This is a genomic window from Mycobacterium cajalii (assembly GCF_045809005.2).
GTDB lineage: Bacteria > Actinomycetota > Actinomycetes > Mycobacteriales > Mycobacteriaceae > Mycobacterium.
In genome coordinates, this window is the sequence record NZ_CM141436.1 from 5,365,465 (window position 1) to 5,422,419 (window position 56,955).

Here is a 56,955-nt window from a genome sequence, read left to right on the forward strand (position 1 = left end):
CTCGGGCGTCAACTCCGTCACCGGCGAGGGTCTCGGCGAAGCGCTCGTCGGCGCGCAGACGGTCGTCGACGTGTCCAACGCCCCGTCCTGGGCCGATGACGACGTGCTGGAGTTTTTCACCACATCCACCCGCAACCTCCTCGAGGCGGAGCGGGCCGCCGGCGCCCGGCACCACGTGGCGTTGTCGATCGTGGGCGCCGACCGGGCCTCCGAAAGCGGCTACATGCGGGCCAAGATCGCGCAGGAGGAGCTGATCGTGGAATCGAGTTTGCCGTATTCGATCGTGCGCGCGACTCAGTTCTTCGAATTCGTCGACGGCATCGCCGATTCGATGACCGAGGGGAACACGGTCCGCGCGCCGCGTGGGGCGTTCCAGCCCATTGCCGCCACGGATGTCGCCACGGCCGTCGCGCGCGCGGCCGCCAACGATCCGCTGAACCGCGTGATCAACGCCGCGGGCCCGGAAAAGCGGGGCATGGACGATTTCATCCGGATCCGGTTCGCCGCCACCGGTGATCGACGACAGGTCGTCAGCGATCCCGATGCCCGCTATTTCGGGGCCTCGCTCGACGACCACACCATCGTTCCCGTGGATGGTGAGGACGTGACCGTCTTCCCCACCCGGTTCGGTGACTGGATGGCCGCGCGCGCGACTTAGCAGGCCACGATCGGGTTCGTCGACCACACAGCGCTGCGGAATCACCGCATAATTCGGCGGCAGCTGCTCGCAGCGATTGCGCCCCGCCCGCCAGCCGAGCACGGTATAAGGCTAGGGGGACCATCCCAGGACATGACCGAGGAGCTTTCATGGCCGTGCTGCCCACCGGCGGAGCCCCCTTCGAAGCCGCGCGGCTGTCCAGGCGCGGGTTCATGGCCGCCGGCATCGCCGGCGGGTTGGCGCTGGCGGCCTGCGGGCATTCCAAACCGCAGGGTCCGGGCAACGCCGCGAAGATGGCCGACGCCATCGCCGTGGCCGAGGCGGCCCGGCCGCACAGCGGCCGCACCGTGACCGCCGCCCTGACTGCCCGGCGGACCGAGGTCGACCTGGGCGGACCCGTGGTGCGCACGCTGGCCTACGGCAACGGCGTTCCGGGACCGCTGATCCGGGCCAAGGTCGGTGACGAGCTCGTCGTCAGTGTGTCCAACCGGCTCGACCGCCCCACGTCGGTGCATTGGCACGGCATCGTGATCCGCAACGACATGGACGGCGCGGCGCCCGCCACGCCGAACATCGACGCCGGCCAGGACTTCACCTACCGCTTCTCCGTTCCCAACCCGGGCACCTATTGGGCCCATCCGCACGTCGGCCTCGAGGAGGACGCGGGCCTTTACCTGCCGCTGATCGTCGACGATCCGGCCGAATCCGGTTACGACTCCGAATGGATTGTCGTCCTGGATGATTGGACCGACGGCGTTGGCAAGAGTCCGCGCTATCTGTTCGACGAGCTGACGTCGGCGAACAAGCCCGGCGCGCAGAGCACGCCCACCATGACGACACCGCCGACGACGACAACCAGTGGGGCGCCGGAGTTGTCGCGCGAGGGCGCGGGAACAAGCAAACTGCTCGACGGCGACGCCGGGGACATCAAGTATCCGTACTACCTGGTGAACGGCCGGATTCCCACGGCACCCACGTCTTTCCACGCGAAGCCGGGTCAGCGAATCAGGATCCGCTTCATCAACGCCGGCTCGGACACGGCGTTTCGCGTTGCCCTGGCGGACCATTCGATGATCGTCACCCACACCGACGGCTACCCGGTGGTGCCCAGGGTGGTCGACGCCCTGCTCATCGGAATGGCCGAACGCTACGACGTGACCGTGACCGCCGCCGAAGGCGTTTTCCCCCTGGTCGCACTCGCCGAAGGAAAGGGCGCCGTGGCGCGGGCGCTGCTGGTCACGGGCACCGGCAGCCCACCAGACCCGGGTTTCCAACCGGCCGAACTCGACAAAAGGGTGGGCACCGCCGAGATGTTCGCCGCCAGCACGCCGGTCAACCTGGGTCGGCCCGAGCCCGGCCTGACCCTGCCCGTCGTGCTGGGCGGCACCATGGCCCGATACAACTGGACGATCAACGGCGAACCCTACGACAAGACCAATCCGCTGCACGTGCGGCAGGGTCAGCGGCCGACCATCGCCTTCGACAACACCACCATGATGTATCACCCGATGCACCTGCACGGCCACACCTTCCAGCTGATCAACTCCGACGGCACGCCCGGCCCGCGCAAGGACACCGTGATCGTGCTGCCGAAGAAGAAGCTCAACGCCGTCCTCGTCGCCGACAACCCGGGCGTGTGGCAGCTGCACTGCCACAACACCTATCACATGGTCGCCGGGATGCAGACCCGCCTGGACTACCTCTTCTGAGGAGTCAGGCCGTTTCGAAGAAGTCCAGCAGCAGGTCGTTGACGGCCGGCGCCTGCTCGATCTGCGGGCAATGCCCGGCCTTGTCGACCACCACCGCGCGGGCGCCGTCGATCTGCTCGGCGATCTGCGCCGCCCATCCGCGCGGCAGCAGCTTGTCCCCCCCGCCCTCGACCATCACGGTCGGCGCACCGATGCGTTCGTACGCCCGGGCGCTCGACGGCGTCCCGGACGACTTGGCGCCCGGCCGACGAAATCGCGCCGCTGCCACGGCCTCCCATGCCCCGGGCGCGGTGCTCGACTCGAAGCGGCGCCGCACGTAGTCGTCGTCGGCCGGGTAGCCGGGGTCGTGGAACAGCGCCTCGACGATGCGCCGCATCGCCGGCAGCGTCGCGTCGTACTGCTGCAGCGCCTCGAAGTGCTCGTTCTGCCGGATCTCCCCGCCCCCGCAGATGATCGCCAGGCTGCGGATCGGCAGCAGCGGTTTCTCCGAGGTGGCGTCGGTGAGCAGGTTGACGGCGCCCATCGAGTTTCCGGCGAAATGTGCGGCGTCCACGCCGAGCAGCTCGCAGAAACGCGCCACGTGCCGGATCCGCATCCCGCGCCCGTTCACGAAGTCGATGACCTTGGCCGACTCACCGAACCCCAGCTGATCCGGCGCCAGCACCCGGTAGTGCGCTGCCAGGGCCGAGATGTTGCGCTCCCAGCCGAGTTCGGCGCCGGCCCCGAACTCGCCGCCGTGCAGCAGCACCACCGGGACGCCGTCGCCGGCCTCCAGATAGCTGGTGGTCAGTCCGTCGACCAGCATGGTCTTGCGCTGAAAGTCCATCGGCGCCACTTCTACTTGATCGCGATCGGGTTCACCGGCGAACCCACCGCACCGACGAATCTCAGCGGCGGCGCGACGAGCTGGAAGTCGTAGACACCGTCCGCGGCACAATCTTCCGCCAGCGCCGTCAGGTCCCAGTACTCACCGAGCATCAAGCCCATGTCGCGCAGGCACAGCAGGTGCATGGGCAGGAACGCGCCCTCGACATCGGGAACGAGGTCCTCGACCTGAAGGTTGTCGGATGCGACGGCCGCGACGTCGTGGTCGTGCAGCCACGACGCACAACGCCAGTGCAGCCCCGAGAACGGCTCCGTCTTGTTGCCCGTCTGCAAAAACCTCGCCCACCAGCCGGTCCGGATCAAGACGATGTCGCCACGCTCGATGGTGACTCCCTGCGCGCGGACGACATCGTCCAATTCCTGTGGAGTGATCGGGTTCCCCTGCTCGAGGAAGACCTCCGCGCCCCGATGCCGCACCAGGTCCAGCAGCACTCCCCGCGAGGTGATGCCCTTGACATCGACCTTGGCGATGCTGCAATGGTAGGCGCCCATACTGGTCACCGAGCCGGCCGCGAAACCGTTGTAGAGCTTGTCCTCGTAGTAGACGTGCGACAGCGCATCCCACTGGGTGGCCGCCTGCAGCGGCATGATGACCATGTCTTCGTTGAAGCGGAACAGGTTGTCGGCGAAGTAGCCGCCCAGCTGCTGGGCGGTCGGGTTCTGCGACCACCCGGGCCCGTACTGCGCCAGTGTGTTCGCGTCTCCGCCGTCGACGGTCATCACGAGGATGGGATTGTGCCGAAAATGGAAGGCCCCCTGCGGCCCCGACGAGCCGAAGTCCACCCCGAGCGGGAACACCTTGCCGTGCCGGACCAGGCTCGCGGCGTGCGCAACCTTGTCCGCCGTGATGAAGTTGAGCGTGCCGAGCTCGTCGTCGGCGCCCCACCGCCCCCAGTTGGAGACGTCGCGGGCGACCCGCCGGAATTCGCTCAACCCGGCCACGGGGCTCCTTCCTCGAGTTCGCGGGCGATCGCCGCTCCGACGTTGCCCCCGTCGACCCACACCACCTGGCCCGAGATGTAGCTTGCCGCAGCGCTGTTCAGGAACAGCAGCGCCGATGCCTGTTCCGCGGCCGTGGAAACCCGTCCCAGCGGCTTGGGGATGTCGTCGAGGAAGCCCTGCCCGTACGCCGTGCGCAGCTGGTCGAGGATCGGCGTCTCGGTGACCCCCGGGCCGGTGCAGTTGATCCGGATACCCCGGGCCCCGAGGGGCGTCGCGCTTTGCATGGTGTACAGGATGACCGCTTCCTTGGCCAACCGGTACCCCCCTCCGGTGAGCTCGTCGGGATGCTCACGGCACCAGTCGATGCCCTCCCGCATCGTCGAGGTGCGCAGCAGTGGTGCGACCGATCGGAGGTGCTCGCGGTACCCGGCGGCCGCCAACGACGACACGCTCACGATGGACGACCCCGGGCCCATCAGCGGGAGCAGCGCCTCGGTGAGATGCCGCGGACCCAGGAAGTTGATGGTGACGACCAGCGGCGGATCGCCGATCCCCGAGGACACCCCGGCCACGTTGAACAGCGCGTCGACCGGCCCGCCGATCGCGGCCACCGCGCGGTCGATCGAGCCCGGGTCGGCGAGGTCCACCTCGTGGAAAGTGTTGAGCTCGAGTGCCGGCCGGCGCTTGTCGAGGCCGACGACCTCGGCGCCGAGTTCGGTGAGCCGGCGCACCACCTGTTCGCCGATGCCCGACGCACAGCCGGTCACGAGCGCCCGGCGGCCGTCGTAGCCCCACAGCCCGTCGATCTCCGCCAACCTCAGCCGGCTTCCGGGATCACTTGCGCTGCTCCTTGGCCCGCTGTGCCGCCTGGACGCGGCCCTCGTTGATCTCGGCCATGGCCTCGGGGATCTCGCTGGCCGTGAACTTGTCGCGGCCGGTGGGCAGACCGCCGAAGGCGTAGGTTTCGTCGAACTGCGGTGCGGCCGGTGCCGCCCGGCGCGCCTCCACCTTCTCGATGACGGGCTCGAGCCGCTTGGCCTTGTCGGCGACCGCCTTCGCGTCGCGCTCGATGAACTCGGGCAGCACCTCGGTACCCATCAGCTCGATCGACTCCATGGTGCCCTCGTGGCTGCGCGGGTTGAGCAGCAGGATGATCTCGTCGACGCCGCTCTCCTCGTAGCCGCGCAGGAATTCCCGCACCATGGCGGGCGTTCCGATCGCGCCGCGTCCGGGCCCGTAGGCCAGTGTCGGGTCCTTCTCGACCTCTTCGAGGTAGCGCTGCCACACCCCGGTCCGCCCTGGGGTGTGCATCCCGGTGAGGTAGTAGTGCATGATCCCGAACGAGAAGAAGCCGCCGCCCTGCCCGAGACGCTGGAGTGCCTGCTCCTCGGTCTTGGCGACCATCATCGACAAGTCCCCGCCGATGGCCAGGATGTTCGGGTTGATCTGCGGCGTGACGGGCACGCCGTTCTCCTCGAACTCCTTGTAGTAGCCGTTTACCCGCTCGGTGAGCGGCCCGGGGCCGGTGTAGGCGAAACTCAGCGCGCCGATGCACTTCTGGGCCGCCATCTGCACGCTGGCCGGCCGCGTGCAGGCCACCCAGACCGGGGGATGCGGCTTCTGCATCGGCTTGGGGATCACGTTGCGGGGCGGCATCTGGATCTGCTCACCCTTGAAACCGGTGAACGGCTCCTCGATCATGCACCGGATGGCCACCTCGAGGGACTCCTCCCACTGGGCGCGCTTGTCGGCCGGGTCGACGTCGAAGCCACCGAGTTCGCCCACCGAGGAGCCTTCCCCGGTGCCGAACTCGACGCGCCCGTTGGAGAGCAGGTCGATGGTCGCGACGCGTTCGGCCACCCGGGCGGGATGGTTGACCGCGGGCAGCAGGTGCATGATGCCGAAGCCCAACCGGATGTTCTTGGTCCGCTGGCTGGCGGCGGCCAGGAAGATCTCCGGCGCCGTGGAATGGCAGTACTCCTCGAGGAAGTGGTGCTCGGTGAGCCAGACGGTGGAAAAGCCCGCCTTGTCCGCGGCCTCGACCTCGTCCAGGCAGTCCTGCAGCATAACCCGTTCGTCGTCGGGCGCCCAGGGCCGCGGCAGGGCGAACTCGTAGAACAGTGAAATTTTCATCCATTACCTCCTATGAGAATTAACGGTTCGCTCGAATCCCTGCGCGGCACAGTGTTTCGCTGCGACGAAGCCGAAGGTCATGGCCGGGCCGATGGTCGCCCCGGCGCCGGCGTAGCTGCGGCCCATGACCGGCGCGGAGGTGTTGCCCACCGCGTACAGCCCCCGCACGACCGTGCCGTCCGGCCGCAGCACCCGGGCGTGTTCGTCGACACTCAGGCCACCCGAAGTGCCGAGGTCGCCGAGCACGATCCGGAACGCGTAGTACGGCGGATCGCCCAGCGGGTACAGGTTGGGGTTGGGCAACGTTGGGTCTCCGTAGTAGTTGTCGTACACGCTGTCGCCGCGGTCGAAGTCGTCGTCGTGTCCGTTGCGCGCGAGTTCGTTGAACCGGCGCGCCGTTTCGGCCAGTTCCGCTGCCGGGACGCCGATCTTGGCCGCCATGTCCGCCCAGCTCGTCGCGGCTTTGACCACACCGGACTCCAGCCAGGCCGCCGGAATCCTGCGCCCGGTGGGCACCGGCGCGCCGGGGACCCTGGGTATCGGCAGGTGACCGCCGATCACATAGCGGTTCCACGACCGGTGGTCGGTTATCAGCCAGCACGGGATGTGGGTGACCCCGGACTTCTGGCCGTCGATCATGGCGTGACCGAAGTCCATGTAGGGCGCCGCCTCGTTGATGAATCGCCGCCCCGCGCCGTTGACGATGAACTGCGCCGGCATCATGCGCTCGTTGAGCATGAACTGCATGCGCCCGTCCGGCCATTGGATCGCCGGGAACCACCAGGCCTCGTCGAGCAACTCCGTTGCCGCGCCGACCTTTTGCCCGGCGCGGATGCCGTCGCCCATGGCGGCGGGGTTGCCGAAGCTCCAATCCTGCTCGATCACCGGGAGTACTTCCTTGCGCCAGGCCAGGTCGTGGTCGAAGCCCCCGGATGCCAGGATCACCCCCCGCCGGGCGCCGATCCGCTGCGTTGTCCCGCCCCGCTCCACCAGCGCGCCGGTCACCGCCCCACCGGCGTCGGTGAGCAACTCGACCATCGGCGAGTCCAGCCACAGCGGTATCCCCGCGTCCCGCATCGCCAGCCGGAGCCGCGCCGCCAGGGACTGGCCGATCGCCGCGATCCGCTCGCCGAAGACCCGCGCGCGGACCATGCGGGCGATCAGCTTGAGCAGCACACCCTTGCCCGCCCAGGATTGCCTGATCCGGTAGAACGAGCGAAGCTCCTTGGGGCCCAGCCAGATTCCCTTGGGGGCGAGCGCCAGCGGCTGCAGCAGCGTCTGTTCGTCGGGTCCCAGCTTTCGCAGGTCGATGGGGGGGACGTTGATGGTGCTGCCGAGTTCGGAGCCGCCGCTCAATTCCGGGTAGTAGTCGGCATAGCCCGGTTTCCACACGAATTCCAGCCATCCGGAGAGCTTTTCGAGGAAGTCCAACATCTGGGGCGCCGCGTCGACGTACTGCCGTATCCGCGCCTCGGTGACGAGGCCGTCGGTGATCTGCCGCAGGTAGTCGACGACACCTTCGGCTGGGGGTGAATAGCCCTCCCTGCGCTGCGCGGGTGCGCCGGGCACCCAGATGCCGCCCCCGGACAAAGCGGTGGAACCACCGAAGTGCGAGGACTTTTCGATCACCAAGGCGTCCAGGCCGGCGGCGTGCGCGGTGAGCGCGGCCGTCATGCCGCCGCCGCCGGACCCGACGACGAGCACGTCGACCACCCGGTCGAAGCCGGTCGCCGGTGCTGACGGGGCGGTCATTGCGGCACCGCCGTCCTGACGGCGAAGCCGGCGATCAGGTCAGGAGCCGGCTTGTAGTAGCGCACGGTGGTCCGGTAGGGGCCCGCGGCCTGCAGGGCCGCGAACGCCGCGACCCACGTCCTGATCTCGTGCGCGGAGCTGCCGCCCTCGTGGGAGACGAACGAGTTCGACCACTGGTCGATGTCGGCGATCCTGCCGGCGTCGACGATTTCGAGGAAACGATGGTCCCACGCCGGGTTGAGCGGTTGCAGGTCACTCGCCCCGCCGACGAAGTCTCTGGCCGCCTCGATCACGGCCGTCTGTCGGGCCTGGCGCTGCTCGGCGGTCATCGGACGGCCGTGCACGATGCGCTCCTGCACCGCCGGGGAGGCGGTCGCCAGCGCGGGCACCGGGGGGCTGTGGGAAAGGCCACCGGACCCCATCACCAGCACCCGCCTGTCCAGGCCGGCCAGATACGTCCCGACCGCCGCCCCCAGCGCCCGGCAACGGTGCAGCGGACCCAGCGGCACGGCGATCCCGTTGACGAAGATCGGTATCACCGGGCGTGCGGTCGCATCCCCGAACAGCTTCTCCAGCGGCTGCACGGTGCCGTGATCGACGTCCATGCTGGCCGACACCGCGACGTCGACGCCCGCCTCGAGCACCGCCGCGGCGCAGTCGGACGCCAGGTTTGCGGGGACGTCGAGGGGGCCGGTGTGGGTGCCGTAGTCACCGACGCCGTTGGCGCTCATGCCGATACAGAACGGCGGCATCACCTTGTAGAAGAAGCCGTTGTAGTGGTCCGGGGAGAAGATCACGACGAGCTCGGGGTCGAACTCGGCGACGAATTGCCGCGCCTGCGCGATGGCGCCGTCGATGTCGTCAAGCAGGGCCCGCGACGGTCCCGGAAGATTCAGCAGCGGGCTGTGCGACATGCAGCACAGAGCCAGTGTCACTTTGGACCTCACCCCCTCTCGGCTCGAGTGTGAGGACGTCGAGCAGCGCGGTGCTCAGTTCGGGTGCCCGCTGGGCGATGCAGGCCGCGGCGATGCACCGATCGGGACGCAGGAACAACACCGATTCCCGGTGCGCGTCGAACCAGGACTTGAGCCCGCCGTTGCGGTCCCCGACGACCACGACATCGGGATCGTCGTGTCCCTCCCAGTGCAGCTGCGTCAGGGGTCGGAGAGCGAAGAAGCGTGCGCCCACTGCCTTCCAGTGCGCGAAGGCCGTTTCGCCGAGAATCTTTCGGGGGTTGTTGTTCCAGCACACCACCGCGAACCAGTCGCCCAGCACGTCGTCCAGCAACACGTCGGCCCCGGTCCGGGTGTCGACCCGGGGCTGGATGAACAGGGTGCCGACCGGTGAGTCGGCGCCGGCGGGTCCGGAGTGCACGACCGCGCCCTGGTCGTAACGCGGCATCGGCTTGAACCGCATCTCCAGCACGTAGCGCTTGAGCGTCGGCACGACCGACGCCGACCGCACCAACAGGTCCCGCACGCCGGCTACCCGGCGGTTGGTCGGGGAGATGGCGCGACCGACCATGGTGGACAGGTCGATCATCGCCCGCGCGTGTTTGCGCCGCTCGATGTCGTAGGTGTCCAGCAGCTTGTCGTCGGCCAGGCCGCCCACCACCGCCGCGAGCTTCCAGCCGAGATTGAACGCGTCGCGGATGCCGCTGTTGTAGCCCTGTCCCTGCCAGACCGGCATCAGGTGAGCCGCGTCCCCCGCCAGCAGCAGCCGGCCGCTGCGGAACGCGCCGGCGATGCGCGAGTGGTGGGTGTACACGCGGCGACGGATCACGTCCACCCGGTCGGGATGGGGCACCATGCGCGCCAGCATCCGCGTCAGGAACGCTGGGTCCTCGGCCTGCTCGTCGGTCTCGTCGGCGTGAATCATGAACTCGAAGCGGCGAATTCCATGCGCGATCGAGATGGAGGCGTACGGACGCTCGGGATCGGCACCGACCTCGCTGTTGGGGTGGCCCAGCGGGTCGTTGGCGATGTCGACGACCAGCCACCGCGTCGACGACGTCGTGCCGTCGAAGGAGACGCCCATCATGCGGCGGGTCGTGCTGCGCCCGCCGTCGCACCCGACGACGTAGCGCGCCCGCACGCTCGACGTGCCGCCGTCGTGGTGGGCAGTCCCGCCCAGCTCGACGGTGACCGCGTCGCCGGTCTGCCGGCACGCCGTCATGGGCCGTTGCCACCGCACGTCGACGTGCGCGAATCTGTCCAGCCCGCAGAGCAATTCGGCGTCGACGAGCGGTTGCACGAACCCGTTGCGCTTCGGCCAGCCGAACCGCGCGTCGGGTGGCGCCATCTCGGCCAGCACCCGGCGCTTGGCGTCGACGAATCGGAGGATCTGATTCGGCACGGTGTGCGGCAGGATGCGGTCGACCAAGCCGAGCGACTGGAAGGTGCGCAACCCCTCGTCGTCCAGCCCGACCCCGCGGGGGTAATCGATGAGGGTGTCCCGCTCGTCGACCACCAACGTGCGGATACCCCGCAGGCCGAGGATGTTGGCCAGCGTCAACCCGACCGGGCCCGCCCCGACGACGACGACGTCGACATCCGCGTCCTGCGCGGTGCCGGCCATCACCGCCCCAGCAGGAAGTCGAGGTGCAGGCGGTTGAAGGCCTTGGGGTCCTCGTACTGCGGCCAGTGACCGCAGCCAGGCATCAGTTCGAAGCGCGCACCCGGGATCATCGACGCGATGCGGCGGCCCTCGGTCACGTCGGCGGTCGGGTCGTCGCTGGTCCACAACACCAGCGTCGGCGCGGTGATCGAACCGTATTCGACCGGGCCGAGGATGTTGCGCGCCCGGATCTCGGGGTCCTGCAGCGCCATGATGTCTCGCATCGCCCCGACGAATCCCGTTTGGCGATATACCCTTTGGCGGCTGGCTACCAGGTCGTCGTAGTCCTTGGACTTGTCGGCCATCAACCATTTGATCCGCGCCTGCACGGTTTCCCAGGACGGATTCTCGGCGGCCGCCATGGACAGCGTGATGATCCGGCGCATCACCTCCGGGTCGGCCTGGGAGCCGCCGGCGGTGTTGAGCACCAGGCGGTCCACGGCGTCGGGATGGTCGACGGCCGCGCGGGCGGCCACCCAGCCGCCGAGCGACTCACCGCTCAGGCTGGCGCGGTCGGCGCCGATGGTGCGCAGCACCGTCATCAGGTGCTCGACGTAGTGGGCCACTTCCAGTGGGTGGCCCGGCTTGTCGGTGTACCCGTGGCCCAGCATGTCGATCGACCAGGTCCAGAAGTGCTCCGCGTGCGCCGCCAGGTTGCGGACGTAGGCCTCGGCGTGGCCACCGGACCCGTGCAGCAGCAGCAGCACCGGCATGCCGGGATCGCCGGCCCGCAGGTAGCGGGTGCGCACTCCCCCCGCGTCGAGGTAACCCTGCTCGAATGGGACGGCCTGGAGGTCGCTCCATATGCTCTCGAACTCCGTCACGGTTCCTCTCCGGCCCCCGGCGGTGGAAAATCTGGTTCTCGTTTGGCTCCCCTGACGCTTCCGTGGGTGGTTTTGTGCGCTGAGTAGGCGCACGTCGTTGTGGCTTAGGGTTTCTGGCTGTCAAAGGTCAGGAACCAAAGGAAGCGGGCAACGACGTGCGCAATGCGAGGTTATGGCGTGCGCTGCTGGGTGTCGATAGGCGCACGGTGGTCGAGGACATCGAATTCTGCGAGGAGGACGAGGGCGCCGAGGTGGTGGTGGCGCGGGTGCGCCCACGCAGCGGTGTTTCACAGCGTTGTGGGCGCTGTGGGAGCAAGGCGCCTTGGTATGACCGCGGGGAGGGTCTCCGCCGGTGGCGGGGCCTGGATTTGGGGACGGTGCAAGTGCTGTTGGAGGCCGAGGCGCCGCGGGTGAACTGCCCCACCCACGGGCCGACCGTGGTTGCGGTGCCGTGGGCGCGTCATCACGCCGGACACACGCTGGCCTTCGATGACACGGTGGCCTGGCTGGCGGTGGCTTGCTCGAAAACGGCGGTCTGCGAGTTGATGCGCATCGCGTGGCGCACCGTCGGGGCGATCGTGGCGCGGGTGTGGGCCGACACCGAAAAGACTGTTGATCGGTTTGCCAACCTACGCCGGATCGGCATCGACGAGATCTCCTACAAACGCCACCACAAGTACTTGACGGTGGTCGTTGACCACGACAGCGGGCATCTGGTCTGGGCCGCGCCGGGACGCGACAAGGCGACCCTGCGACGCTTCTTCGACGCTTTGGGTGCTGAGCGGGCCGCGTTGATCACCCACGTCTCCGCCGATGCCGCGGACTGGATCGCTGCCGTGGTCGCCGAACGCTGCCCGGACGCGATCCTGTGCGCCGATGCGTTTCATGTCGTGTCCTGGGCCACCGAGGCCCTTGATGCCGAGCGGCGCCGGGCCTGGAACGATGCGCGGACGCTGGCCCGTAGCGAGCCCAAACGCCGCCGCGGCCGCCCCGCCAACGACGCCGCACCCAGACCCGGACACGAGCAGGCCCGCCGACTCAAAGCCGCCCGCTACGCGCTGTGGAAAAACCCCGAAGACCTCACCGAACGCCAGAGCGCCAAGTTGGCCTGGATCGCCAAAACCGACACCCGGCTTTACCGCGCCTACCTTTTGAAAGAGGGCCTGCGGCATGTGTTCTCGGTCAAAGGCCAACAAGGCAAAGACGCCCTCGATAAATGGACCTCCTGGGCGCGGCGCTGCCGCATCCCGGTGTTCGTCGAGCTGGCCCGCCGCATCGTGCGCCACCGTCAAGCCATCGACGCTGCCCTCGACCACGGCCTATCCCAAGGACTGATCGAATCCACCAACACCAAGATCCGGGTCCTGACCCGCATCGCATTCGGCTTCCACAACCCCGCCGCACTGATCGCCCTGGCCATGCTCGCCCTCGGCGGGCAGCGACCCGCCCTACCCGGCCGCGGCTGACACCCCCCACCAGGGCACCTCTCGGAGGGTGCCCCCTTCCCCGAGCGTTGCCGATTCTGCGCCACCCGCTCGTCGGCGTCCATGTCGTTCCGCCTCGCTGCGCTCGGGGGCTCCACATGGACCCCTCCCTACGCGAGGCAGCGCCAAAAGCAACTATCGCGGAAAGGACCAGACAAACGTCCAACCATCACCAGATCGGACCCACGGATGCGTCAGGAGAGCCTCTCGTTTTCGGGTTACTTGATGTGCTAATATCGCACACTGATGTGCATTATATATAGAGCTTCGCTCTCGCCCCAGGTCCTGTCAAGGCCGTGACGGGTTCTCAGACGCTGGCCCGGGGCCTGACCGCGCTGCAGACGGTGGCGGACTCCCCGAACGGCCTGACGGCGCAACAGCTCGCCGACCAGATCGGGGTGCACCGCACCATCGCCTACCGGCTGTTGTCGACGCTGGCCCAGTTCCGTTTGGTGACAAAGGGAGAAGACGGGCGGTACCGGCCCGCGGCCGGGCTCGCCGTGCTCGGCGCGTCGTTCGACCGCAACGTGCGCCAGCTCTGTCTGCCGACGCTGCGCGCCCTGGCCGACGAACTCGGTACCACCGTGTCGCTGCTGATCGCCGAGGGCGACCAGCAGGTGGCCGTCGCGGTGATCGTCCCGAGCCACGTCGCCTATCAGCTCTCGTTCCACGAGGGCAGCCGCTATCCGCTGGACCGCGGCGCCGCGGGGATCGCCCTGCTGGCGAGCATGCCTGCACGCCCGGGGGAACGGGACCTGGTCGCGCGCGCCCGGGAACGCGGGTGGGTGACCACCTATGGCGAAATCGAGCCCAACACCTATGGTTTGGCGGTGGCGGTGCGCCGGCGCGCCCCGTCCCCGCCGACCTGCATCAACCTCATCTCCCACCGGGAAGACGTCGTGATGCGCGGAAAGGAAGCGGTCATCACGGCCGCCAAGCAGTTGTCCGAGGTTCTGAGCTGAAGGGATGACCGTCCATGTCCTGGGACCACGAGGTCGACGTTGTCGTGCTCGGCAGCGGCGCCGCCGCGCTCACCGCTGCACTGGCGGCGGCGGTCGCCGGCGCCTCGGTGGAGGTCTTCGAGAAGGCCCCGACCGTCGGCGGAACCACCGCCGTGTCGGGCGGCGTCGCATGGGTCCCCGCCCATAACCGTTGCGCCGAAGGGGAATTGACGCCCACCGACGCGCTGCGCTACCTGCGGGCGCAGGCCCACGGCGTGATGGACGATGCGCTGGTCGAGACCTTCGTGCGCACCGGCCCGGCGATGCTCGACTTCGTCGAGGCACACAGCGACGTGCGTTTCGAGGTCGCGACCGGCTTCCCCGACTACCGGCCGGAGCTACCGGGCGGTCGACCGACCGGTGGCAGGTCGCTGATCCCGACGCCCTACGATCTGGACCGCTTGGGCGAGTGGGGAACCAGGATCACGGCGTTCCCCGACGACTTCTCCAATGTCGGCTTCGACGCCGAGACCCGGGCTCGTCTGCACGCGGCGGCGGACGGTCGACCCGGCAACCTGTGCGTCGCCGGCGCCGCACTCGTGGCGGGTCTTCTCCAGGGTCTGCTCGACGCCGGTGTGGCGGTGCACGCGAATGCGCGGGCGCAAGAGCTCCTCGCCGACGCCGGGGAGATCACCGGAGTCCGGGTCGCCTTGGCGGACCACACGATCAGCGTGCGCGCCCGCCACGGGGTCGTCCTGGGCACCGGCGGCTTCGAATGGGATCCGGCTCTGACACGGGCGTTTCTGCGTGGCCCGATGCACGGGGCGGTCTCGCCGCCGAACAACACCGGCGACGGCTTGCGCATGGCGATGGCGCACGGCGCGGACCTGGCCAACATGGGCGAAGCGTGGTGGGTGCCGATCGTCCGGATTCCCGGCGACACCATCGACGGCAAGCCCCGCAGCCGCAGCGTGCGCCTGGAGCGCACCCGGCCCAGGAGCATCATCGTCAACTCGGCCGGGCGGCGGTTCGTCAACGAGGCCGCCGACTACAACTCGATGGCCGGCGCTTTCCAATACCTGGACCCCCGCGACGGATACGTCAACGATCGCGCGTGGATGGTGTTCGACTCGATCCACTTGCAGCGGTACGGATTCCTGGGCGTCGCCCCCGGCGAACCGGTACCGGACTGGTTCTGCGAATCGGCCGACCTCGCCGAGCTGGCCGCCAAGACCGGCATCGACACCGACGGCCTGACCCGCACCGTCGAGCGATGGAACCGTCACGTCGCCGGCGGCGCCGATCCCGACTTCGGGCGCGGCTCCAGCGCGTACGACGGGTACTGGGGCGACGACAGCGCGACCACACTCGCCGGCAAGACCCTCGGCCCGATCGACACGGCCCCCTTCTACGCGGTGCCGGTGAGCATCGGCGCGATGGGCACCAAGGGCGGCCCCCGCACCGATCACGACGGACGCGTCCTGCACGTCGGCGGGGAACCGATACCGGGGCTGTTCGCCGCGGGCAACGCCATGGCCGGCGCGACCGGGCGGGCCTACGGCGGTGCCGGCGGAACCATCGGCCCGGCAATGGTCTTCGGGTACCGGGCGGGTCACGCCGCCGCGACCGGCAAGTCCGTCGACCTGCAATAGGAGCTGTGCGGCGCCCCGCGCTAACCGCCTTCGGTCAGGCACTCCTGCACCGGCCAGCCGAGCTGCTCCCACATCGACAGCTTGTTCCAGTCCTTGACGAACTCGGCGAGCTTTCCGTCGCGCACCCGGAAAAGCGCGGCCGCCGACCAGCGCGCGGTGCGTCCCGTCGGGGCGATGTCTCCATGCGGCTTGCCGCGGTGGCTGCCTTCGGCCGTGTAGCGCAGGCAGACGCGGTCGCCGTGGGCGAACAGGACGTCGAAACCGACGATGTGCAGGTCGTCGACCTGCTCCATGATCCGGCCGTGATCCTCGGCGTAGTCCTCGAGGGTATGCACCCCCGGGAACGTGGTGGGCGCGACGAAGCGGTTGTCCGGCGCGCACAGGTGGGCCACGGCGTGCGCGCCGGCGCGGCCGGGCGTGTAGGCGATTTCCATGTATTCGCGAACCATGTCGAGGTTGCGCTGCTCGTCGGCTGAGTACCCCTGCGCGTGCTGCATCACAATCGACTACCCGGGGCGCTGCCGGCGAAACCACTTCGTTCGCCCGGCGCCCCCGCTACGTCGCAGCGGGCAGCACGTGGTCGCCCACCTTGTCGGTGGAAAGGCACAGCGAGCAGACGTACGCCTGATGGGTTTGGCAGGCCAGCATGTCCGGGCGTTCGAACTCGTGCTTGCAGACATGGCACCGCAGGTGCTCACCCGACGGGTTGCCGTACTCGTCGTACACGGGCAACGTGATGCCGTCATCGGTGCGCCGGAGGTAGTACCTGCCCTTCGTGGCGACGGCCAGAACCGGCGGCATCACCAACGCGATGACGATGGCCACCAGCGGCGAGTACGGACGCAAACCGGCGCCGAGGCCGCCGAAGAACGCGACGATCGACAGCCCGGCCGCCAACAGCATCGAACCGAAGCCGACCGGGTTGACCGCATACAACATGCCGCGCCGGAACTCGGGCTTCTTCGGCGACAGGCCGAGCAGGTATTTGTTGAAGACGATGTCGGAGGCCACCGCCACCACCCACGCCATACCGCAGTTCGAGTAGAACCCGAGAATGGTGTTGAGGAAGTCGAACATGTTGGCTTCCATCAGGATCAGCGCGATCGTCAGGTTGACGCCGAGGAACACGACCCGGCCCGGGTAGTGCTTGGTGACGCGGGTGAAGGAGTTGGTCCACGCCAGCGACCCCGAGTACGCGTTGGTCACGTTGATCTTGATCTGACTGAGGACGACGAGGACCACGGCCAGGGTCAGCGCCAGCCAGCCCGGCAGGAAATTTTGGTATATCTCGTTGAACTGGTGCACCGGCTGGTTGGCGATCGACGTGGAACCTACGAGGTGAAAGATCAGGTATACGGCCAAGAACAGCCCGACGATCTGCTTGACCGCCCCTAACACCACCCAGCCGGGACCGGCGAGCAACATCCACGTCCACCAACTGCGGGAGTTCGAAGGGGTGCGTGGGGGCATGAACCGCAGGTAGTCGATCTGTTCGGCGATCTGCGCGATCAGCGACAGGCACACACCCGCGGCCAGCAGGGAGGAGCCGAGGTCGAAACCGCTGCGGCCGTACTTGCCGGTGTACCCGAAGAATTCGCCGACCGACTCGGGATGGCTGATCACCAGGTAGACGAACGGGGCGACCATCAGGATCAGCCACAGCGGCGTGGTCCAGAGCTGCAGCTGCGAAAGCACTTTCATGCCGTATATGACCAGCGGGAAGATGATCAGCGTCGAGCAGGCGTAACCCAGCCACAGTGGAATGTGCAGGCCAAGCTTGAGTCCTTGGGCCATGATGGAGCCCTCGAGCGCGAAGAAGATGAAGGTGAACGTCGCGAAGATGACGTTGGTGACCACCGAACCGTAGTAGCCGAAACCACTACCGCGGGTGATCAGGTCGAGGTCGATGTTGTAGCGCGCGGCGTAATAGGCCAGCGGAAACCCGGTCGCGAAGATCACCACCGCGAAGATCCCGATGCCCCACAGCGCGTTGGTGGTGCCGTAGGAGATGCCCACGTTGGCGCCGATCGCGAAATCGGCCAGATAGGCGATGCCGCCCAGAGCCGACACCCCGACCACGGCCGTGGACCATCGCCGGTAACTGCGCGGCGCGAATCGTAGGGTGTAGTCCTCGAGCGTCTCCCTGGTGGCGGTCAGCGTCTCGTGCTCGACGCCGGCGACGGAGGAATCGTCGACGTTCGTCTCGGTGCCCTTTGTCATGTCATGTCCTTTGTCTGTCCGCCCCCCCTTTTTCGCGTTCAGCCCGCCGACGGCGGCTGGGCCATCACCGTCAGGCGGGCGCCGTACCGGGGACCGGCGGCCGCCGAGCCCTTGCCCAGGCCCGCCAACGGCATGCCGCCCACCAGGTTTCCGGCGTGGCCGGCGGTCTCGGGTTCGATCACTTCGCTGACGAATCGCGACGGGACGGCCGGGCTCGCCGTCGGGCTCGAGCCGGCCCATGCGGGAGGTACGGACAGATTACCGACCGAGTTCGCGCCGGCCAGCGTCGCCGACACCCCGGTGCTACCCGCCAGCGCCGGGCCCACCGCGCCCGCCGCCCCCGCGGCCGCCGCGGCCGCGCCCGCCGCTCCTTCGGCCGGGGCCGCGGCGGCGGCGGCGGCGCCCGGGCCTACCAGCCCAAGGCTGGCCGCCGTGCCGGTGAAGAAGGTGGTGACGCCGGCGCCGAAGAACGGCAACCCCGAGGTGTCGTAGAAGAAGTTGCCGAATGGCCCATACCAGTTCAAAAACTGCTGCAAGCTGTTCGCCGGAGACGATGCCGCCGACGTCAGGGGCGACGTCAGGCTCTGCAACGCATTGGGCAGCGCCGACACCAACTGGGACAGCGAGTTTTGCGCCGCGCCGGCCGAAGTGGCGGCGGCTTGGGTCGCCGCAGCGCCCTGCGTGGCCGCGGCCGCCGGGTTGGAAGTTTGCGGCGGTGACACATACTGTTTGACCGCCGCCGCGACCGCGGAGGTACCCGCATACTGATACATGACGGCGGTGTCCTGGGCCCACATCTCGCCGTACTGGGCCTCGTTGGCCGCGATCGCGGATGCGTTCTGCCCGAGTAGGTTGGTGGCCACCAACGCCTCCAGCTGAGCACGGTTCCCCGCGATCTGCGGCGGCGGCACCACCGAGGCGAGCGCCGTTTCGTATGCGCTGGCCGCCAGACGCGCCTTGTCAGCCGACTGTTCGGCCTGCGCGGCGGTGGTACGCAACCATGCAATGTAGGGCGCCGCGGATTCGGCCATAGCCGCCGATGCGGGTCCCGTCCAGCCTTCACTGCTCAGCCGCGTTACCACGGTCTCGTATCCGGTTGCGGTGGAGGTCAATTCGCCGGCCAAACCGCTCCACGCCGATGCTGCGGCAAGCAGCGACGACGATCCGGGCCCAGAATAGATCCTCATCGAGTGAATTTCGGGCGGGAATGAGCCGAAATCCATCATTTCCGGCACCTACCGCAGTGTGGGTGTGTCATGTCCCTTCTCCCTATTGTCGTGGCTCTGTCGTGCCGTGGCTCGAAACGTCTCAACCGCCGTACGGCGGTCGTGTCATGACCGTCAGGCGCAGGCCGTAGCGGCGCCGCCCGAAGTTCAGGCCGCGCCGTTGTCCCCCGGCCCCGGCCGGCAGGAATCCGTTCGTCGCGCCGGCGGGGGTGCCGTGTCCGACCGAGGTCACGATGCCGGACTCGGCGGCAGTCGGCGCAACGGGCGACGTTGCCCAACTCGGCGGAACCGACATCAGCCCGACTCTGCCGGCCCGACCCACATTCGCCGAAACCAATACGCCCCTCCCACCGGAGGGCGCCGCGGTAGAAGACAAGGCCGGTTCGATCGCGGAGACCAGCGGCGCCTTCCCGAAGTTGGGCACGAACTGCTGCCCAAACAGGTAGCCCAACTGAACGACGCCCGAGCCGAAATAGCTCAACCCGTAGGTGTTCACCGTCAGGTTCAAATTCTCGGTCGGAAAGGCGTTCAAGCTTGCCGTCAAACCCGCGAGCTTCGACTCGATACCACTCGTCGCTGCCGATCCGAGGTGCTGCAACGCCAGCAGCAACCCAGAGGAAGGCGTTGCCTGCGTCGCGGGCGACATCGCCGCGTGCTGTGCGGCACCCGCGGCCAACATACCGGCGTTGGTGACCGCTGCCTCCTGGGCGGCCGCCCCGGCGGGGTTGGTGGTGTTCGGCGGCGGGGCGAACGCGGACAACACCGACGCGGCCGACGAGGACGCCGCATAGCTGTACATCGCGGTGGCGTCCTGAGCCCAGAATTCGGCGTATTGAGCCTCGGTCGCGGCGATCGCCGCCGCGTTCTGGCCGAAGAAGTTCGTTGCGACCAGGGTGCCGAGCAGCACCCGGTTGGCGGCGATCGCCGGCGGCGGCACCGTCAACGCGAATGCGGCTTCGTACGCGGCGGCGGCCGCGTTGGCCTGCACGCCGGCCTGTTCGGCCAGCGCCGCAGTGCCGGCCAGCCAGTCCACAAACGGCATGACCGCCGCCAGCATCGACGCCGACGCGGGCCCCGTCCAGCGCAAGCTGATCAGTTCCGCGACCACCGACCGGTAGCCGCTGGCCGCCGCGCCGAGCTCCGCCGCCAGCGAGTCCCACGCCCCCGCGGCCGCCAACAGGGGACCGGATCCGGGCCCGGCGTACATGCGCCCCGAGTTGATCTCCGGGGGTAGCGCGCCGAAGTCGAACGGCAGCCACCCGGGGTACGCCAGCCCTGGAAGCGCCGTCCCGGCGGGAACGGCCCCGGCTACCGCGGTCGTCATCGAGCGCACCACCACGCTGCGGCGGGCGCCGCGGTTTGGCGATGCACGGACCGGTGACCAAAACGTCGCTGTTGTCTACTGAGCGAACATGTTTGGCCACCCGACGAATCCACCCGGGTACCATATAGCCAGCTCTTTAGTTGCACACGGAAACCATTGTGTGAAGATTTTGTTAACTTCCTGTCAATTAGCTGGAAGTTCCGGTTCGGGTCGTGCGGCCGCGTGCTCCGCAGCGGCAGCGCCACGCGGGCGTGGGTGCCCGCGCGGGTGGCGAGGAAGGCGAGCGCCCCGCCGGCGGCCTCCACCCGGGCCCGCTGGGAGGCCAGCCCGATGTGCCCCTCCCCCAGGCGGCGCGCGACCGTCTGGTGGCTGAAGCCCACACCGTCGTCGACCACGTCGAGGATGCCGATCCCATCGGCGACGCCGAGCGAGACGGCAGCAGTGCGGGCCCGCGAATGCCGCGCCACATTCGACAACAGCTCGCGAACCGCCCCGAACATGATGGGGTCGGCCGGGCTGCGGCCCGGGTAACCGATGTCGGCGGAGATCGCGATGCCCGAACGCTGCGCCGTGACGTCGACCAGCTGCTGCACCGCCGCGCCCAGGCCGACCTGTTCGAGGACCGCGGGATGCAACTCGAACGTCGCCTCGCGCAGCCGCTCCGAGGCGGCCTGAAGGCCTGCCAGTGCGCGCGCGACGCGCTCGTCGCCGGGATGTGCCGCGTCCAGTTCGACGAGTTCCTGGCGCACCGCCAGGATGTCCTGCAGCGGCCCGTCGTGAAGAGATTCCGAGATGCGACGCTGCTCGACGTCCGACGCGGTCATCGTCTGGGCGAGCAACTCCTCGCGCAGGGCGCCCAGCCGCGCCACCGACCGCACGTGACGCTCCTCGGTGCGGACGACCACGAACGCGGTGACGCACAAGAACGCGTAGAGCCCCAGATGAAAAGCGGTGTCCGACAACCCGCCCCGGCGCATCAGCACATGGTCGTGCACCCCGGCGACCGCGAATCCGACGAGGGTGCAGGCCAGCACCACAGCCGCGCGGCGAGACGAGACGTCGACCCCGACCAGGACCGGCAGCAGCACCATGATCAACAGGGAATGGATCCCGTAGGCGGACAGCAGCTGAAAGCCCGTCAACGCGACGACGTCGACGGAGGTGAACGCGAACGGCTCCCAGCGGCCGATGTCCGCCGAGCGGCCCAATCCGACCCGCAGACCGGGCGAGGCGAAGGCCAGGACGGCGGCACCCAGCGCGACACAGGCATAGACGACGACCAAAGTGGTCTGCTGCGCCCATTCGGATTTCGGCGTGCCGACGACCATGGCGGCGACCATGAGCCCCACCACACCGATCCGCAGCACCGACGCGATGCGATACGCGCGCAACTGATGGACGCTGCGGACCCGATCGAGTTCAACGTCGCCGGCCACCGTCATCCGGTCACCGTACTCATCGGCGGGCTCGAGGCCGTGTCGAACCACGAAAGAAGGCATCAGGCCGCCGCGAGTCCACAGCGGGAATTCTGTTGCGGCCGGCCGCTACACTCATCGCCATGGTCGGCGCAGCGGCCCCGCACAAGGTGACGGCGGTCGTCGCCGACGATCATCCGCTCTTCCGCGAGGGCGTGGTGCGGGCGCTCGCGTCGAGCGGGTCGGTGGACGTCGTCGGCGAGGCGGACGACGGCACGGCGGCGCTGCAGTTGATCAAGGCTCACCTGCCCGACGTCGCATTGCTCGACTACCGAATGCCCGGCATGGACGGCGCGCAGGTGGCGGCGGCGGTGCGCAGCCTGGAGTTGCCGACCCGCGTGTTGTTGCTCTCCGCGCACGACGAACCGGCGATCGTCTACCAGGCCCTGCAGCAGGGCGCCGCCGGGTTTATGCTGAAAGACTCGACCCGCAGCGAGATCGTCAGCGCCGTGCTGGACTGCGCGTTGGGTCGCGACGTGGTGGCACCCGGGCTCGTCGGGGGCCTTGCCGCCGAGATCCGCCAGCGCGCGGCGCCGGCGGCGCCCGCGCTGAGCGCACGAGAGTGCGAGGTGCTCAACCGAATTGCTCGCGGCCAAAGCATCCCCGCGATAGCGCGGGAACTGTATGTGGCCCCGTCGACCGTCAAAACCCATGTCCAGCGCCTCTACGAGAAGCTCGGCGTCAGCGATCGCGCGGCGGCGGTCGCCGAGGCGATGCGGCAAGGCCTGCTCAGCTGATCGCCGGCCAGCGCTCCGGCTCGCGGACCGGCGCCGCCTCCTCCGCCCGCACCATGGCCGTCGCGAACGACTCGGCTTCGGCCACCAGGTGGCGGGCCCGGCGTTCCACCTCGTACAGGTGGGCGCAGCTGACGCCGGCGTCGATCAACCGTCGCCTGGCGTACACCAGGGGATCCAGCCCGACGGGGTGGTTGCTGCGGTACGTAACCGCGTTCACCAGCACGGGGCCTTCGCCCGCACCCGTCCGCCGCACCGCCTCAGCGACCGAATCGCGAACCGTATCAACATCTTTGCCGTTGGCCAACAGCACCGGCATGCCATGGCGATCGCGCGGGCAGCGATCCGCGCGTGGACCCGGCACAGCGCGGATGTCCTCGACGACGAACACCACCGGGAGCCGCCACGACGAAGCGATGGTCGCGGCCACGGTGAACTCGACGGTGTTCGCGTCGTGATCCGCGACGGCCAGCAGCGTGACCTCGCCCGCGCCGGCCCGCCGCTGCGCGTCGGCGCCACCGAGGGCGGACAGCACCGACCGCGCCAACGGGCTCGATGCGGAGTGCACACCGAGCTTCCAGCCGCCCACGGGGGTGCTTTCCTGCGAATCGAAGAGGGTCGGATCGATCAGCTGGGCGATCGCCGGGCCCAGCGGAAGGGCGAGGCCGGCCCGCAGGGCGTGCCGAAGATGGGGGATGGTGGTGGTCATGATGTCGCCGGGCCGCAGTGCCGCGGTGATGCCGACGGCCACGGCCTCCTGCCCGAATGCGGTTTCTCGGGGACCGTCGAGAAGACCGTCGATCCGCGACTCCTCGAGAGCCATGGCCAGCAGTCGCAACACCCACATCCGCCGGTAGAGCTCCAGCTGGTCATGCACGAGCGCCGGCGTGGGTGCGTGAGTCATGTGCGGGTCTCCTATCGCTGCGTCCGTGTCTTGAACACGAGCTCACGGTAGAAAGTTCGGCCCCGCCCCAACTCCGTCGATCGGCCCGAAAAGGGGATGACTACCGGTGTCCCCCGATCGGGGGACACGGCGCCCTCAGTCGTCGCGTCCAGTGGACGGTGACAGCAGTTTCTCGGCGGCGGTGTAGGGATCGTCGTGCCCGTCGATCACCGACTCCGCCAGCCGCTCGAGTTCCGTCCGGGCCCGCAGCCGCGTCTGCGCCAGCGACAGGATCTGCGCCCTCGCCCGGGCCAGCCGGCGGGCGCGGTTGTCGCTGCGGCGATGGTCGTCGACGGCGGCCAGCAGATCCGCGATCCCCTCGCCGCGGGCGGCGACCAGGCTCACGATCGGTGCGTCGGTCTCGGCGCGCAGGTCCCGCACCGTCTGTTCGGCACCCTCGCGGTCGGCCTTGTTGACCACCACGATGTCGGCGACTTCCAGCACGCCCGCCTTGGCGGCCTGCACGGCGTCGCCCGCACCGGGATTGAGGATGACGACGGCCGGGTCGGCGACGGCGGCGATCTCGATCTCGGACTGCCCCACCCCGACGGTCTCCAGCAGCACGACGTCGTAACCGATGGCGGCGAGCAACCGCAGCGCCGCCGGGATGGCGGCGGCCAGCCCGCCGAGGTGGCCGCGGGTGGCCACCGAGCGGATCAACACGCCGGAGTCGTTGATGTGCGCGGCCATCCGGATGCGGTCGCCGAGCAGCGCACCGCCGCTGAACGGCGAGGACGGGTCCACGGCCAGCACGGCGACCCGGGAGCCGCGTTCCCGGTAAGCGCCGACCAGGGCGGCGATCGTCGTCGACTTGCCCGCACCCGGCGGCCCGGTGACACCTATGACGGGGACCGCGTGCGCGGCCGACGGGGGGCCGATGCTCGCCATCACCTCGTCACGCTGCTCGCTCTCGACAAGGCTGAGCAGACGACCCGCGGCGCGCGGAGATCCATTGCGCGCGCTCGCGATCAGGTCGGTGATGCTCACTTGTGCATTATGGCGCCGGGACCTCGATCACCGTCGCCGAACCCATGCCGCCGCCCGCGCACATGGCCGCCACACCGATTCCGCCGCCGCGGCGCCGCAATTCGTGCACCAGGGTGACCAGCATCCTGGCCCCGGTAGCCGCGACCGGGTGCCCCAGCGAGCAGCCGCTGCCGCTGACGTTGACCGTGTCCGGGTCCAGCTCGAGCAACTTGACGGTGGCCACGCACATCGCCGCGAAGGCTTCGTTGATCTCGAACAAGTCCACATCCGCTATTGAAAGCTCAGCGCGGCCAAGGGCTTTCGGTATCGCATCGACCGGCGCCAAGCCGGTGATCGCAGGATCGACGCCGACCGATGCCCACGAGCGCACGGTGGCCAGCGCGGGGAGCCCGAGATGGTCGCTGGCGATGGTCAACACCGCCGCCCCGTCGTTGGCGCCGCAGGCGTTGCCGGCGGTGATCGAGAAACCCTCGATCTCGGGATGCAGCGGTTTGAGCGCGGCCAGCTTCTCCATGGTGGTGTCGCGGCGGGGGTGTTCGTCGAGGGAGAACAACCCGTGCGGCGTCTCGATCGGGACGATCTCCTCGGTGAACCGGCCCTCGTCGATCGCGGCGGTCGCGTTGCGGTGCGAGCGCAGCGCCCAGGCGTCCATCTCCTCGCGGCTCACGCCGGCCTTGACCGCGGCGTTCCAGCCGACGGTGATGGACATGTCCATGTTCGGGGCGTCGGGGCGGTCCGGGTGGGTCGGCGGGAACCAGTCGACCCACTCTCCGTCGACCTGGATCCGCGACCGCGGGGAGGTGGACGCCGAATTCACCCCACCGGCGATGACCAGCTGGTCCATGCCGGCGCGCACGCTTGCCGCCGCGCTCTGCACCGCGGCCTGTCCGGCCGCGCAGTGCCGGTTGCTGGCCAGGCCGGGCACGTGGGACAGGCCCGCGGTGATCGCCGCATGCCGGGCGATGACGCCGCCGCCGTAGAGGCCCTCGCCGAGGATCACGTCGTCGACCCGTGCGGTATCGAGGTCCTTGGCCGCCTCGCACACCACGTGACGGGCGAGGTCGAACGCGCTGGTGTCGCGCAGCGTGCCCTTGCGGGCGGTGCCGATGGGGGTGCGCAGGGCGGACACGATGACGGCTTCGGGCACGGGGTCTTCTCCAGGTCGGCAGACGTGAGAACGATATTCTCTCTACGCGAGAGTATCAGTTGCACGGTGGGCTGCCGTCGTGCTCGGCTCGCCACCCTGCCGGGGCTTGAGATAGGAAGGGGACATGACTGCGCGCGAAGGCCTGATCGCGGTCCCGGGCGGCAACGTGTGGTTCAAACGGATCGGGGGCGGTGCGGGCCTTCCCGTGCTGGTGGTCCACGGCGGCCCCGGGCTGCCGCACGATTACCTGAGGTCGCTGGAACGCCTGGCCGACGAGCGGGAGATCGTCTTCTGGGACCAACTCGGGTGCGGGCGTTCCGGGCGCCCGTCGGACACCTCCCTGTGGACGATGGAACGCTCGGTGGCCGAGATGGATTCGGTGGTGCGCGCGCTCGGCCTGAACGGCTTCCACGTTTTCGGCAACTCCTGGGGCGGGATGGTGGCGCAGCAGTACGTGCTCGACGTGAGCTCCGGGGCGGTCAGCCTCACCGTCTCTAACAGCGTCGCCTCCATACCGCGGTTTTCGGAGCTGGTGGCCCGGTTGAAGTCCGAACTGGACCGGGACACCCAATCCGCCATCGCACGCCACGAGGCCGCCGGCACCACGTCTTCGGCCGAATACCAGGCGGCGATCCGCACCTGGAACGAAACCTATTTGTGCCGCGTGCGGCCCTGGCCCACCGAGTTGCTGGACGCCTTCGCGGGCATGGGCGCCGAGATTTTCGAGACGATGTTCGGCGCCAGCGACTTCCACATCGCCGGGACCGTCCGCGACTGGGACGTGCTGGACCGCCTCTCCGAGATTGCCCTGCCGACCCTGGTCCTGGCGGGCAGGTTCGACGAGTGCGCACCGGAGCACATGCGGGAGATGCACCGGCGCATCGCCGGCTCGCAGTTCGAGCTGTTCGAATCCAGCTCCCACATGCCGTTCATCGAAGAGCCCGACCGGTTCGACCGGGTGATGCGCGAATTCCTGCGCCGCCACGACGGCTGACTTCCCGACGCCGACCACGCGAGAACGCTATTCTCGTCAACAGAGAGGGTTGGTTGCGGGAGAGGAAACGGGATGCAACTCGACGGTAGCTCCGCGATCGTCGTCGGCGGCGCCGGCGGCCTCGGGGAGGCCACGGTCCGCCGGCTGCACGCCGCGGGCGCCAGGGTCGTCATCGCCGATCTGGCCGATGAGAAGGGCACGGCGCTGGCCGGCGAGCTCGGGGTGCGCTACGCGCGCACCGACGCCACCAGCACCGACGACCTCCAGGCGGCGATCGCCGAGGCGGAATCGCTGGGCCCGCTGCGCATCTCGGTGGACACCCACGGCGGCCCGGCGAGCGGGGGCCGTCTCGTCGGCAAGGACGGCTCGCCGCTGGACCTGGACGGCTTCAAGACCACGATCGAGTTCTACCTGACCGCGGTGTTCAACGTCATGCGCCTGTCCGCGGCCGCGATGGCGCGACAGGAGCCGGTCGACGGCGCGCGCGGCGTCATCGTCAACACGGCGTCGATCGCCGGTTACGAGGGCCAGATCGGCCAACTGCCGTATGCGGCGGCCAAGGGCGGCGTGCTGGGCATGACCCTGGTCGCCGCGCGCGATCTCTCGCCGCTGGGCATCCGGGTGGTCACCATCGCCCCCGGCACGTTCCTGACACCCGCCTACGGCAAGAACGGCGATCAGCTGGAGGCGTACTGGGGCCCGCAGGTGCCCTTCCCCAAACGGATGGGCCGGCCCGCCGAGTACGCCACGCTGGTACACAGCATCTGCGAAAACGATTACCTCAACGGCGAAGTCATCCGGTTGGACGGCGCGCTGAGATTCCCGCCCAAGTGACGGCCCGGCTCTAGGTGGCTGGTGTCGAACGGCCATTGTGGGGGCGCTGGTTGACCGGTCGGGCTATTGGGCGATGCTCGTGTGGTCGTGAGCGGTTCCTAGCTCAGGTGAATTCGGTTGTCGGGATTGGCGATTCCGTTGCTTGGCTGGTCTACAGGCGGTCCTGGTGGGCCGGTTGGCATCGCCGACCGGCCTCAGGTCGTGGCGGCGGCCCAGTTTGCGCCTTCCCGGTGTAATCCGAGCACACCCAGGCGTGCGAGGTTGATCGCGGCGGCCAGCAGGGAGAAATCGGCGGCGACCTTGGTGGTGCCGCGCACGCGCGCACGGCGGCCGCCGTGGCGGCGGCGCATCAGGTGGCCGATCTTGCGTTCCACTTTCGGCCGGGTGGCCTTGTAGTCGGCGACCCAGCCCGGATCTGCTTGGGTGGTGCGAGCACGGGTGAGTTCGGCCTCGTAGCGGCTGATCGCGATGGTGCGCCCGGCGGTTGAGCTGGTGCACTGCTCGGCCAGTGGGCAGCAGGCGCAAGCCGGGCCGAACACCGCGTTGCCGCCGCCGCCCTTGGCCGGGCGGATCGGCACGGTCACCGCGCCCGGGCAGGTGACCGTGCCGACGTCGAGGTCGATGACGAAGCGGTCCTTGGCGTAGCGGCCACCCGGCGCGGTCGGTGGCTGCACCTTGGTGAAGATTTCCGCGCCCGCGGTTTCCAACACGGCCAGCAGTTTGCCCGCACCGTAGGCGGCGTCGCCGTAAACCGCCGGGCATCGCTGGTCTTGGGCTCCGCACACGCTGGGGGCGCTCCCGTCGCCATCACCATCACCGACCGCGCTGGCCGCGGTCGTCGTGCCAGCACTTGCACCGAGGCTCGAGTCGTCCTGAGGATCAACGCAATCTCCGTCGGCGGTGTTGGTGTCGCTGGTCACCGGAGTGGGTAGGTCGCCGGCCAGCAGGTCGGTGGCGGGTTGGGCGTCGCCGGCGTTGCCGGCGGTGACTTCGGTGGCGGTGATGATCTCGGCGTCGGGGTCGATCGCGATGTGACCCTTGTATCCGTCGAAACCCCGCGCGGAGGTCTTGTGGCCGTGGCGTGCCTGCGGGTCCACCGTGGAGATCACCCGATCGGCGGCCACACGGCGCGCGATGCGGAATATCCCGTCGGCGGCGTCTTGGTCGAGGTCCTGGCCGACCACGGTGGCCAACAGTTTGGCCGCCTTGTCCACCTCGGGCTTCAGCGCCTGCTCATCCAGGCAGGCCAGCAGCGCAGACGCGTCGCGGGCCAGCGCGTCCACCAGCGCCTCGCGCGCCGCCACGTCGTCGTAGTCACACACCGGTTTGCCGGCGCTGACGTAGTCGTCGTCGCGGGACAGCCGCGCCCGCAGCGCGGGTTGCAGCTCCGCGCCGGCGACCGCCAGCAGTCCCCGGATCGCCGAGCGGATCAATGTGACCGTGTCCATGGTGGCCACCGCGTCATACAGCGGGGTCGAGTCCAGCACCCGCTTACGGCCCACCAGCCCGGCCGCCTTGGCCGCTTGCAGGGTGACCTCAAAGATCCGGTCCGGGCGATCCGAGCGGGCCAGCCTCGCGCGCATGTCCACCAACACGGTGTGCACAAACCCCGGATAATCGAAGTCCAGCCCGCCCGCGGCATACTTCCACCGCGCGTCGAACGCGAACCGATCCACCGCCTCCCGATCCGAAAGCCCCTCGATGCGCTGCAACACCATCACCACCGCCACAATCATCGGCGGCACGCTGCGCCGGCCGACATCGGTGAACAAGTCGGCGAACATTTCATCGCCGAACAAGTTGAAGCACTCCCGGTGCAGCACGCTGTAAATCGAGTCCGGCGCCACCCGGCCCTCGCAGAAATCCACCGTCGACCGCCACAAATCCGCCTGTTTCGGCGTCAAACCCAAACTCACCCAACCATTCTCGCCGACCGCACCCGATTACCCGGTCAACGCCACGCGAAAAACACCAGCCACCTAGTTCTTGCCCGCCGCCAGCTTGGTGACGATCGAGCGGAAGTCGTCGGTCGTGAACGACTGGTGCTCGGCGGAGAGGGCGTAGTCGAGGCTGGCCAGCACAGCGCGCTCCAGGTGGATGTTGAGCACCCGCTTGGTGCTCTCGACCGCCTGCTGGGGCAGCTCCAGGATCTTCTTGGCGGCGGTCACCGCCTCGCCGACGGGATCGGCCACCACGTGATTGGCCAACCCGAGTTCCACGGCCCGTTCGGCGCGAATCCTGGTGCCCGTCAGCGCATATTCCTTGGCCAGCAACAGGCTGATGTGCAGCGGCCAGGTCAGCGGCCCGCCGTCGGCGGCCACCAGTCCCACCTGCACATGGGGGTCCGCGAGGTAGGCGTCCTCGGCGATGTAGACGATGTCGCTCAACGCCACCAGGCTGCAGCCCAGGCCGACGGCCGGCCCATTGACCGCCGCCACCACCGGGATCCGGCACCGTGCCATCCCCAGCACGATCTCGCGCCCGTCGCGGATGGTCTTGGCGCGCAGGGCAGCGTCCTCCGACAGCTCCTTGAGGTAGGTGAAGTCACCGCCCGCAGAGAACGCCCGGCCCGCCCCGGTGAGCACCGCCGCGCGGGCCGAGGCGTCGTCGGTCAACCGTTGCCACAGCCGCGCGAGCCCGACGTGCAGGTTGTCGTTGACCGAGTTCAGCGACTCCGGCCGGTTCAATGTGATGATCCGCAACGCGCCTTCGGCACGGACGTCGATCTCGTCGGGCATGTCGTACACGTCAGACCCCCAGTCCCAGGATTCGTGAAGCGATGATGTTCTTCTGTATCTGCGACGTCCCGCCCATCACGCTCTGCGCGCGGCTGTACAGGTAGGCGCCGAGCAGGTCGGGGTCGCGGGTGCCGGCGACCGCCAGCGCGGCGTGGCCGACCGACTGCTCGACCCAGGTCATCAGCAACTTGTCGAGCGACCCCTCCGGCCCGTGCGAAACCCCGTCGAGCTGTTCGGACAGCCGCCGCCGGACGTGATGGGTCAGCATCTCCGACTGAACGGCCGCCCACGCGACCTCCTCGGACACCGGGCCCTCGCTGCGCGCCAACAGGTTTCGCACCAGCTTGCCGTACCTTGCGGCGTAGCCGAGGGTGGACGGTTCCCGCTCGTGGCCGACGACGGTCATGGCGACCGCCCAGCCGTCGCCGGGCGCGCCGACCATCCGGTCGGCCGGCACCGTCGCACCATCGAAGAAGACCTGGCCGAACTCGTTGGTGACCCCGCTGATCATGCGCAGCGGACGCTGTTGCACCCCGGGCTGTTTCATCTCGAGGATGAAAGCCGAGATCCCGCGGTGACGTTTGGCCCCGGGATCGGTGCGGGCCAGCAGCAGACACCAGTCGGCGACGTCGGAGTAGCTGGTCCAGATCTTGTGCCCGTCGATCACGTAGTTGTCGCCCTCGCGGCGGGCGGTGGTCTCGAGCGAGGCCAGGTCCGACCCGGCGCCTGGCTCGCTGAAACCCTGGCACCACCGCTCGGTGCCGTCGATGATGCCGGGCAGGAATCGCCGGCGCAGCTCGTCGCTCGCATGCCTGCCGATGCCGTAGATCAGGTATCCCACACTCGGTCGCGGCGGGGCGCCGGCGCGGGCCAGCTCTTCGTCCACGATGACGTCGTAGACCGGCGGCAGGTCCTGACCGCCGTACTCGCGGGGAAACGACAGCCCGAAGAAGCCCTCCTGGTAGAGGGCCTGGTGCCACTGGGCCTGGCGCGCCCAGTACTCGTCGCCGGAGCTGGGAAAGTCCTTGGCGTGCACCGCGAGCCAGGTTCGCAGCCGTTCGCGGAAGGCCGCTTCGTCGGGTGAGTCACGAAAGTCCAAAGTCGATCTCCTTCAGCGCGACGGGCCACAGTTCGGTGGAGGTCAACGCCCGGCGCAGGTAGACGTGCACCAGGCAGTCCCAGGTATTGCCGATGCCGCCGTGCACCTGGATCGCGGTCTCGCAGACGGTGCGGGCGGCGCGGGCGCAGTAGATCTTCGCGATCTGGGCGGCCCGGATGGCTTCGGCCGGCGGCAGTTCGTCGACCCCCCAGGCGGCATGTCGGGAGATGCTGACCGAACCTTCGATCAGGGCAAGGCTTTCGGCCAGCAGGTGCGCGACGGCCTGGTAGGACCCGATCGCCTTGCCGTACTGTTCGCGGATTTTCGCGTATTCGCAGGCGACGGCGTGCGCGCCTCGGGCGATTCCGACCAAGTCGGCCGACGTGGTGGCCAGCGCCAGCGCCAGCCATCGTGCGGCGTCGTCGTCGGAGATCTCGCCGAGCGGAGTCGGCTCCCCCGTCAAACTCGCTTCGGCCCGGGTCAGATCCACACCGGTGCGACACTCGCCGGCCTCCGTCACCAGCACGCTGCCGCTCGAGAGCAGAAGGGCGCGTTGGCATCCCCGCGCGTCGACCGCCCGGCCGTCGCTACCGACCGTTGCTCCCCCACTGTCGGCACCGACGTGCCGGGCCAGGTCGTCGGCCAGCACCGGCCCGAGGAAGGGCGCGTCGAGCAGGCGGCGCCCGAATTCCTCGGCGACGATCGCCACCTCGACACCGGACGCGCCGTCGGAGCGCAGCGCGCGCCAGCCGGTCGCCGCGACCTGCCTGTCCAGGCGGGAGATTCGCCCGTCGTCGTCGAGATCCTGGACCGACCCCGGCCCGCGGTCGTCGGCCAGCTTGGCCGCGGCGTCGCGTAGTTGCTGCTGTTCAGCTGTCAGACGTACATCCATGGCGCTCCTTGAGAACTCGGCGCAGTACCTTGCCCGAGGGCAGGCGCGGGATATCGGGCACGAACACGACGCGACTCACGCGTTTGTAGGACGCAAGCCGCTGCTCGACCCGGTCGGTGAGTTCGGCGGCGACGGCCGCCGTGTCGATGGGGGCGCGCGCCGCGACGGCGGCGACGATGGCTTCGCCGTTGATCCCGTCCGGAACACCGAACACCGCGCAGTCCTTGACGGCCGGATGACCGTGCAGCACCGTCTCGACCTCGGCGGGGGCGACCTGGAAGCCGCGCACCTTGATCATCTCCTTGAGCCGGTCGGTGATGCGCAGCCAGCCGCCGGTGTCCAGCCAGCCGACGTCACCCGTCCGGTACCAGCCGTCGTGAAACGCCTCGGCGGTCGCCTCCGGGGGCAGGTAGCCGGCCATCAAAGATAGTGAGCGGGACTGGATTTCGCCGACCTCCCCCGGGCAGACCGGCTCGCCGGTGTCCAGCGAGACCACCCGAAGTTCCACCCCGGGCACCGGCCGCCCGACGGTGTCGAGGCGGGCCCCGCCGACCGGATTGCAGGCGATGACGGGCAGTTCGGTGGTGCCGTAGGCCGGCACCCAGCCCACGCCGGTGCGGCGGGTCACCGTCTCGGCGACGCTGACGGTCACCGGCGTGGCGCCCCACATGATGAAGCGCAGCGACGACAGGTCGTAGGACTCCAGCCGGGGGTGCGAGGCGATGGCCAGCGCGATGGGCGCGACTGCCATTTCCACTGTGATGCGGTCGTTTTCGATGTGGCGCAGCATGGTGTCGATGTCGAATCGCGCATGCAGGCGGATTTGGGCACCGGCCCGCAGCGCGGTGACGATGTTGAGCAGGCCGAGGATGTGGGACGGCGGCGTGACGACCTGGATGCGGTCGCGGCCGGTCAGCCGCAGCGCCCGGCGCCAGTGCCCGACGGCCTCGTCCAGCGCGGCGTGGGTGTGCCGGACGGCCTTCGGCAGGCCGGTGGTGCCCGAGCTGAAGACCAGGACCGCCTCGGCGGGGGGCGGCAGCGCCCGGGCAACCGGCTCGGTCGGGGTGATCGGTTCGTCCAGATGCAGCATCGGCATCAGGCCGGCCAGCACGGGATGGTCACCGACGGCGTGCGCCGGGCCGGTCAGCGCGAGTGCGTGGTCGACCTCGTCGCGTTTCCAGGCGGGGCTGACGAGCACCGCGGTGGCACCCAGCCGCCAGATCGCCAGCAGCGCGGCGACGAATTCCGGGCGGTTGGATGCCATCACCGCGACCCGCTGGCCTGCGGCGACACCCCTTTTCTCGAGTGTCGTGGCCAGCCCGGCGGCCAACGCGTCGAGTTGCGGCGCGCTGAAGCGCCGCTCCTCGAACACGAGCGCTGCCGGCTCGGTCACGTCCGTTCCTTCCAGCAGTCCGACCGTCGGAGAGAGGCTCCTATCGGCTGACGAGAATAGTATTCTCTATACTGAAGAACGCAAATACGGGAGGGGCGGTCATGGCGACGGTCACCGCGATCACCGAGGACACAGTGACGAATCCAGCATCCAACGGTGCCGAGCCGGGCACGGTGACGATCCACCTCGACCGCAAGAAGGTGTCGGTGCCGCGGGTCCCCGGCGAGACGCTGCTGGAAAGCGCGCGACGAGCCGGTCTCGAGCCGCCGTTCAGTTGCGAGGCCGGCAACTGCGGCACCTGCATGGCCAGGCTCGTCGAGGGCCACGCGACCATGCGGGTCAACGACGCTCTCGAGGACGACGAGGTGGCCGAGGGTTACATCCTGACCTGCCAGGGCGTGCCCGACACGCCGTCGGTCACGGTGCACTACGAGTAGTCGCAGAAAGGCGGCAGTTCATGAACGCAGACGACCTGATCCTGGTGAGCATCGACGACCACGTCGTCGAGCCGCCGGACATGTTCTTGCGCCACGTGCCCGGCAAGTACAGGGCCGAGGCCCCGGTCGTCGTGACCGACGACAAGGGCGTCGACCAGTGGGTGTACCAGGGCCGGCCCCAGGGCGTCAGCGGCCTGAACGCCGTGGTGTCGTGGCCGGCCGAGGAATGGGGCCGCGACCCGGCCGGTTTCGCCGAGATGCGCCCCGGGGTCTACGACGTCCACGAGCGCGTGCGCGACATGAACCGCAACGGCATCCTGGCCTCGATGTGTTTCCCGACGTTCACGGGTTTCTCCGCGCGCCACCTCAACATGCACCGCGAGGAGGCCACCCTGGTGATGGTGTCGGCCTACAACGACTGGCACATCGACGAATGGGCCGGCTCGTATCCGGACCGGTTCATCCCGATCGCCATCCTGCCGACCTGGAACCCCGACGCCATGTGCGCCGAGATCCGACGGGTGGCGGCCAAGGGCTGCCGCGCGGTGACCATGCCCGAACTGCCGCACCTGGAAGGGCTTCCGAGCTACCACGACGTCGACTACTGGGGCCCGGTCTTCTCGGCCCTGTCCGAAGAGAACGTGGTGATGTGCCTGCACATCGGCACCGGCTTCGGGGCGATCAGCATGGCGCCCGACGCGCCGATCGACAACCTGATCATCCTGGCCACCCAGGTTTCGGCGATGTGCGCCCAGGATTTGTTGTGGGGCCCGGCGATGCGCAAGTATCCCGACCTGAAGTTCGCGTTCTCCGAGGGCGGCATCGGCTGGATCCCGTTCTACCTGGACCGCAGCGACCGCCACTACACCAACCAGAAGTGGCTGCACCGCGACTTCGGCGACAAGCTGCCCAGCGAGGTGTTCCGCGAGCATTCCCTGGCGTGCTACGTCACCGACAAGACCTCGCTGAAGCTGCGCCACGAGATCGGCATCGACATCATCGCCTGGGAGTGCGACTACCCGCACTCGGACTGCTTCTGGCCGGACGCGCCCGAGCAGGTGCTGGCCGAGCTGACCGCCGCCGGCGCCGACGACGCCGACATCGACAAGATCACCTGGGCCAACGCCTGCCGGTTCTTCGGCTGGGACCCGTTCGCCCGGACGCCGCGCGAGCAGGCGGGGGTGAAGGCGTTGCGCGCCAAGGCGACCGACGTCGACGTGTCGATCCGCTCGCGCGCCGAGTGGGCGCGGCGCTACGAACAGAAGCGGGTCGCGAGCCTGACCTAGCCCGGCGGGTTGACGAACCAGACGTTCTCCTCGCGCAGATTGCGACTGCGCCAGCCGCCGGCCGTGCGAACCAGCTCGTGGTGGTAGTAGCCGCCGCAGAAGCTGAGTTCCGTCATGCCCGGCAACTGCATCGGGTTGTAGAACATCGCCCGCACTGTCGCCGTATCCCCTTCGAGCGCAACGATTTCCACGTTGGTGACGTAGTGCATGGACATCGGAATCGCGGCGAATCCCTCCGCCAGCCACCCGGCCACCTCGTCGCGGGGACCCGCGGCGGCCCCGGCCGACGAGTAGTCGATGTGGGCATCGTCGGTGAACACCGACCGGTAGAGATCCCAGTCCTTGGAATCGACGGCGCGGGCGTATCTGTTGAGCAGGGCGGCGATTTCGATCTCGTCGGCAACTCGCTGGGGGTTCATCACCGGGGCAATGCTATTCGCCCGGCGTCCGGCCGGCTAGAGCATGGCCAGGGCCGGGGCCAGCCGTTCGAGTAGCGTCACCTCGGTGGTGAAGTCGCCGCCGATGGCAGGCAGCAGCGCGACGTGGTCGGCGCCGGCGTCCAGGTGCTCGCGCACCTTGGCGGCGACGGCCGGCGGGTCACCGTATGCGACGACCGCGTCCACCAGCCGGTCGCTCACCCCGTCGACGTCGCCGGCCGAGTAGCCCAGCTCCGCCGGCCTGGCCGCGTACGCGGGCATCGACAGCCTCGCCGACAGCGACTCGCGCGCCGACGTTTTCGGATCCCCGGCGGCGCCGCCCACCACGGACAGGCCGACAACGAGGAGCTTGTCCGGCCCGAGCGCCCGGTCGCGGCCGCCTGTTCGGGGTAGCCGACCCCCAGGCCCAGCACGAACCGCTGCGGATAGGCCTGGGCCAGTTGGGCGGCCGCGGCGTGCGCGGTCTGGGCCGCCCGGGCCCAGACGTTGGCGATGCAGGTGCCCACAACCACGCGTTCGGTGGCGGCCGACAGCATCGACGATTGGACCAGGGCGTCCTTCCCGATGACCTCGTTGACCCAAATCGTCCGGCAACCAGCGGCTTCCAGTCGCCGCGCGGCCGCCCGCTGGCGGTCCGCGAACACCGGCTCGGTGACCCGAGCGCGGTGTGCGCTCGTCGGTCATCAAGCGGCAAAGTAGTGCCCCTCGTTCAGGTCGTCGATCAGCCCGGGGCGCTCCGGATGCCAGCCCAGCTCCTGCTGCGTCAGCGCGCTGGAGGTGGGGTTGTCCAGCGCGGCGAACAACGCGAGGAACCCGAAATGACCCGCCTCTTCGGCCGGGATGCCGGCGGCCGGCACGTTCACCTGCCGGCCGATGACCTCGGCGATCTCGCGGAACGGCACCCCCTCGTCGGCGACGCCGTGCAATCGCGTTCCCGCGGCGGCTTTTTCGAGGGCCAGCCGGTACAGGCGGGCGGCGTCGAGCGTGTGTACGGCGGGCCAGCGATTGGAGCCGTCGCCGATGTAGGCGGATTTGCCGGTGGTGCGCGCGGTGTCGATCAGATGGTGGGCGAAGCCGTGATGGTCGAGGTTGCTGTGCACCAACGGCGAAAGCCTGATGACCGACGAGCGCACACCGCGCTCGGCCAGTGCGATGACCGCGTTCTCGGAATCGACCCGCGGGCCGCCGGGCATCGCGTCGCGTTCGGTGCCGACGCCTGCGTGGCCCAGGAGCGCCAGCAGGAGCGTCCCCGACGTGCTGACCAACGGCCGGTCCGAGCCGGCCAACGCCTCCCCCATCGCCTGCACGGCCCGCAGATCCGTCTCGGCGGCGCCCACGAAGTCGGCGAAGTCGTGCTTGAAGGCGAGGTGGATGACGCCGTCGGAGGGCGCCGCGGCGGCGGCGAGGCCGTCGGGGTCGTCGAGGTCACCCCGGTGCACCCGGACACCCTTCGCCGCCAGCGCTGCGGCCGACTCGTCGGAGCGGGCGAGTCCGGTGACCTGATGCCCCGCCTGGACGAGTTCGTCGACGACCGCCGAACCGATGTGTCCGCTCGCACCCGTCACAAAGACATGCATGGGATTTCCTTTCACCGTGTGCGTGTTGGTGCTTCCAGTCAATTGCCCGGGCGGCCCGACTGTCCAAGACCCGTTTCCTATGGCGCGATACCGAATCGGCATGACTGCACGTCCGCGCGCCACTTCAAGGCGGACAAGGACCGCAGCGCCGTTACACTGCCCGCATGACCGAATCGGTATCGCCCGTCATCGACCTCGATCTGCGGCTGGTCGGCTACTTCGTGGTGGTCGCCGAACACCGGCACTTCGGCCGCGCCGCGACCGCGTTGCGCGTCGCGCAGCCGTCGTTGAGCCGGCAGATCCGCCGGCTGGAGCAACAACTGGGCGTTCGACTGCTGGATCGCACGCCGCAAGGCACCCGGCTGACGGAGGCCGGGGAGGTGTTCCTGCCGCGGGCCAAGGCCCTGCTGCGCTCGGCCACGCATGCCGCCGCCCAGGCCAGGGCCGCCGCCCAGCCCAGCCGCATCGCGATCGGCTACACGACCGGCATGATCGTCACCCCTGCGGTGCGCGAGATGCGCCGCGAACACCCCGACGCCGAAGTGCAAGTGTCCCATCTGGATTGGGACCAGGCCCTGGACGCATTGCTCGGGCATCGGGTGGACGCGGTGGTGACCCGGCTCCCGTTCCCCACCGACGGACTGCACGTGACCATCCTCTACGAGGAGCCCCGGGTGCTGGCCATGTCGGTCGACCACCGGCTCGCGGGCCGGGAATTCGTCACGCTCGACGACATCGCCGACGAACCGATGCCCCGGGTCCGCGACTCCGACACGCTGTGGAGCGCCTTCTGGCGCATCGATCCCCGGCCCGACGGACGCCGGGCACCCGATGGACCGTTCGTCGACGCGCTCGAGGACAAGTTCGAGCTGATCGCCTCCGGGCAGGCGGTCGCCGTTGTGCCCGATCTACGCGTCGACGCCCTGCGGCCCGACATCACCACCGTCCCGTTGCGGGGCGTCGAGCCCTGCCACGTGGTGCTCGCCACGCGCGCCGGGGACCGGAGCCGGTTGGTGGCGGCGTTCCGCAAGCTCGCCGAGGCGCACCTCACGGGCTCGCCGTTCTGAGGCCGGTGTGGGGCCGTACGGAGGGCGGCGCCGATTCAGCCCTCGGGCAACACAGGCGGCGGGCGATACTGCGGCTCGTAACCGGACACGTGGATCGGGCCGGCGACGAGCCGGAAGTCGCCCGCGGCCACCACGACCTCCGGGGTCGCCTCGAGCGCCTCGGGCAGCGTGCGCACGGCGGCCGCCGGCACCCCGAGGCGACGCAGTCGCCGTTCCCACCCGACGGCGGTGTCGGTTGCCAGCATCGCGGTGACGACGGCGAGCACCTCGTCGCGCCGCTCGACCCGTTCGGCCATCGTCTCGAAACCCCCGATACCCGCCTCGGTAGCGAAGGACTTCCAGAAGCCGTCGTGCGTGACGAACAGCGCCAGGTGCCCCTCGGCGGTCGGGAATAGTTGCGCGGGAACATAATACGAGTGCGCGCCGTACGGCCGGCGCCGCGGCTCCACGCCGTCGTTGAGGTAGGCCGCGGCGTGGTAGTTCAGCTGCGAGAACATCACGTCGCGCAGCGACACGTCGACCTGCCCGCCGGTGCCCGAGACGATCTTGGCCAGCAATCCGAGCGCCGCACACATGCCGGTGGAGTTGTCGGCCGAGGAGTAGCCGGGCAGCGTCGGAGGACCGTCGGGGTCGCCTGTCAGGGCGGCGATGCCGGTGGAGGCCTGGACCACGTAGTCGAAGGCCGGGTCGTCGCCGCCGTGCAGGCCGAAGCCGGTGATCGCCACGCACACGATCCGCTCGTTGTGGCGCCGCAGCGCCTCGTAGGTGAGGCCCAGCCGGCGGATGGCCGACGGTTTGAGGTTCACCAGCAGCGCGTGGGCGTCGGCCACGAGTTCGCCCAGGCGTTGTTGGCCCGCTCCGGAATTCAGGTCCAGGCAGATGCTGGACTTGTTGCGGTTGAGGCTGGCGAAGTAGCTGGGGCCCACCCCGCGGGAGATCTCGCCGCCGGCCGGCTCGATCTTGGTGACCTCGGCCCCGAGGTCGGCGAGCAGCATGGTGGCGTACGGGCCGGCCAGCATGGTGCCGACCTCGAGGATGCGGATTCCCGCCAGCGGGCCCTGGGAAATGCCCCGCGTCAACGCAACTCCGTTGCGAGAGCGGCGATCATCTCGCGGGTGCGCTGTTTGGAGGCGACCAGTTCGTCGCGGCCGGCGCCGATCGGCAACAGGCGCACCGACAGGTCGGTCACACCGGCGTCGGCGAAAGAGCGGAACCGCCGCAGAATCTGTTCCGAGTCGCCGGCCGCGCACAGGTCGCCGACATCGCGGGCGTCGCCGCGGTCGAGCAGGCGCTGGTAATTGGGCGACACCTCGGCCTCGCCCAGGATACGGTTGGCCCGCTCCTTGGCCTCGTCGACTTGCGCAGGCGCACAGAGGCATACCGGGATTCCCGCCACGATCCGCGGGGCGAGGCGCCCGGCGTCCGCGGCGGCCTTGGTGATCTTAGGAGCGATGTGCTCACCGATCGCGCGTTCGTCGGCCATCCACAGCACCGTACCGTCGGCGAGCTCACCCGCGATCTGCAGCATCACCGGCCCGAGCGCGGCGACCAGCACCGGCATCGGGGTGTCTGCCCCGATCGCCAGCGGGTTGTGCACGGTGAACGAATCGTTCTCGACGTCGACCGGTCCCGGCCCGGCGATGGCGGCGCCCAGCACCTGTAGGTAGTCGCGGGTGTAGGCGGCCGGTTTCTCGTACGGCAGGCCGAGCATGTCGCGGACGATCCAGTGGTGCGACGGCCCGACACCCAGCGCCAGCCGGCCACCGGCCACCGCGTGCGTCGAGAGCGCCTGGCGGGCCAGCGCGACCGGATGCTGGGCCTGCAGCGGCACCACCGCGGTGCCGAGCTCGATGCGCGAGCTGTGCGCGGCCATCAGCGACACCATGGTAAGGCAGTCGAAGTCGTCGGGAACCTGCGGCATCCACGCGGTGTCCAGGCCCGCGGACTCGGCCCATTCGATATCGGAGACCAGCTTGTGCGCCTTGCGGGCCATGTCGCCGCGCTCGGCACCGATCATCACTCCGACGCGCACGATTCCTCCGATGCTGGTTGGGGGGCGCCGGTCAGGGCCCGGATGTCGCGGACCAGCACGTCCAGAGGTGTCCCGGTGGGGAACACCGCGGCGGCGCCGGCGGACAGCAGTTTGGGCACGTCGGCGTGCGGGATCGTGCCTCCGACGACCACGGCGATGTCGGCGGCGTCGGCGGCACGCAGGGCCTCGATGGTGCGGGTGGTCAGCGCCAGGTGCGCACCGGACAGGATGCTCAGGCCCACGACCGCGACGTCCTCCTGGACGGCGATCGAGGCGATGTCTTCGATGCGTTGCCGGATGCCGGTGTAGATGACCTCGAAGCCCGCGTCGCGCAGGGTGCGCGCCACGATCTTGGCGCCGCGGTCGTGTCCGTCCAGGCCCGGCTTGGCCACCAGAACTCGAACCGCCATCTAGAACACCACCGGCTGCTGGAACTCGCCCCACACCGCTTTGAGCGCGGAGACCATCTCACCGACGGTGCAGTAGGCGTTGGCGCAGTCGATCAGCGTGTGCATCAGGTTGTCGGTGCCCTCCGCGGCTCGTGAGAGTTCCGCCAACGCCGATTGCGCTGCCGCCGCGTCCCTTTCGGCCTTCACCTTGGAGAGCCGCTTGAGCTGCAGGTCGCGGCCATCGGCGTCGAGTTCGTAGGTGACCACGTCGGGTTCGGGCTCCTCGGAGACGAAGCGGTTGACCCCGACGACGGGGCGGGTACCGGCCTCGATGTCCTGATGGGTCCGAAAGGCCTCATCGGCGATCAGGCCCTGCAGGTAGCCGTCCTCGATCGCGGCCACCATGCCGCCGTGGCGCTCCAGGTCGTCCATGATCTCCACGATGCGCGCCTCGGTCGCGTCGGTGAGCGCCTCGACGAAGTAGGAGCCGCCGAGGGGGTCGGCCACGCCGGCCACCCCGGTCTCGTAGGCCAGGATCTGCTGGGTGCGCAACGCCAGCGTGGTGGACTCCTCGGTGGGCAGCGCGAACGGCTCGTCCCAGGCCGCGGTGAACATCGACTGCACCCCGCCCAACACCGCCGCCATCGCCTCGTAGGCCACCCGGACGACGTTGTTGCGCGCCTGCGGGCCATACAGCGACGCGCCGCCGCACACGCACCCGAACCGGAACATCGACGCCTTGTCGGTGGCCGCCCCGTAGCGCTCCCGCACGATGGTGGCCCAACGGCGCCGTCCCGCACGGTATTTGGCGATCTCCTCGAAGAAGTCGCCGTGGGTGTAGAAGAAGAACGAGATCTGCGGCGCGAACTGGTCGATGCTCATCCGGCCGCGGGCCACCACGGTGTCGCAATAGGTGACGCCGTCGGCCAGGGTGAACGCCATCTCCTGCACCGCGTTGGCGCCGGCGTCGCGGAAATGGGCCCCGGCCACCGAGATCGCGTTGAACCGCGGTACTTCGGCCGCGCAGAACTCGATCGTGTCGGCGATCAGGCGCAGCGAAGGCTCCGGCGGCCAGATCCAGGTGCCGCGCGAGGCGTACTCCTTGAGGATGTCGTTCTGGATGGTCCCGGTCAGCTTGGCCCGCGGGATGCCCTTCTTCTCGGCCGCGGCGACGTAGAAGGCCAGCAGGATGGCGGCGGTGCCGTTGATCGTCATGCTCGTGCTGAGCTTGTCCAACGGAATGCCGTCGAAGAGGATCTCGAAGTCGGCCAGGGTGTCCACCGCGACGCCGACCCGGCCCACCTCCTCCCCGAACTCGGGATCATCGGAATCGTATCCGCACTGGGTGGGCAGATCGAGAGCCACCGACAGGCCGGTCCCGCCCTGCTCGAGCAGGTATCGGTAGCGGCGGTTGGACTCCTCGGCGGTGCCGAAGCCCGAGTACTGGCGAAACGTCCACAGCTTGCCCCGATAGCCCGACGCGAAATTGCCCCGCGTGAACGGAAACTGTCCGGGCGGCGCAGGTTCCGCGGTCCTGTCCCCCGGCCCGTACACGGGCCGCAGCGGTATGCCCGATGGGGTCTGAGTCTCGTTGTCCATCGACTGATAACGTACTTGCAAAAAAAGAGAATGCCAATACCGCCCGTTGACCAGGCCAAAGGATGCCCACGGCGCCGATCTGGGACTGTTCCTAGACTGAGCACCATGACGGTTTCGCGGCCATCGGCGGCCGACCTGGACGCCGCGGCACACCATTTCGGCTTCCACCTCGACGCCGACGCCCGGCGCGACTACCTGGCGGCCGTGCACCGCACCCTGACGTCCTATGACGTCGTCGATGCGCTGTACGAGGAGTTGGCGCGGCCACAGACCCCCGAGCGCGCCCACCGGTTCCCGACGCTGGAGGAAAACCCGCTCGGCGCCTGGTATGTCACCACCGAGATCCGCTCCGGCGCCGAGGGCCCGCTGTCGGGCCGGACGGTCGCGGTCAAGGACAACATCGCCGTCGCCGGCGTTCCGATGATGAACGGGTCCCGCGCGGTCGAGGGGTTGGTCCCCGGCCGCGACGCAACCGTCGTCGAGCGTCTGCTGGCCGCCGGGGCGACCATCGCCGGCAAGAGCGTCTGCGAGGACCTGTGCTGCTCGGGGTCGAGTTTCACCTCCGCCTCCGGGCCGGTGCGCAACCCGTGGGACACCGCGCGCGAGACGGGCGGGTCCTCCAGCGGGAGCGGTGCGCTCGTCGCCGCCGGAGACGTCGACCTGGCCCTCGGCGGCGACCAGGGCGGCTCCATCCGCATCCCGGCGGCGCTGTGCGGCATCGTCGGGCACAAGCCGACCCACGGCCTGGTGCCCTACACGGGGGCGTTCCCGATCGAGCGGACGATCGACCACCTCGGACCCATGACGCGCACGGTCGCCGACGCCGCACTGTTGCTCACGGTGCTCGCCGGGCCCGACGGCCACGACCCGCGCCAGCGCCAGCCCACAGCCGCGTTCGACTACCGGGCCGCGCTCACCGGCGACGTGGCCGGCCTGCGGGTCGGCATCCTCGGCGAGGGTTTCGGCCAGCCCGGCTCGTCACCGGAGGCCGACGAACTCGTCCGCTCGGCCGCCCGGCGGTTCACCGAATGCGGTTGTCGCGTAGAAGAAGTCAGCGTGCCCTGGCACCGCACCGCGCTGCACGTGTTCAACGTCATCTTCACCGACGGCGCCACCTACCAGATGGTCGACGGCAATGGCTACGGTCTCGGCGTGGACGGGTGGTACGACCCGGAACTCATGGCGCACTTCGCCCGGCAGCGGGTCGCCCACGCCGACGAATTGGCCAGCACCGTCAAGGCCACCGCGCTGTGCGGGCACTATGGCCTGACGGCGCTGGGCGCCACATCGTATGCCAAGGCGCGCAACCTGTTACCGCACGTGCGGGCCGCCTACGACGCGGCGCTGACCGAGTACGACGTGCTGGTGATGCCGACCGTTCCCGGGACGGCGGACCCGCTGCCGGCGGGGTGTCCCGGTGACGTCGGGCTGCTCGGGCGCGCGCTGGGCAAGGCGGCCAACACCGCGCCCATGGACATCACCGGCCATCCCGCCCTCTCGGTGCCCGCCGGGCTCATCGACGGTCTGCCGGTCGGGATGATGATCGTGGGCAGGCGATTCGACGACGCCACGGTGCTGCGGGCCGGCGCCGCGTTCGAGTCCCTGTGCGGGGGATTCCCCTCCCCCGGGTAGCGCTCAGGGGCGGCACACGATCTCGCCGTGTGGGATCGCCAGCCAGCCGTCCGGGGCCGCGGCCCAGGCCCGCCACGCCGCGGAGATCTCCTCCAGCTGTGCCGGCGTGGCCAGGCCGAGCCGCAGCAACTCGCGCGCCACCCCCGAATGCAGGATCCGGTCGGCCCACATCCCGCCCCACCACTGGCGGGTCGCGGGCGTGGCGTAGCACCAGAGGCTGCCCGTCGGCGTGATGTCGGTGAACCCGGCCTCGAGTGCCCAGGACAGCAGCCGCCGGCCCGCGTCGGGTTCGCCGCGGTTGGCGCGGGCCGCCTTCTCGTAGAGATCAAGCCACAGATCCAGCGCCGGAAGCCTTGGATACCAGACGAATCCGGCGTAGTCGGCGTCGCGGGCCGCCACGACCCCGCCCGGCCGGCACACGCGCCGCATCTCGCGCAGCGCGAGCACCGGGTCGGCGACGTGCTGCAGCACCTGATGCGCGTGGACGACGTCGAAGCTGTCGTCGGGGAAGTCGAGCCGGTGGACGTCGGCGGTGGCGAACGAGACGTTGGACAGGTTGCGCCGCTGCACCTCGGCGCGGGCCACGTCGAGGACCTGACCGAACTGGTCGACGGCGGTGACCGGACCGGGGGCGACCCGGGCGGCGAGGTCGCCGGTGATGGTCCCGGGCCCGCACCCGATGTCCAGCAGGGACAGCCCCGGTTTCAGTTGCGGCAGCAGGTAGGCCGCGGAGTCGTCGGCCGTGCGCCGCTGGTGGCCGCGCAGCACCGACTCGTGGTGTCCATGGGTGTAGTTGGCCCGAGGTTCGTCGCTCACCGTGCGCCCCTAATCGACCGGGACGTCGAGGATCGGCCGGTCGACGGCGGCGCCCGGCCCGTTGAAATGCCACCATTCACCGGAGTACACGCTCAGCCCGCCGTAGGTCATCGCGTTCCGCAGCTGGGCGCGGTTCGCCTGGGCCTCCGAGCTGACGCCCTGCGTGGCGAATGCGGTTGCCCGGGGGGTGAAGTCGTCGAAGTCGGTGCCCATGTCGGCCAGGCACACCCCGCCGCCATGACGGCCGGGCGGACATGGCTGCCCCGCGCTGGTGAACGTCACGTCGACCGAGCGCCCGGACTCGTGGCTGTGCGCGTAGGGCCCCGGCCGCGCGACCCACGCCGGATCGGGCACGACGTTGAACATCTTGACCTGCACGTCGTGGGGCCGGTAGCAGTCCCAGAACACCAGCACGTGTCCCTGGGGGCGCAGCGCCGCCGCGGCCGCGCCGAGACCGGGCGCCATCGACTGGTGCACCAGGCACCGGGCGTCGGATGGATACAACTGCGTGCGGGTGAAGTTGTTCGTCGTCGCGTAGCGCAGGTCGACGACGGCGTCCGGCACGACGCTGCGGACGTCGACGAACCCCGCCGCGCGCGCCGCCGCGCTGACGGGCGGCACGTCCGGCCCGGCGGCGGCCCGCGGAATCTGGCAAGCGCCGACCGCGAGCGCGACGGCGATCACCGGCCCGTGAAACCGCCGCACCCATGACATCCGACCATTGTTACGGGTCGCCACGCCGGACCCTCACCCGATGTCGCCGTCCACGTAGCGCTGCAGGTTGGGCGCCAGCGCCGCCACCACGTCATCGTCGGACATCGACGCGATCGGCTCGATCCGCCAGACGTAGCGCACCATCCCCAGACCGATCAACTGGGTGGCGATCAGACCGCTGCGCCGCAGCCGTTCGTCCTCGTCGGCCCCCAGGGTGGATTCGCCGATCAGGCCGCGCTCGACGATCGCCCGCAGCTTGTCGCGGGTCTTGGGCTCGTGGGCGGCCGTCAGCAGCACCGCGCGCAGGACCGGGCCGACCTCCTCGTCGGACCAGGCGGCCAGCACGTTGCGGACCAGCTGGTTTCCCAGCTCCGAGCGCGGCGCCGCCCAGGTCGTCACGACCGAGTCGAGCCACTTCTGCGGCGGGTCGGTGGCGGCGTCGAGAAGGCCCTCCTTGGAGCCGAAGTAGTGGTAGACCAGCGCCGGGTCCACGTCCGCGGCGCGGGCGACGGCGCGGATCGCCGTGCCGGCCCAGCCGTGCTCGGCGAATTCCTCGCGTGCCGCCGCCAGGATGCGCCCGGCCAACACGCCGCGTTCGTCGCGCGGGCCCGGGGGGATCGCTCGCTTGGCCATTGCCCCACCATACCCGCGAAGTTTCATCTTGCGTTGAAACTAGTCTCAACGTAGCGTGAAACTATGACGATGCTGAACGGCCCGCAGACCACCGGTCGGGCGTACCGCAACCTCAGCGAGCCGCGGTACCGATCCCGCAGCGACCTCAACACCGCGATCGCCGTGCGCGACGGCACCACCCTGCTCGCCGACGTCCACCGGCCCCACGCCGACGGCCGGTTCCCCGCACTGCTGGCCGCCTCCCCCTATCCGCGCCAGATTCAGGACCTGGGCGCCCCCGCCGGCTTCATCGAGGCAGGCGTGACGGACTTCTGGGTGCCACGCGGCTACGTGCACGTCATCGCCAACCTGCGCGGCACCTGCGGCTCGGGCGGCACGTTCAACTTCTTCGACGCCCAGGAACGCCGCGACGTGCACGACCTCGTGGAGTGGGTCGCCGCGCAACCGTGGTGCGACGGCAACGTCGGCATGATCGGCATCAGTTACTTCGCGATGACCCAACTCGAGGCGGCCGTCGAGCGACCACCCCATCTGAAGGCCATCTTTCCGGTGGCCGTGACGGCCGACCTCTACGAGGGCGCCAACCACCACGGCCTGTTGAGCTCGTCCTTCATCACCCCGTTCCTGGCGATGATGGGCCTGACCTCCGAGCGCAGCGACAAGCTGTGGCGCAGCAAGCCGGTCGGCCTGGCCCGCCGGGTACTGAAAAGCTCGCGAGTGCACAAGAAATTCGAAACCATGAACGGCGAAGCGGCGGTCACCATGCTGCGCCAACTGCTCAGGCTGCCGCACGATCCACACCCCTGGGACGAATTGTGGCACGAGGCCGCGGTCCGGCACCCCGCCCGCGACGAGTGGTGGGAGGAGCGAAACCTGTTGCCGCTGCTGAAGAACATCGACATCCCGGTCTACCTGGGGTGCGACTGGGAGAACGTGCCACTGCACCTGCCGTCGACCTTCGCCGCGTGGAACGCGCTGTCGGGCAACGACCGGGTGCGGATGGGGATGCTGGGCAGGTTCGGGCTGACCTGGCCGTGGGAGAGCATGCACACCGAGGCGCTGGCCTGGTACGACCACTGGCTCAAGTGCCGCGACACCGGCATCACCGACGGCCCGCCCATCCGGTACTTGCTGCCGGGGGCCGACGAATGGCGCACCGCCGAGTCGTGGCCCCCGTCGCAGACCCCGCATCGCGAGCTCGCCCTGCGCGCCGACGGCACCCTGGCAGGCGACGAGGGGGCACCGGGCGGGCGCGAATTCCTGGTGCTGGGGTCGGGCCTGGGCCGCGTCAAGGCCAGCGAGATCGACCCCCCGTCGATGCTGACGTGGGACAGCGCACCGCTGGTCGAGGACCTCGACGTGGCCGGCGACATCGAGTTGCGGCTGGTCGCCTCGGCGACCGCGATCGACGTCGCCTGGATGGCCACCCTGCGGGACGTGGGCCCCGACGGCGAGGTGGTGGACGTGACCGCGGGCTGGCTGCGCGGCAGCATGCGCGAAGTCGACGAGGCGGCCAGCCGGCCGGGCGCCCCGGTGCTGCCGTGCCGCACCCCACTGGCAATCCCGCTGGGCAAGGCCGTCGTGTACCGAATACCGTTGGTGCCCAACGCCCGTCGCTTCAAGGCGGGTCACCGCATCCGGCTGGTGCTCGCCGGCGACGACCAGGATCCTTCGGCGCCGACGATCATGAACTTCCGCCACGCCAGCGTCGGCACCAGCAGCCTCAACACGGTCCGGTCGTCGTCGCGGCTGCTGATCCCGGTGCTGGGGTAGCCGGCGGGGAGATCTCACGACGATGTTCCCGATAACGGCATCTCCGCGCGCGAAGATGCGCACAATGATGACCGGGATAGTGAGTACACGGAAGCGAGAAGCCCATGGCCGCCGACCCAGAGTGCGCCCGCTGCAAACGGCCGATCGAACCGGGATGGCTCTACCTGACTGCGCAGCGACGCGGCCAGGCCGAGACGTCCGGAGACGGCGCCGTATTCATCCACCTGCCCGGCGAATGTCCGCGGCCCGGCGAGCACGCTCCGCCCAGCTAGCCGGCTCGCGGGCAAGTCAGGGCAGCACGCGGCCCAGTCACCACCCGGGGCGGAACCCCGTGCTCCGCGCCGCAATTTCCTGGATCAAAGACGGCTGCGCCGCAAGCCCTCCGGTGTCCGGGACGGGCCAGACGACATAACCGCTGGCCACGGGGCGATCACCTGGACGGCCCTCCGATGCCTTCTTACCTGACAACTCAGCTTCGTCGCCATCACGTCTCATGATGGGCGCCTTTCGTCGTTACTGCCGTGGGTCTGCATTCCCACTCGTTTGATGCTGCCCGGCGATCCCGCGGCGTGTGGAGGGCCGTTAGTCCCTAATGCCGCGGGGTGATCCGGCACGGCGGTTCGACACGCCTTAGACTCCGCGCATGAAACACGGTTGGTCATCGGCTGCCCGCGCGGGCTGCCCGACGCAGAGTCCCGCCCTGCGGTCGGTGCGGCCACTGGTGAAAATCCGCTGATGCCAAGGCTTTTCGTTGCCACCATCGCGGTGTTGGCGATGTCGGTGGCAGGCTGCGGGTCCGCGCGCGCGGCCGGCCCGCATCTCATCACACTGACGCTGGTGCGCCACGCCCAGTCGGAGGGCAACGCCTCGGGCCTGATCGACACCTCGGTGCCCGGCCCGGAACTCACGCCGCGGGGCTGGTGCCAGGCGACGCTGGACGCGGGGCCGTTGAGCGCCCACCGCTACGACGGCATCTACGCCTCCACCATGATCCGCACCCAGGAGACCGCCACACCGACGGCGCAGTCGCTGGGCGAACTGGTCGACGTGCTGCCCGGGCTCCGCGAGATCGAGGCCGGCCAGTACGAGGGACAACCCGAGGCCGGCATTGCGCAGACGTACCTGGCCGTCCCGTTGCGGTGGCTGCACGGTGACCGCAGCGCGCGGATCCCGGGCTCGATCGACGGCAACGAATTCAACGCCCGCTTCGGCGAGGCCGTCCAACGCATCTACGACAGCGGCGACGTGAACCCGGTCGCGTTCTCGCACGCCGCCGCGATCATGCTCTGGGTGCTGATGAACGTGCACAATCCCGACCGTTCGCTGCTGGCCGGCAATCCGCTGCCGAACCTGGGCCGCGTGGTGCTCACCGGAAACCCTTCCACGGGATGGGATCTGGCCGAGTGGGATGCCGATCCGCCGCCGTGCTGATCGTGGCGTGAACGGCGGAGCCGTCAGCCGCTGAAGCCGGGGGACGGAACCGTGGGCCGCTCGGTGACCCGCACGTCGCGCCCCGCGCCGGCACCGACGGTGGCGGCCTCCCCGCGCGCGAGGGCGACCGTCGCGACCATCACCAACGCCGCGCCGGTGGCCAGCACCAGCCAGCCGGTGCCGTCGGCGCGCAGGGTCTCGCCGAGCACGGTGACGCCGAGCACCCCGCCCACCAACGGTTTGGCGACGATGATCGTCGGGAAGGACGCCGTCAGCGCGCCGGCGCGATACGCCGACTGGTGATAGATCATCCCGGCCACCCCGGCGAAGATCCACGCGTAGAGCTCCGGTGTGCGCAGCAGGTGAGCGGCGTCGTGCTCGATCACGTCGACGACGCTCTTGGTCAGCACCGCGAACAGCCCCAACAACGAGCCGGCCACCGCCGCCAGCAGCACGGCCGCGACGGGGCGGTCCGACCAGGCCCGGGCGCCCATCAGGCCCAGGACCACCGCCGGACCCAGCACGGCGGCCACGATCAGCCAGGCCTGCATCGACGCCCGCTGCTGGCCGGCCGCCGGGTTGCCGACCGCGACGATCACCGCCAGCGCCCCGGCCAGCAACACCGCCCACATCCATTCCCGGCTGGTGATCCGATGACGGGACAACCGGGCATAGATGGGCAGGGCGAACAGCAGCGCCGTCACCTGCAGCGCGGTGACCAATATCACCGAACCCTTGTCGAGGGCCGCCGCGATCAGGCAGTAACTCGCGATGTCACCCAGACCGCCCAGCCACCAGCGGCCGTCACGCAACAGCATGCCGAACAGTGTCAGATGACCGACCGGCTTGTCGGTGACCTCCTGCGCGGACCGCTGCCGCACGACATTGCCGATCGCGGACGCCAGTGCGGCGCACAGGGCGAGCAGCGCCGCGATATCCGTCTTCGACATGAGGTGACCTCCTCGCCGGCCGTGCGTACACCACGTTGCGCCTGGCTCGTCGCGGCGGACGCCGCGGCGAAACCGCCTCATCGGCTCGTCTCTAATGTAGCCGCGGCCGGGAGGCGCTGCCTCAGAGCGGAAATTTGGTGGCGGTGAGCCGCTCGGAAAGGTCCCAGAGCGCGGTAGCCTTGGCCGCCCGCTTGGCCGGCCAGTTGCGCCACGTCGGCTGGGTGCGGCCGTACAGGCCGAATCGCGGGCCGACGAAGGTGTCGCCCGGCAGATCCTGCGACACCGCGTACAACGTCTGGCGGGCGCCGAAATCGGCGTCGGTGGCGACTATTCGATCGGCGGCCAACACCGCGGCGTCGCCCAATCGGCGGCCGGAGTTGCCTTGCAGGTTCGTGTGCGACCAGCCGGGGTGGGCAGCCAACGCGCGCAGCGAGGACCCGACGGCGTCGAACCGGCGCTGCAGCTCGCTGGTGAACATCAGGTTGGCGAGCTTGGACCGGCCGTAGGCCAGCCACGCCGAATACGGCCGGGACTGCCAGTTCAGGTCGTTGACGCTGAGGTAACCGATGTGGTGCAGCAACGAGGACACCGTCACCACCCGGTCGGTGAGCTTGGGCAGCAGCAGGTTGGTGAGCGCGAAGTGCCCGAGATGATTGGTGCCGATCTGGGCCTCGAATCCGTCGGCCGTGCGGGCGAATTCGGTGGCCATGATGCCGGCGTTGTTGACCAGGACGTCGATGGTGTCCACACCGTCGGCGAAGTCCCGCACGCAGGCCAGGTCCTGCAGGTCGAGCCGGCGAACCTCGACCTGCCCGGTTGCGTGACCGGTCATCCGCCGGACGGCGGCCTCCCCCTTCTCGGTGCTGCGTACCGCCACGATGACGTGGGCGCCCACTCTGGCCAGTTCGCGGGCGGTCACCTCGCCCAGACCGCCGTTGGCGCCGGTGACGACGACGGTGCGCCCGGCGAACGAAGGCAACTCCGCTGCAGTCCAATTCGGCATGACAGCCACACTAGCCAGAAAACCTGTCCGGCAGCGACCGGCCCATCGACAACGACGACATCGCGGGTATCGTTCGGGAAAGCGCGGAACCCGTCTGGGCCTCCGCAATTTTCGAGGAGTACGACATTGCGAACGCGATGCAGCCGGCCGCAAGGCGGTGGGTCTTAGATGTTTCTAGGGGTCATCGTCAACCCCCGTGCCCGCAAAAACCTTGCCGCGCGCGGTGATCGCGGCGCTGGGCTCCGCCACATCGTGGGCCCGTGGGGCGAGGTGCACCAAACCGACTCGATCGAGGACCTCCACGCGGCCATCGAAGAGCTCCATCCGCGGGTCACCCACCTCGTGGGCGACGGCGGCGACGGGGCGCTGCACTGGCTGGTCAACGAAATGCAGCAATGCGCGCCGGATCCCGACCGCTGGCCGGCATTCGTGCCCACCAACGGCGGCAGCGTCAACGCCGTCGCGCGCAAGGCAGGAGTACGCGGACGGGCCGACGCGATCGTCCGCGCGCTGGCGGCCGCGGCGGCGGCGGATCAGCCACCACCCGAAATGTGCCTGGACACTTTGGAACTCGACGGCACCACCGAGGATGGCGCAACGTTTCACCGGCTCTGCTTCGGGTTGGCCGCCGGCGGCGTCGGCAACCGGTTCTACGACAAGTACTACAGCTATCCCCACCACGGCCGCACCACCGTCGTCCGCGTCATCGGCCGCTCGCTGGGCGACTACGTCACCTCCAAAATCGTTCCCGGCCCGATGAACCGGCCCAACTATGCCGCTCACCTGTTCGAGCCCACCCGTGCACGCGTGGTGATCGACGGTGAGGAGGTCCCGACGCGGGCGCACCGGCTGCTGCACGCGGGCGCGATCGACCTCCATATCGGCGGTGGGTTCCGGCTCTTCCCCAAGGCATCAGACCCCGGTGCGTTGCACTTCCAGGCCGGCGAGACGCGCCCCTCGAGGATCATCGCGCAGCTTCCCGGGGCGTTGACCAACGGCACGATCCACGGTGACCGGGTCCGCGACGTCAACGGCCGGGAGATGGCGATCGAGGCCGAGGACGAGCCGTTGTCGCCGATCATCGACGGCGAACGTTTCGACGGCATCGTCAAGCTGGTGGCCCGCGCCGGGCCGCGAATCCGGGTCGCCCGGGTGTGAGCATTCCCGCCGCTCGGGTGTGCGACACCGGCGGTCAGTAGATCAGTTTCAGTAGATGCGTGGGCCTTGCCCCGGCCCCGGGCGGATCCCGCTCCTCATCTCTCCGGCGACGCATACGGCGTCAAAGCTATTTGCCGCGCCCATGCCCGATGCGCCACCAATGGCGCGGTCTCTGAATACGTTGCGACTCGGTATGCATAAATACGTAGAGGTAGAAATGCGCGTTTCAGTAGATGCGCTTTCGCAGACTGACTCCTGAAAATTGCAGTTCAATGCCACACTGATCTACTGATTCCCGTATTCACGCATCCATTTCGTGGTGCCCCAACCCGATTTATCCGTGCAGGTTAAGCGCGGCCTGTGAATTCAATGTGCACTACCCAACAAACCGTCCAAATCATTTGCTTGCGGACAATATCCGACGCTACATTCGGGTCTTACCGATTTATCCGGTCCGCTGTCGATTTCGGTACCACCAACCCGGAAGGGGGTGACTCCCACGATGGAGACGCTCATCGATTACCTGGCGATGTGGGAAGCCAGGAAGCCCGATCAGACACTCTTCCGGTTCGTCGACGTCGAAGGCCGCGAACTCGAGCACTACACCTACCGGGGCTTCGCCGAGCGGACCCGGGAGCTGGCCGCCTATCTGGCGACCGAGGCGGGGCTGCGACCCGGAGAGCGGGCTCTGCTGGTCTATCCGCCGGGCCTGGAGATGGTGGCCGCGTTCTACGCGTGCGCGCGTATCGGGGTCATCGCGGTGCCCGTCAGCCCTCCCCTGCCGATGGCATTCGACGCCGGCCTGGCCAAGCTCAGCTTCATCGCCCGCGACTGCCGGGCCACGGCCGTGCTGTCGACCAAGCAATTCGAGTTCGACTACCGGATGATGCTCGGCCACCGGGAGGGCGGCCTGCCCTGGCCGGACACCGAGCGGCTGCCCGAGCTGCCGTGGTTCGCGACGGACTGCACTCAGGACTTCGGCGGCGCGCCCGTCGCGGACACGCCCGGACGGGTACTGTTCCTGCAGTACACCTCCGGTTCCACCAGTGACCCCAAGGGTGTGGTCGTCAGCCACGCCAATGTCATCGCCAACGCCTCGGCCTTCGCCGACGAGGAGCTGACGGCGGTCAGCTGGCTCCCGCAGCACCACGACATGGGCCTGATCTCCGCTTACCTGTTCGTGATGCTGCTCGGCGGGACCACGCACGCGATGTCCCCGGTCGACTTCCTCGCGCGGCCGTCGGCCTGGTTACGGCTCATGAGCGAGGTGCGCGCGACCCACTCCCCGGCGCCGAACTTCGCCCTCGAGTACTGCCTGCGCGAGGACAAGCTGCCGGCGTCCGAGCTGGACGGAATCGACCTCAGTTGTCTGGACTGCGTGGTAGTCGGCGCTGAGCCGCTGCGCGCCAAGACTTTTGCCCGCTTCCGGGAGCGCTTTGCGCCCTATGGCCTACGGCCCGGGGCGCTGACCGGCGCATTCGGCATGGCCGAAAATACCCTGATCGTGTCCATCCGCGGCCGCCAGACCCTGGCGCTGAACAAGCGGGCGCTGGAGAAGAATGTCGCTCGGGTCGAAAAAGCCCTGCCCGAGAACAACAACCAGGCCCAGGTGGTCAGCTGCGGCAAGCCCACCACCGGTAACGTGGTCCGCATCGTGGACCCGGACACCGGGCGGGTGCTGGGCGACGGCCGCGTCGGCGAGATCTGGGTGGACGGTGCGTCCAAGGGTGGCGGCTACTGGAATCGCCCCGAGCTCAGCGCGGAGGCCTTCGAAGCCCGCATCGCCGGCGACGATCCGCGCGGCTATCTGCGCACCGGTGACCTCGGCTTCCTTTACGAGGGAGAGCTTTTCGTCTGCGGGCGCAGCAAGGACCTGATAATCGTCCGCGGCGTCAACTGCTACCCCTCCGACATCGAGGCGATCGTGGAGCGGTCGGCCGAGCAGATTCGCAACGGTTGCGTCGCCGCCTTTTCCGTCGAGCGGGACGACGCCGAAGCGCTGGTGGTGGTGGCCGAGGTGCGCGACGAGCGCGACCTGCCGGACGGCAGGATGCTGGCGCGTGCCATCCGCAGGCACGGCCACATCGATCCGCACACGATCGTGTTCGCACCCCCGCGCAGCATTCCCAAGACCACCTCGGGGAAGATCCGGCGCTCGCACACCCGCAAACTCTGGCTGGACGGCGAGCTGCCCACGGTGGCGAGCTACACCCACCGGCGGACCCGCGAGTACCTCGACACCGGCACCGGCCCGCTGGAGCGCTTCCGCGACCTGATCGAGAGTTACGACCTCACCGGGCAGGAGGACTGCTCCTTCGCGGACCTCGGCATCGACTCGCTGGCGTTGGCCGAGCTGCGCGGGGACCTGCAGGCCCTGCTCGAAGAGAACGGTGCTGCGGAACTCGCAGGCGAGGTCAACACGCGGCTGCTCCAACGGCTGACGGTGGCCGAATTCTTCGGCCTGGTGCGGCAGTTCGGTGACGCATCGGGGCAGCCACTGGATGCCCTGCGGCGGGCGCTGGCGCAGATCGCCGAGGAATACGAGGCCTACGAGACCTGCACGATGCGCGCCGACGCGCAACTGCCGCTGCCGCCCCTCCCGCCGGCGCGATCGGGCGAGGTGACCGACATCCTGTTGACCGGCGCCACCGGCTTCCTCGGGCCGTTCCTGTTGTCCAGCTTGCTCGAACGCGGTCCCCAAACCATCCACGCGCTGATCCGCGCGACGGATCCCGAGCACGGCCTGGACCGCATCGTCGCCTCCCTGCACCGTGCCCGGCTGTGGTCCCCGGGACTGGAGGCGGAGGTCAGGGCGCGGGTCCGGGTGATCTGCGGAGACCTGTCCGAACCGCACCTGGGGCTCGGCGAGGCGGGATTCCGTTGGCTTGCCGAGAACATCCACGCCATCGTCCACAACGGCGCCCTGGTCAACTACGTCCGGACCTACGACGCCCTGCGGCCCGCCAACGTCTCCGGGACGTGGGAGTTGTTGCGCCTGGCCATGACCGCGCACCGCAAGGCGTTCCACCTCGTGTCGAGCACCTTCATCTACGGCTGGAGCACCCTGCCGGTGGTCGGGGAATGGGACGCCAACGAGCAGATGAGCGGTCTGGACTTCGGCTACTCCCAGACAAAGTGGGTCGCCGAACAGTTGGTGCTGGCCGCGCAGCGGCAAGGCCTGGACGTGCGCATCTACCGCCCCTCCCTCATCTCGCCGACCAGCGCGGGCTTCGGCAGCCAGGAGGACATCCTCGTCCGTCTCACGGCGTTCATGATCGAGCACGGCGTGGCCGTCAACGCCCTCAACCAGATCAGCCTGCTGCCGGCGGACCTGGTCGCCGAGCACATCGTGGAACTGATGGGCCTCCCCGCGGAGGCGGGCACCGTGTTCAACATGACCGCGGACGACTACTACAACCTCATGGACGTCACGCGGATCCTGTCCGAACGCCACGGGTATCGCTTCGACTACCACGACATCCCGTCGTTCGTCGAGGAACTGGACCGCAGGTGCGGGCAGCGCGACCCGCTGTATCCGCTGGTCGATTTCCTCATCCGCTCGTCCGGCAAGATCGAGGCGATGCGCGACAAGCGCTACGACAACGCCCGCTACCGGCAGGCGCGCGATCGGGCCGACTTCCGGCTGCGCGAACCCGCGCTGGCCGAAACCGTCGACAACCTCGTCCGGTTCCTGCGCGGCGAGGGCCTGATCGGGCAGGACGAGGCCGAGAGGCGACGGATCGCCTGACGAATCCGGGGAGTTCACGATGTTCACTGTCGATGACCGGGCGACGGGTCCACGCGAGGCGTCGCACCAACACGAGCGGCTGGTCCTGCAGGCGCGCGACGTCGAATTCGACTGGGCGGCGCTGCCGTTCTACTACGTGCCCGGCGAGCCCTTCGCGACCCACTTCTGCAACGTCCTGCACCTGTTGCTGCCGGCCGGCGAGGAGTTCATCGTCGGGGCGTTCAAGGACGCGTTACCGCTGATCCGCGACGACCAACTGCGCCGCGACGTACAGGGCTTCATCAGCCAGGAGGCGATGCATTCCCAGGCGCATTCGGGGGTGATCGAGCACTTCGCCGCCAAAGGCGTTGACGTGGAGCCATTCACGAACCAGATGGCGTGGCTGTTCCAGAAGCTGGTCGGCGACCGGCCGGGGTGGAGCCCGCGGCGTCGGCAGAGCTGGCTGGTCGAACGGGTGTCGATGATCGCGGCCCTCGAGCACTACACCGCAATCCTGGGCGAATGGGTCCTCGACACCCCCCAACACGACGCCCTCGGCACCGATCCGGTGATGCTGGACCTGCTGCGCTGGCACGGCGCGGAAGAAGTCGAACACAAGGCGGTCGCCTTCGACACCATGAAGCATCTGCGCGCCGGATACTGGCGACAGGTGCGCACCCAACTGCTGGTGA

49 protein-coding genes and 2 pseudogenes (1 of these 51 only partly in view) are annotated in these 56,955 nt (G+C 69.2%); 17 read left to right on the forward strand and 34 right to left on the reverse strand.

The window, feature by feature from the left end; all coding sequences use genetic code 11:
* The first annotated feature begins 70 nt into the window (after positions 1-70).
* Positions 71-658 carry an SDR family oxidoreductase gene (locus tag ACJ512_RS25525; RefSeq protein WP_461479881.1) on the forward strand — a complete coding sequence of 196 codons (588 nt, stop codon included), beginning with the start codon at positions 71-73 and terminating at the stop codon, positions 656-658.
* Positions 659-807: 149 nt separating this feature from the next.
* Complete coding sequence (locus ACJ512_RS25530) at positions 808-2,367, forward strand: multicopper oxidase family protein (protein ID WP_407687242.1); 1,560 nt, start codon at positions 808-810, stop codon at positions 2,365-2,367.
* Positions 2,368-2,371: 4 nt separating this feature from the next.
* Here the strand turns inward: ACJ512_RS25530 and ACJ512_RS25535 are convergent, their stop codons facing one another.
* Genes ACJ512_RS25535 through ACJ512_RS25570 form a run of 8 tightly spaced genes read right to left on the reverse strand, consistent with a single transcriptional unit; the run spans position 2,372 to position 11,519 of the window.
* Complete coding sequence (locus ACJ512_RS25535) at positions 2,372-3,193, reverse strand: alpha/beta fold hydrolase (RefSeq protein WP_407687241.1); 822 nt, start codon at positions 3,191-3,193, stop codon at positions 2,372-2,374.
* Positions 3,194-3,204: 11 nt separating this feature from the next.
* Positions 3,205-4,194: a cyclase family protein gene (locus tag ACJ512_RS25540; RefSeq protein ID WP_407687240.1), complete on the reverse strand. Its 990-nt coding sequence runs from the start codon at positions 4,192-4,194 to the stop codon at positions 3,205-3,207.
* Positions 4,182-5,009, reverse strand: coding sequence for a coniferyl-alcohol dehydrogenase (locus ACJ512_RS25545; protein ID WP_407687239.1), 828 nt, complete (start codon positions 5,007-5,009; stop codon positions 4,182-4,184). Before ACJ512_RS25545 ends, ACJ512_RS25540 begins: the two co-directional genes overlap by 13 nt.
* Positions 5,010-5,028: 19 nt before the next feature.
* Positions 5,029-6,327, reverse strand: coding sequence for an LLM class flavin-dependent oxidoreductase (locus ACJ512_RS25550; RefSeq protein WP_407687238.1), 1,299 nt, complete (start codon positions 6,325-6,327; stop codon positions 5,029-5,031).
* A gap of 3 nt (positions 6,328-6,330) precedes the next feature.
* Entirely contained in the window at positions 6,331-8,079 is a 1,749-nt protein-coding gene (locus ACJ512_RS25555; RefSeq protein ID WP_407687237.1) for an FAD-binding protein, read from the reverse strand.
* The gene (locus ACJ512_RS25560; protein WP_407687236.1) at positions 8,076-8,993 is read right to left on the reverse strand and encodes a 3-carboxyethylcatechol 2,3-dioxygenase; all 918 of its coding nucleotides are present in this window, start codon (positions 8,991-8,993) and stop codon (positions 8,076-8,078) included. Before ACJ512_RS25560 ends, ACJ512_RS25555 begins: the two co-directional genes overlap by 4 nt.
* Positions 8,941-10,656 carry a bifunctional 3-(3-hydroxy-phenyl)propionate/3-hydroxycinnamic acid hydroxylase gene (locus tag ACJ512_RS25565; RefSeq protein ID WP_407687235.1) on the reverse strand — a complete coding sequence of 572 codons (1,716 nt, stop codon included), beginning with the start codon at positions 10,654-10,656 and terminating at the stop codon, positions 8,941-8,943. Before ACJ512_RS25565 ends, ACJ512_RS25560 begins: the two co-directional genes overlap by 53 nt.
* A complete protein-coding gene (locus tag ACJ512_RS25570) occupies positions 10,656-11,519 on the reverse strand; it encodes an alpha/beta fold hydrolase (protein WP_407687234.1) in 864 nt (287 codons plus the stop codon). Before ACJ512_RS25570 ends, ACJ512_RS25565 begins: the two co-directional genes overlap by 1 nt.
* A gap of 155 nt (positions 11,520-11,674) precedes the next feature.
* Here ACJ512_RS25570 and ACJ512_RS25575 point away from each other — a divergent pair, with 155 nt between their 5' ends.
* The 3 genes from ACJ512_RS25575 (at position 11,675) to ACJ512_RS25585 (ending at position 15,596) form a co-directional block, all read left to right on the forward strand.
* A complete protein-coding gene (locus ACJ512_RS25575) occupies positions 11,675-12,985 on the forward strand; it encodes an ISL3 family transposase (RefSeq protein ID WP_461479882.1) in 1,311 nt (436 codons plus the stop codon).
* A gap of 314 nt (positions 12,986-13,299) precedes the next feature.
* Positions 13,300-13,965 (forward strand): IclR family transcriptional regulator, encoded by a 666-nt coding sequence (locus tag ACJ512_RS25580; RefSeq protein WP_407689633.1) that lies wholly within the window; start codon positions 13,300-13,302, stop codon positions 13,963-13,965.
* Between the two features lie 14 nt (positions 13,966-13,979).
* Positions 13,980-15,596, forward strand: a complete 1,617-nt coding sequence (locus ACJ512_RS25585; protein WP_407689634.1) for an FAD-dependent oxidoreductase — start codon at positions 13,980-13,982, stop codon at positions 15,594-15,596.
* Positions 15,597-15,616: 20 nt separating this feature from the next.
* Here ACJ512_RS25585 and ACJ512_RS25590 read toward each other — a convergent pair whose 3' ends face one another.
* The 5 genes and pseudogenes from ACJ512_RS25590 to ACJ512_RS25610 all read right to left on the reverse strand — a co-directional run.
* A complete protein-coding gene (locus tag ACJ512_RS25590) occupies positions 15,617-16,093 on the reverse strand; it encodes an ester cyclase (RefSeq protein ID WP_407689635.1) in 477 nt (158 codons plus the stop codon).
* A 58-nt stretch (positions 16,094-16,151) separates the two neighbouring features.
* A complete protein-coding gene (locus tag ACJ512_RS25595; protein ID WP_407689636.1) occupies positions 16,152-17,816 on the reverse strand; it encodes a hypothetical protein in 1,665 nt (554 codons plus the stop codon).
* A 38-nt stretch (positions 17,817-17,854) separates the two neighbouring features.
* The gene (locus tag ACJ512_RS25600; protein ID WP_461480155.1) at positions 17,855-19,039 is read right to left on the reverse strand and encodes a PPE family protein; all 1,185 of its coding nucleotides are present in this window, start codon (positions 19,037-19,039) and stop codon (positions 17,855-17,857) included.
* An 85-nt stretch (positions 19,040-19,124) separates the two neighbouring features.
* On the reverse strand, positions 19,125-20,249 hold the full coding sequence (locus ACJ512_RS25605) for a PPE family protein (protein WP_407689336.1): 1,125 nt from the start codon (positions 20,247-20,249) through the stop codon (positions 19,125-19,127).
* 341 nt (positions 20,250-20,590) lie between these two features.
* Positions 20,591-21,808, reverse strand: a pseudogene (locus tag ACJ512_RS25610) (sensor histidine kinase); the annotation flags it as partial.
* Between the two features lie 116 nt (positions 21,809-21,924).
* Between ACJ512_RS25610 and ACJ512_RS25615 the strand changes: the two are divergent.
* Positions 21,925-22,578 carry a response regulator gene (locus tag ACJ512_RS25615; RefSeq protein WP_407689330.1) on the forward strand — a complete coding sequence of 218 codons (654 nt, stop codon included), beginning with the start codon at positions 21,925-21,927 and terminating at the stop codon, positions 22,576-22,578.
* On the opposite strand, the gene ACJ512_RS25620 is transcribed toward ACJ512_RS25615, so the two are convergent.
* The 3 genes from ACJ512_RS25620 to ACJ512_RS25630 form a co-directional block, all read right to left on the reverse strand.
* Entirely contained in the window at positions 22,571-23,479 is a 909-nt protein-coding gene (locus ACJ512_RS25620) for a thiamine pyrophosphate-dependent enzyme (protein ID WP_407689331.1), read from the reverse strand. The genes ACJ512_RS25615 and ACJ512_RS25620 overlap by 8 nt on opposite strands.
* Positions 23,480-23,614: 135 nt before the next feature.
* Entirely contained in the window at positions 23,615-24,505 is an 891-nt protein-coding gene (gene meaB / locus ACJ512_RS25625) for a methylmalonyl Co-A mutase-associated GTPase MeaB (protein ID WP_407689332.1), read from the reverse strand.
* Positions 24,506-24,512: 7 nt separating this feature from the next.
* The gene (locus ACJ512_RS25630; protein WP_407689333.1) at positions 24,513-25,652 is read right to left on the reverse strand and encodes a thiolase family protein; all 1,140 of its coding nucleotides are present in this window, start codon (positions 25,650-25,652) and stop codon (positions 24,513-24,515) included.
* Between the two features lie 124 nt (positions 25,653-25,776).
* Here ACJ512_RS25630 and ACJ512_RS25635 point away from each other — a divergent pair, with 124 nt between their 5' ends.
* Positions 25,777-26,646, forward strand: a complete 870-nt coding sequence (locus ACJ512_RS25635) for a proline iminopeptidase-family hydrolase (protein ID WP_407689334.1) — start codon at positions 25,777-25,779, stop codon at positions 26,644-26,646.
* Between the two features lie 72 nt (positions 26,647-26,718).
* Positions 26,719-27,480, forward strand: a complete 762-nt coding sequence (locus ACJ512_RS25640; RefSeq protein ID WP_407689335.1) for an SDR family NAD(P)-dependent oxidoreductase — start codon at positions 26,719-26,721, stop codon at positions 27,478-27,480.
* A gap of 194 nt (positions 27,481-27,674) precedes the next feature.
* On the opposite strand, the gene ACJ512_RS25645 is transcribed toward ACJ512_RS25640, so the two are convergent.
* The 5 genes from ACJ512_RS25645 to ACJ512_RS25665 form a co-directional block, all read right to left on the reverse strand.
* Complete coding sequence (locus ACJ512_RS25645) at positions 27,675-29,396, reverse strand: transposase (protein ID WP_407689781.1); 1,722 nt, start codon at positions 29,394-29,396, stop codon at positions 27,675-27,677.
* Positions 29,397-29,459: 63 nt separating this feature from the next.
* A complete protein-coding gene (locus tag ACJ512_RS25650; RefSeq protein WP_461479883.1) occupies positions 29,460-30,227 on the reverse strand; it encodes an enoyl-CoA hydratase/isomerase family protein in 768 nt (255 codons plus the stop codon).
* Position 30,228: 1 nt separating this feature from the next.
* Entirely contained in the window at positions 30,229-31,317 is a 1,089-nt protein-coding gene (locus ACJ512_RS25655) for an acyl-CoA dehydrogenase family protein (protein WP_407686674.1), read from the reverse strand.
* The gene (locus tag ACJ512_RS25660) at positions 31,304-32,209 is read right to left on the reverse strand and encodes an acyl-CoA dehydrogenase family protein (protein WP_407686673.1); all 906 of its coding nucleotides are present in this window, start codon (positions 32,207-32,209) and stop codon (positions 31,304-31,306) included. The genes ACJ512_RS25655 and ACJ512_RS25660 overlap by 14 nt, the downstream gene beginning before the upstream one ends.
* Positions 32,187-33,602: a class I adenylate-forming enzyme family protein gene (locus ACJ512_RS25665; protein ID WP_407686672.1), complete on the reverse strand. Its 1,416-nt coding sequence runs from the start codon at positions 33,600-33,602 to the stop codon at positions 32,187-32,189. The genes ACJ512_RS25660 and ACJ512_RS25665 overlap by 23 nt, the downstream gene beginning before the upstream one ends.
* 101 nt (positions 33,603-33,703) lie before the next feature.
* Here ACJ512_RS25665 and ACJ512_RS25670 point away from each other — a divergent pair, with 101 nt between their 5' ends.
* The gene (locus ACJ512_RS25670; protein WP_407686671.1) at positions 33,704-34,039 is read left to right on the forward strand and encodes a 2Fe-2S iron-sulfur cluster-binding protein; all 336 of its coding nucleotides are present in this window, start codon (positions 33,704-33,706) and stop codon (positions 34,037-34,039) included.
* 20 nt (positions 34,040-34,059) lie between these two features.
* The gene (locus tag ACJ512_RS25675; protein WP_407686670.1) at positions 34,060-35,325 is read left to right on the forward strand and encodes an amidohydrolase family protein; all 1,266 of its coding nucleotides are present in this window, start codon (positions 34,060-34,062) and stop codon (positions 35,323-35,325) included.
* Here the strand turns inward: ACJ512_RS25675 and ACJ512_RS25680 are convergent.
* The 4 genes and pseudogenes from ACJ512_RS25680 to ACJ512_RS25695 all read right to left on the reverse strand — a co-directional run bounded on the left by ACJ512_RS25680 (position 35,322) and on the right by ACJ512_RS25695 (position 37,339).
* Positions 35,322-35,744 carry a nuclear transport factor 2 family protein gene (locus ACJ512_RS25680; protein WP_407686678.1) on the reverse strand — a complete coding sequence of 141 codons (423 nt, stop codon included), beginning with the start codon at positions 35,742-35,744 and terminating at the stop codon, positions 35,322-35,324. The two genes, ACJ512_RS25675 and ACJ512_RS25680, sit on opposite strands and share 4 nt — an antisense overlap.
* Positions 35,745-35,780: 36 nt before the next feature.
* On the reverse strand, positions 35,781-36,086 hold the full coding sequence (locus ACJ512_RS25685) for an LLM class oxidoreductase (protein ID WP_407686679.1): 306 nt from the start codon (positions 36,084-36,086) through the stop codon (positions 35,781-35,783).
* A gap of 113 nt (positions 36,087-36,199) precedes the next feature.
* Positions 36,200-36,406, reverse strand: a pseudogene (locus ACJ512_RS25690) (LLM class flavin-dependent oxidoreductase); the annotation flags it as partial.
* A 39-nt stretch (positions 36,407-36,445) separates the two neighbouring features.
* Positions 36,446-37,339, reverse strand: a complete 894-nt coding sequence (locus ACJ512_RS25695) for an SDR family oxidoreductase (protein WP_407686669.1) — start codon at positions 37,337-37,339, stop codon at positions 36,446-36,448.
* Positions 37,340-37,503: 164 nt separating this feature from the next.
* Between ACJ512_RS25695 and ACJ512_RS25700 the strand changes: the two genes are divergently transcribed.
* Positions 37,504-38,406, forward strand: coding sequence for a LysR family transcriptional regulator (locus ACJ512_RS25700; RefSeq protein WP_407686668.1), 903 nt, complete (start codon positions 37,504-37,506; stop codon positions 38,404-38,406).
* Between the two features lie 35 nt (positions 38,407-38,441).
* Here the strand turns inward: ACJ512_RS25700 and ACJ512_RS25705 are convergent, their stop codons facing one another.
* Genes ACJ512_RS25705 through ACJ512_RS25720 form a run of 4 tightly spaced genes read right to left on the reverse strand, consistent with a single transcriptional unit; the run spans position 38,442 to position 42,426 of the window.
* Positions 38,442-39,425: a CaiB/BaiF CoA transferase family protein gene (locus ACJ512_RS25705; RefSeq protein WP_461480156.1), complete on the reverse strand. Its 984-nt coding sequence runs from the start codon at positions 39,423-39,425 to the stop codon at positions 38,442-38,444.
* Positions 39,426-39,481: 56 nt separating this feature from the next.
* A complete protein-coding gene (locus tag ACJ512_RS25710) occupies positions 39,482-40,438 on the reverse strand; it encodes an LLM class F420-dependent oxidoreductase (protein ID WP_407686666.1) in 957 nt (318 codons plus the stop codon).
* The gene (locus ACJ512_RS25715) at positions 40,423-40,848 is read right to left on the reverse strand and encodes a cobalamin-dependent protein (protein ID WP_407686665.1); all 426 of its coding nucleotides are present in this window, start codon (positions 40,846-40,848) and stop codon (positions 40,423-40,425) included. The genes ACJ512_RS25710 and ACJ512_RS25715 overlap by 16 nt, the downstream gene beginning before the upstream one ends.
* Positions 40,849-42,426 carry a methylmalonyl-CoA mutase family protein gene (locus tag ACJ512_RS25720; protein WP_407686664.1) on the reverse strand — a complete coding sequence of 526 codons (1,578 nt, stop codon included), beginning with the start codon at positions 42,424-42,426 and terminating at the stop codon, positions 40,849-40,851.
* A gap of 105 nt (positions 42,427-42,531) precedes the next feature.
* Between ACJ512_RS25720 and ACJ512_RS25725 the strand changes: the two genes are divergently transcribed.
* On the forward strand, positions 42,532-44,058 hold the full coding sequence (locus tag ACJ512_RS25725; protein ID WP_407686663.1) for an amidase: 1,527 nt from the start codon (positions 42,532-42,534) through the stop codon (positions 44,056-44,058).
* A 3-nt stretch (positions 44,059-44,061) separates the two neighbouring features.
* Here ACJ512_RS25725 and ACJ512_RS25730 read toward each other — a convergent pair whose 3' ends face one another.
* The 3 genes from ACJ512_RS25730 to ACJ512_RS25740 are packed head-to-tail and all read right to left on the reverse strand — an operon-like array spanning position 44,062 to position 46,221.
* Complete coding sequence (locus ACJ512_RS25730) at positions 44,062-44,874, reverse strand: methyltransferase domain-containing protein (RefSeq protein ID WP_407686662.1); 813 nt, start codon at positions 44,872-44,874, stop codon at positions 44,062-44,064.
* A gap of 9 nt (positions 44,875-44,883) precedes the next feature.
* Positions 44,884-45,588: a M15 family metallopeptidase gene (locus ACJ512_RS25735; RefSeq protein ID WP_407686661.1), complete on the reverse strand. Its 705-nt coding sequence runs from the start codon at positions 45,586-45,588 to the stop codon at positions 44,884-44,886.
* Positions 45,589-45,621: 33 nt separating this feature from the next.
* Positions 45,622-46,221, reverse strand: a complete 600-nt coding sequence (locus ACJ512_RS25740; protein ID WP_407686660.1) for a TetR/AcrR family transcriptional regulator — start codon at positions 46,219-46,221, stop codon at positions 45,622-45,624.
* Between the two features lie 63 nt (positions 46,222-46,284).
* Between ACJ512_RS25740 and ACJ512_RS25745 the strand changes: the two genes are divergently transcribed.
* On the forward strand, positions 46,285-47,994 hold the full coding sequence (locus ACJ512_RS25745) for a CocE/NonD family hydrolase (protein WP_407686659.1): 1,710 nt from the start codon (positions 46,285-46,287) through the stop codon (positions 47,992-47,994).
* Positions 47,995-48,729: 735 nt separating this feature from the next.
* Positions 48,730-49,425, forward strand: a complete 696-nt coding sequence (locus tag ACJ512_RS25750; protein ID WP_407686657.1) for a histidine phosphatase family protein — start codon at positions 48,730-48,732, stop codon at positions 49,423-49,425.
* A gap of 23 nt (positions 49,426-49,448) precedes the next feature.
* On the opposite strand, the gene ACJ512_RS25755 is transcribed toward ACJ512_RS25750, so the two are convergent.
* Both ACJ512_RS25755 and ACJ512_RS25760 read right to left on the reverse strand, forming a co-directional pair.
* Positions 49,449-50,375, reverse strand: coding sequence for a DMT family transporter (locus ACJ512_RS25755; protein WP_407686656.1), 927 nt, complete (start codon positions 50,373-50,375; stop codon positions 49,449-49,451).
* A 121-nt stretch (positions 50,376-50,496) separates the two neighbouring features.
* Positions 50,497-51,378: an oxidoreductase gene (locus tag ACJ512_RS25760; protein ID WP_407686655.1), complete on the reverse strand. Its 882-nt coding sequence runs from the start codon at positions 51,376-51,378 to the stop codon at positions 50,497-50,499.
* 168 nt (positions 51,379-51,546) lie between these two features.
* Here ACJ512_RS25760 and ACJ512_RS25765 point away from each other — a divergent pair, with 168 nt between their 5' ends.
* The 3 genes from ACJ512_RS25765 to ACJ512_RS25775 all read left to right on the forward strand — a co-directional run.
* Positions 51,547-52,536 (forward strand): diacylglycerol/lipid kinase family protein, encoded by a 990-nt coding sequence (locus ACJ512_RS25765; RefSeq protein ID WP_407686654.1) that lies wholly within the window; start codon positions 51,547-51,549, stop codon positions 52,534-52,536.
* A 502-nt stretch (positions 52,537-53,038) separates the two neighbouring features.
* Positions 53,039-56,284 (forward strand): thioester reductase domain-containing protein, encoded by a 3,246-nt coding sequence (locus tag ACJ512_RS25770; protein WP_407686653.1) that lies wholly within the window; start codon positions 53,039-53,041, stop codon positions 56,282-56,284.
* Positions 56,285-56,303: 19 nt separating this feature from the next.
* A protein-coding gene (locus ACJ512_RS25775) for a metal-dependent hydrolase (protein ID WP_407686652.1) crosses the window boundary here: on the forward strand, positions 56,304-56,955 show its 5' portion. It continues 257 nt past the right edge of the window; only the first 652 of its 909 coding nucleotides appear in the window; the start codon lies at positions 56,304-56,306; its stop codon lies off the right edge, out of view.

What these genes read in the sequence shown, in the direction of transcription:
- ACJ512_RS25735 (WP_407686661.1), bottom strand. Translation starts at nt 45,588, where the DNA reads ATGTCATGGGTGCGGCGGTTTCACGGGCCGGTGATCGCCGTCGCGCTC.
- ACJ512_RS25725 (WP_407686663.1), top strand. Translation starts at nt 42,532, where the DNA reads ATGACGGTTTCGCGGCCATCGGCGGCCGACCTGGACGCCGCGGCACAC.
- ACJ512_RS25535 (WP_407687241.1), bottom strand. Translation starts at nt 3,193, where the DNA reads ATGGACTTTCAGCGCAAGACCATGCTGGTCGACGGACTGACCACCAGC.
- ACJ512_RS25585 (WP_407689634.1), top strand. Translation starts at nt 13,980, where the DNA reads ATGTCCTGGGACCACGAGGTCGACGTTGTCGTGCTCGGCAGCGGCGCC.
- ACJ512_RS25550 (WP_407687238.1), bottom strand. Translation starts at nt 6,327, where the DNA reads ATGAAAATTTCACTGTTCTACGAGTTCGCCCTGCCGCGGCCCTGGGCG.
- ACJ512_RS25565 (WP_407687235.1), bottom strand. Translation starts at nt 10,656, where the DNA reads ATGGCCGGCACCGCGCAGGACGCGGATGTCGACGTCGTCGTCGTCGGG.
- ACJ512_RS25595 (WP_407689636.1), bottom strand. Translation starts at nt 17,816, where the DNA reads ATGACAAAGGGCACCGAGACGAACGTCGACGATTCCTCCGTCGCCGGC.
- ACJ512_RS25755 (WP_407686656.1), bottom strand. Translation starts at nt 50,375, where the DNA reads ATGTCGAAGACGGATATCGCGGCGCTGCTCGCCCTGTGCGCCGCACTG.
- ACJ512_RS25770 (WP_407686653.1), top strand. Translation starts at nt 53,039, where the DNA reads ATGGAGACGCTCATCGATTACCTGGCGATGTGGGAAGCCAGGAAGCCC.
- ACJ512_RS25640 (WP_407689335.1), top strand. Translation starts at nt 26,719, where the DNA reads ATGCAACTCGACGGTAGCTCCGCGATCGTCGTCGGCGGCGCCGGCGGC.
- ACJ512_RS25675 (WP_407686670.1), top strand. Translation starts at nt 34,060, where the DNA reads ATGAACGCAGACGACCTGATCCTGGTGAGCATCGACGACCACGTCGTC.
- ACJ512_RS25760 (WP_407686655.1), bottom strand. Translation starts at nt 51,378, where the DNA reads ATGCCGAATTGGACTGCAGCGGAGTTGCCTTCGTTCGCCGGGCGCACC.
- ACJ512_RS25615 (WP_407689330.1), top strand. Translation starts at nt 21,925, where the DNA reads ATGGTCGGCGCAGCGGCCCCGCACAAGGTGACGGCGGTCGTCGCCGAC.
- ACJ512_RS25560 (WP_407687236.1), bottom strand. Translation starts at nt 8,993, where the DNA reads ATGTCGCACAGCCCGCTGCTGAATCTTCCGGGACCGTCGCGGGCCCTG.
- ACJ512_RS25660 (WP_407686673.1), bottom strand. Translation starts at nt 32,209, where the DNA reads ATGGATGTACGTCTGACAGCTGAACAGCAGCAACTACGCGACGCCGCG.
- ACJ512_RS25750 (WP_407686657.1), top strand. Translation starts at nt 48,730, where the DNA reads ATGCCAAGGCTTTTCGTTGCCACCATCGCGGTGTTGGCGATGTCGGTG.
- ACJ512_RS25720 (WP_407686664.1), bottom strand. Translation starts at nt 42,426, where the DNA reads ATGGACAACGAGACTCAGACCCCATCGGGCATACCGCTGCGGCCCGTG.
- ACJ512_RS25740 (WP_407686660.1), bottom strand. Translation starts at nt 46,221, where the DNA reads ATGGCCAAGCGAGCGATCCCCCCGGGCCCGCGCGACGAACGCGGCGTG.
- ACJ512_RS25590 (WP_407689635.1), bottom strand. Translation starts at nt 16,093, where the DNA reads ATGCAGCACGCGCAGGGGTACTCAGCCGACGAGCAGCGCAACCTCGAC.
- ACJ512_RS25555 (WP_407687237.1), bottom strand. Translation starts at nt 8,079, where the DNA reads ATGACCGCCCCGTCAGCACCGGCGACCGGCTTCGACCGGGTGGTCGAC.
- ACJ512_RS25715 (WP_407686665.1), bottom strand. Translation starts at nt 40,848, where the DNA reads ATGGCGGTTCGAGTTCTGGTGGCCAAGCCGGGCCTGGACGGACACGAC.
- ACJ512_RS25530 (WP_407687242.1), top strand. Translation starts at nt 808, where the DNA reads ATGGCCGTGCTGCCCACCGGCGGAGCCCCCTTCGAAGCCGCGCGGCTG.
- ACJ512_RS25680 (WP_407686678.1), bottom strand. Translation starts at nt 35,744, where the DNA reads ATGAACCCCCAGCGAGTTGCCGACGAGATCGAAATCGCCGCCCTGCTC.
- ACJ512_RS25635 (WP_407689334.1), top strand. Translation starts at nt 25,777, where the DNA reads ATGACTGCGCGCGAAGGCCTGATCGCGGTCCCGGGCGGCAACGTGTGG.
- ACJ512_RS25605 (WP_407689336.1), bottom strand. Translation starts at nt 20,249, where the DNA reads ATGTACGCCGGGCCCGGATCCGGTCCCCTGTTGGCGGCCGCGGGGGCG.
- ACJ512_RS25745 (WP_407686659.1), top strand. Translation starts at nt 46,285, where the DNA reads ATGACGATGCTGAACGGCCCGCAGACCACCGGTCGGGCGTACCGCAAC.
- ACJ512_RS25600 (WP_461480155.1), bottom strand. Translation starts at nt 19,039, where the DNA reads ATGGATTTCGGCTCATTCCCGCCCGAAATTCACTCGATGAGGATCTAT.
- ACJ512_RS25620 (WP_407689331.1), bottom strand. Translation starts at nt 23,479, where the DNA reads ATGACTCACGCACCCACGCCGGCGCTCGTGCATGACCAGCTGGAGCTC.
- ACJ512_RS25765 (WP_407686654.1), top strand. Translation starts at nt 51,547, where the DNA reads ATGTTTCTAGGGGTCATCGTCAACCCCCGTGCCCGCAAAAACCTTGCC.
- ACJ512_RS25670 (WP_407686671.1), top strand. Translation starts at nt 33,704, where the DNA reads ATGGCGACGGTCACCGCGATCACCGAGGACACAGTGACGAATCCAGCA.
- ACJ512_RS25705 (WP_461480156.1), bottom strand. Translation starts at nt 39,425, where the DNA reads ATGCTGGCCGGCCCGTACGCCACCATGCTGCTCGCCGACCTCGGGGCC.
- ACJ512_RS25700 (WP_407686668.1), top strand. Translation starts at nt 37,504, where the DNA reads ATGACCGAATCGGTATCGCCCGTCATCGACCTCGATCTGCGGCTGGTC.
- ACJ512_RS25695 (WP_407686669.1), bottom strand. Translation starts at nt 37,339, where the DNA reads ATGCATGTCTTTGTGACGGGTGCGAGCGGACACATCGGTTCGGCGGTC.